The 54678-nt window shown below is 71.9% G+C and carries 59 protein-coding genes (1 of these 59 only partly in view); 24 read left to right on the top strand and 35 right to left on the bottom strand.

Annotation, left to right across the window (positions count from 1 at the left end; translation table 11 throughout):
• The 12 genes from FLL47_RS26950 to urtA form a co-directional block, all read right to left on the bottom strand.
• A protein-coding gene (locus FLL47_RS26950; protein WP_144123548.1) for an RNA polymerase sigma factor crosses the window boundary here: on the bottom strand, window positions 1–487 show its beginning. Its footprint begins 668 nt before the window's first position; 487 of the gene's 1155 nt are visible here — the first part of the coding sequence; its start codon is at window positions 485–487; its stop codon lies beyond the left edge, outside the window.
• A 67-nt stretch (window positions 488–554) separates the two neighbouring features.
• On the bottom strand, window positions 555–1271 hold the full coding sequence (locus FLL47_RS26945; protein ID WP_144123546.1) for an urease accessory protein UreD: 717 nt from the start codon (window positions 1269–1271) through the stop codon (window positions 555–557).
• Window positions 1271–1993, bottom strand: coding sequence for an urease accessory protein UreG (ureG, locus tag FLL47_RS26940; RefSeq protein WP_144123544.1), 723 nt, complete (start codon window positions 1991–1993; stop codon window positions 1271–1273). Before ureG ends, FLL47_RS26945 begins: the two co-directional genes overlap by 1 nt.
• Window positions 1983–2690 carry an urease accessory protein UreF gene (locus FLL47_RS26935; protein WP_144123542.1) on the bottom strand — a complete coding sequence of 236 codons (708 nt, stop codon included), beginning with the start codon at window positions 2688–2690 and terminating at the stop codon, window positions 1983–1985. Before FLL47_RS26935 ends, ureG begins: the two co-directional genes overlap by 11 nt.
• Window positions 2690–4396 carry an urease subunit alpha gene (locus FLL47_RS26930; RefSeq protein WP_186315932.1) on the bottom strand — a complete coding sequence of 569 codons (1707 nt, stop codon included), beginning with the start codon at window positions 4394–4396 and terminating at the stop codon, window positions 2690–2692. Before FLL47_RS26930 ends, FLL47_RS26935 begins: the two co-directional genes overlap by 1 nt.
• A gap of 156 nt (window positions 4397–4552) precedes the next feature.
• Window positions 4553–4858, bottom strand: a complete 306-nt coding sequence (locus FLL47_RS26925) for an urease subunit beta (RefSeq protein ID WP_144123540.1) — start codon at window positions 4856–4858, stop codon at window positions 4553–4555.
• Entirely contained in the window at window positions 4855–5157 is a 303-nt protein-coding gene (locus FLL47_RS26920) for an urease subunit gamma (protein ID WP_120320779.1), read from the bottom strand. The genes FLL47_RS26925 and FLL47_RS26920 overlap by 4 nt, the downstream gene beginning before the upstream one ends.
• A gap of 11 nt (window positions 5158–5168) precedes the next feature.
• Window positions 5169–5861: an urea ABC transporter ATP-binding subunit UrtE gene (gene urtE / locus FLL47_RS26915; RefSeq protein ID WP_144123999.1), complete on the bottom strand. Its 693-nt coding sequence runs from the start codon at window positions 5859–5861 to the stop codon at window positions 5169–5171.
• Window positions 5861–6637 carry an urea ABC transporter ATP-binding protein UrtD gene (gene urtD / locus FLL47_RS26910; protein WP_144123538.1) on the bottom strand — a complete coding sequence of 259 codons (777 nt, stop codon included), beginning with the start codon at window positions 6635–6637 and terminating at the stop codon, window positions 5861–5863. Before urtD ends, urtE begins: the two co-directional genes overlap by 1 nt.
• 52 nt (window positions 6638–6689) lie before the next feature.
• Window positions 6690–7796 (bottom strand): urea ABC transporter permease subunit UrtC, encoded by a 1107-nt coding sequence (gene urtC / locus FLL47_RS26905; protein WP_144123536.1) that lies wholly within the window; start codon window positions 7794–7796, stop codon window positions 6690–6692.
• Window positions 7797–7863: 67 nt separating this feature from the next.
• A complete protein-coding gene (gene urtB / locus FLL47_RS26900; RefSeq protein WP_144123534.1) occupies window positions 7864–8751 on the bottom strand; it encodes an urea ABC transporter permease subunit UrtB in 888 nt (295 codons plus the stop codon).
• A gap of 69 nt (window positions 8752–8820) precedes the next feature.
• Window positions 8821–10065, bottom strand: a complete 1245-nt coding sequence (urtA, locus tag FLL47_RS26895) for an urea ABC transporter substrate-binding protein (RefSeq protein WP_144123532.1) — start codon at window positions 10063–10065, stop codon at window positions 8821–8823.
• Window positions 10066–10561: 496 nt separating this feature from the next.
• Between urtA and FLL47_RS26890 the strand changes: the two genes are divergently transcribed.
• The 4 genes from FLL47_RS26890 to FLL47_RS26875 all read left to right on the top strand — a co-directional run bounded on the left by FLL47_RS26890 (window position 10562) and on the right by FLL47_RS26875 (window position 14223).
• Entirely contained in the window at window positions 10562–10894 is a 333-nt protein-coding gene (locus FLL47_RS26890) for a PadR family transcriptional regulator (protein WP_144123530.1), read from the top strand.
• Window positions 10891–11700, top strand: a complete 810-nt coding sequence (locus FLL47_RS26885; protein WP_144123528.1) for a hypothetical protein — start codon at window positions 10891–10893, stop codon at window positions 11698–11700. The genes FLL47_RS26890 and FLL47_RS26885 overlap by 4 nt, the downstream gene beginning before the upstream one ends.
• 169 nt (window positions 11701–11869) lie before the next feature.
• Window positions 11870–12952, top strand: a complete 1083-nt coding sequence (locus tag FLL47_RS26880; protein WP_144123526.1) for a PH domain-containing protein — start codon at window positions 11870–11872, stop codon at window positions 12950–12952.
• Window positions 12949–14223: a CHAT domain-containing protein gene (locus FLL47_RS26875; protein WP_144123524.1), complete on the top strand. Its 1275-nt coding sequence runs from the start codon at window positions 12949–12951 to the stop codon at window positions 14221–14223. Before FLL47_RS26880 ends, FLL47_RS26875 begins: the two co-directional genes overlap by 4 nt.
• Here FLL47_RS26875 and FLL47_RS26870 read toward each other — a convergent pair.
• A complete protein-coding gene (locus FLL47_RS26870) occupies window positions 14203–14637 on the bottom strand; it encodes a hypothetical protein (protein ID WP_144123522.1) in 435 nt (144 codons plus the stop codon). The two genes, FLL47_RS26875 and FLL47_RS26870, sit on opposite strands and share 21 nt — an antisense overlap.
• A 102-nt stretch (window positions 14638–14739) precedes the next feature.
• Here FLL47_RS26870 and FLL47_RS26865 point away from each other — a divergent pair, with 102 nt between their 5' ends.
• From FLL47_RS26865 to FLL47_RS26850, 4 genes are all read left to right on the top strand, one after another.
• The gene (locus tag FLL47_RS26865; RefSeq protein ID WP_144123520.1) at window positions 14740–16041 is read left to right on the top strand and encodes a sensor histidine kinase; all 1302 of its coding nucleotides are present in this window, start codon (window positions 14740–14742) and stop codon (window positions 16039–16041) included.
• 104 nt (window positions 16042–16145) lie between these two features.
• The gene (locus tag FLL47_RS26860) at window positions 16146–16772 is read left to right on the top strand and encodes a response regulator (RefSeq protein WP_246158728.1); all 627 of its coding nucleotides are present in this window, start codon (window positions 16146–16148) and stop codon (window positions 16770–16772) included.
• Window positions 16773–16852: 80 nt separating this feature from the next.
• Complete coding sequence (locus tag FLL47_RS26855; protein WP_144123516.1) at window positions 16853–17746, top strand: ABC transporter ATP-binding protein; 894 nt, start codon at window positions 16853–16855, stop codon at window positions 17744–17746.
• Window positions 17743–18834 carry an ABC transporter permease gene (locus FLL47_RS26850; RefSeq protein ID WP_144123514.1) on the top strand — a complete coding sequence of 364 codons (1092 nt, stop codon included), beginning with the start codon at window positions 17743–17745 and terminating at the stop codon, window positions 18832–18834. The genes FLL47_RS26855 and FLL47_RS26850 overlap by 4 nt, the downstream gene beginning before the upstream one ends.
• A gap of 87 nt (window positions 18835–18921) precedes the next feature.
• Here FLL47_RS26850 and FLL47_RS26845 read toward each other — a convergent pair whose 3' ends face one another.
• Window positions 18922–19527 (bottom strand): TetR/AcrR family transcriptional regulator, encoded by a 606-nt coding sequence (locus tag FLL47_RS26845; RefSeq protein WP_144123512.1) that lies wholly within the window; start codon window positions 19525–19527, stop codon window positions 18922–18924.
• A 98-nt stretch (window positions 19528–19625) separates the two neighbouring features.
• Between FLL47_RS26845 and FLL47_RS26840 the strand changes: the two genes are divergently transcribed.
• Together FLL47_RS26840 and FLL47_RS26835 are read left to right on the top strand one after the other, a co-directional pair.
• Complete coding sequence (locus FLL47_RS26840) at window positions 19626–20918, top strand: FAD-dependent oxidoreductase (protein ID WP_144123510.1); 1293 nt, start codon at window positions 19626–19628, stop codon at window positions 20916–20918.
• Window positions 20919–20982: 64 nt separating this feature from the next.
• Window positions 20983–21264: a hypothetical protein gene (locus tag FLL47_RS26835; protein WP_144123508.1), complete on the top strand. Its 282-nt coding sequence runs from the start codon at window positions 20983–20985 to the stop codon at window positions 21262–21264.
• Window positions 21265–21313: 49 nt separating this feature from the next.
• Here FLL47_RS26835 and FLL47_RS26830 read toward each other — a convergent pair whose 3' ends face one another.
• Window positions 21314–22288, bottom strand: coding sequence for a hypothetical protein (locus FLL47_RS26830; protein WP_144123506.1), 975 nt, complete (start codon window positions 22286–22288; stop codon window positions 21314–21316).
• A 180-nt stretch (window positions 22289–22468) separates the two neighbouring features.
• On the opposite strand from FLL47_RS26830, the gene FLL47_RS26825 reads away from it, so the two are divergent.
• Complete coding sequence (locus FLL47_RS26825) at window positions 22469–23041, top strand: hypothetical protein (RefSeq protein WP_144123504.1); 573 nt, start codon at window positions 22469–22471, stop codon at window positions 23039–23041.
• Window positions 23042–23064: 23 nt separating this feature from the next.
• Here FLL47_RS26825 and FLL47_RS26820 read toward each other — a convergent pair whose 3' ends face one another.
• Window positions 23065–24327 carry a CehA/McbA family metallohydrolase gene (locus tag FLL47_RS26820; RefSeq protein ID WP_186315930.1) on the bottom strand — a complete coding sequence of 421 codons (1263 nt, stop codon included), beginning with the start codon at window positions 24325–24327 and terminating at the stop codon, window positions 23065–23067.
• A 185-nt stretch (window positions 24328–24512) separates the two neighbouring features.
• Between FLL47_RS26820 and FLL47_RS26815 the strand changes: the two genes are divergently transcribed.
• The 4 genes from FLL47_RS26815 to FLL47_RS26800 all read left to right on the top strand — a co-directional run bounded on the left by FLL47_RS26815 (window position 24513) and on the right by FLL47_RS26800 (window position 27608).
• Entirely contained in the window at window positions 24513–25106 is a 594-nt protein-coding gene (locus tag FLL47_RS26815; protein WP_144123502.1) for a hypothetical protein, read from the top strand.
• A gap of 234 nt (window positions 25107–25340) precedes the next feature.
• Window positions 25341–25538, top strand: a complete 198-nt coding sequence (locus FLL47_RS26810) for a hypothetical protein (protein WP_144123500.1) — start codon at window positions 25341–25343, stop codon at window positions 25536–25538.
• Between the two features lie 67 nt (window positions 25539–25605).
• Window positions 25606–26400: a DUF6000 family protein gene (locus tag FLL47_RS26805; protein ID WP_144123498.1), complete on the top strand. Its 795-nt coding sequence runs from the start codon at window positions 25606–25608 to the stop codon at window positions 26398–26400.
• Window positions 26401–26549: 149 nt separating this feature from the next.
• Entirely contained in the window at window positions 26550–27608 is a 1059-nt protein-coding gene (locus FLL47_RS26800; protein ID WP_144123496.1) for a beta-ketoacyl-ACP synthase III, read from the top strand.
• Here FLL47_RS26800 and FLL47_RS26795 read toward each other — a convergent pair.
• Both FLL47_RS26795 and FLL47_RS26790 read right to left on the bottom strand, forming a co-directional pair.
• Entirely contained in the window at window positions 27605–27937 is a 333-nt protein-coding gene (locus FLL47_RS26795; RefSeq protein WP_246158686.1) for a hypothetical protein, read from the bottom strand. The genes FLL47_RS26800 and FLL47_RS26795 overlap by 4 nt on opposite strands.
• The gene (locus tag FLL47_RS26790) at window positions 27934–28590 is read right to left on the bottom strand and encodes a DJ-1/PfpI family protein (RefSeq protein WP_144123494.1); all 657 of its coding nucleotides are present in this window, start codon (window positions 28588–28590) and stop codon (window positions 27934–27936) included. The genes FLL47_RS26795 and FLL47_RS26790 overlap by 4 nt, the downstream gene beginning before the upstream one ends.
• A 176-nt stretch (window positions 28591–28766) precedes the next feature.
• Here FLL47_RS26790 and FLL47_RS26785 point away from each other — a divergent pair, with 176 nt between their 5' ends.
• A complete protein-coding gene (locus tag FLL47_RS26785) occupies window positions 28767–29723 on the top strand; it encodes a GlxA family transcriptional regulator (protein WP_144123492.1) in 957 nt (318 codons plus the stop codon).
• Window positions 29724–29748: 25 nt separating this feature from the next.
• On the opposite strand, the gene FLL47_RS26780 is transcribed toward FLL47_RS26785, so the two are convergent.
• From FLL47_RS26780 to FLL47_RS26755, 6 genes are read right to left on the bottom strand one after another with little or no spacing between them, the layout of a single operon-like run.
• Window positions 29749–31143: an FAD-binding oxidoreductase gene (locus FLL47_RS26780; protein ID WP_246158683.1), complete on the bottom strand. Its 1395-nt coding sequence runs from the start codon at window positions 31141–31143 to the stop codon at window positions 29749–29751.
• A gap of 4 nt (window positions 31144–31147) precedes the next feature.
• On the bottom strand, window positions 31148–32326 hold the full coding sequence (locus FLL47_RS26775; protein WP_144123490.1) for a hypothetical protein: 1179 nt from the start codon (window positions 32324–32326) through the stop codon (window positions 31148–31150).
• Window positions 32327–32364: 38 nt separating this feature from the next.
• Window positions 32365–33186, bottom strand: a complete 822-nt coding sequence (locus FLL47_RS26770; protein WP_144123488.1) for an ABC transporter permease — start codon at window positions 33184–33186, stop codon at window positions 32365–32367.
• Complete coding sequence (locus FLL47_RS26765) at window positions 33183–33953, bottom strand: ABC transporter ATP-binding protein (RefSeq protein ID WP_246158679.1); 771 nt, start codon at window positions 33951–33953, stop codon at window positions 33183–33185. Before FLL47_RS26765 ends, FLL47_RS26770 begins: the two co-directional genes overlap by 4 nt.
• On the bottom strand, window positions 33950–35206 hold the full coding sequence (locus FLL47_RS26760) for an amidohydrolase family protein (protein ID WP_144123486.1): 1257 nt from the start codon (window positions 35204–35206) through the stop codon (window positions 33950–33952). The genes FLL47_RS26765 and FLL47_RS26760 overlap by 4 nt, the downstream gene beginning before the upstream one ends.
• A complete protein-coding gene (locus tag FLL47_RS26755; protein ID WP_186315929.1) occupies window positions 35203–36444 on the bottom strand; it encodes an ABC transporter substrate-binding protein in 1242 nt (413 codons plus the stop codon). The genes FLL47_RS26760 and FLL47_RS26755 overlap by 4 nt, the downstream gene beginning before the upstream one ends.
• Before the next feature lie 225 nt (window positions 36445–36669).
• On the opposite strand from FLL47_RS26755, the gene FLL47_RS26750 reads away from it, so the two are divergent.
• Window positions 36670–39108: a sensor histidine kinase gene (locus FLL47_RS26750; RefSeq protein ID WP_144123482.1), complete on the top strand. Its 2439-nt coding sequence runs from the start codon at window positions 36670–36672 to the stop codon at window positions 39106–39108.
• A gap of 18 nt (window positions 39109–39126) precedes the next feature.
• Window positions 39127–39561: a roadblock/LC7 domain-containing protein gene (locus FLL47_RS26745; protein ID WP_144123480.1), complete on the top strand. Its 435-nt coding sequence runs from the start codon at window positions 39127–39129 to the stop codon at window positions 39559–39561.
• Window positions 39562–39576: 15 nt separating this feature from the next.
• Here FLL47_RS26745 and FLL47_RS26740 read toward each other — a convergent pair whose 3' ends face one another.
• Window positions 39577–40416 (bottom strand): hypothetical protein, encoded by an 840-nt coding sequence (locus FLL47_RS26740; protein WP_144123478.1) that lies wholly within the window; start codon window positions 40414–40416, stop codon window positions 39577–39579.
• A 134-nt stretch (window positions 40417–40550) separates the two neighbouring features.
• On the opposite strand from FLL47_RS26740, the gene FLL47_RS26735 reads away from it, so the two are divergent.
• Both FLL47_RS26735 and FLL47_RS26730 read left to right on the top strand, forming a co-directional pair.
• Complete coding sequence (locus tag FLL47_RS26735) at window positions 40551–40745, top strand: hypothetical protein (protein WP_144123476.1); 195 nt, start codon at window positions 40551–40553, stop codon at window positions 40743–40745.
• A gap of 263 nt (window positions 40746–41008) precedes the next feature.
• Complete coding sequence (locus tag FLL47_RS26730; RefSeq protein ID WP_144123474.1) at window positions 41009–41326, top strand: hypothetical protein; 318 nt, start codon at window positions 41009–41011, stop codon at window positions 41324–41326.
• A gap of 106 nt (window positions 41327–41432) precedes the next feature.
• Here the strand turns inward: FLL47_RS26730 and FLL47_RS26725 are convergent, their stop codons facing one another.
• Window positions 41433–43013, bottom strand: a complete 1581-nt coding sequence (locus FLL47_RS26725; protein WP_144123472.1) for a sugar ABC transporter permease — start codon at window positions 43011–43013, stop codon at window positions 41433–41435.
• Window positions 43014–43137: 124 nt separating this feature from the next.
• Here FLL47_RS26725 and FLL47_RS26720 point away from each other — a divergent pair, with 124 nt between their 5' ends.
• Window positions 43138–43683, top strand: a complete 546-nt coding sequence (locus tag FLL47_RS26720) for an SMI1/KNR4 family protein (protein ID WP_186315928.1) — start codon at window positions 43138–43140, stop codon at window positions 43681–43683.
• Between the two features lie 49 nt (window positions 43684–43732).
• Here FLL47_RS26720 and FLL47_RS26715 read toward each other — a convergent pair whose 3' ends face one another.
• Both FLL47_RS26715 and FLL47_RS26710 read right to left on the bottom strand, forming a co-directional pair.
• The gene (locus FLL47_RS26715; protein WP_144123468.1) at window positions 43733–44344 is read right to left on the bottom strand and encodes a tyrosine-protein phosphatase; all 612 of its coding nucleotides are present in this window, start codon (window positions 44342–44344) and stop codon (window positions 43733–43735) included.
• A gap of 81 nt (window positions 44345–44425) precedes the next feature.
• The gene (locus FLL47_RS26710) at window positions 44426–45847 is read right to left on the bottom strand and encodes an aldehyde dehydrogenase family protein (RefSeq protein ID WP_144123466.1); all 1422 of its coding nucleotides are present in this window, start codon (window positions 45845–45847) and stop codon (window positions 44426–44428) included.
• 164 nt (window positions 45848–46011) lie between these two features.
• Between FLL47_RS26710 and FLL47_RS26705 the strand changes: the two genes are divergently transcribed.
• Window positions 46012–46872 (top strand): helix-turn-helix transcriptional regulator, encoded by an 861-nt coding sequence (locus FLL47_RS26705; protein ID WP_144123464.1) that lies wholly within the window; start codon window positions 46012–46014, stop codon window positions 46870–46872.
• A gap of 13 nt (window positions 46873–46885) precedes the next feature.
• On the opposite strand, the gene FLL47_RS26700 is transcribed toward FLL47_RS26705, so the two are convergent.
• The 5 genes from FLL47_RS26700 to FLL47_RS26680 form a co-directional block, all read right to left on the bottom strand.
• Window positions 46886–47785, bottom strand: a complete 900-nt coding sequence (locus FLL47_RS26700) for an alpha/beta fold hydrolase (RefSeq protein ID WP_144123462.1) — start codon at window positions 47783–47785, stop codon at window positions 46886–46888.
• 2 nt (window positions 47786–47787) lie between these two features.
• Window positions 47788–49008: an acyl-CoA dehydrogenase family protein gene (locus FLL47_RS26695; RefSeq protein ID WP_144123459.1), complete on the bottom strand. Its 1221-nt coding sequence runs from the start codon at window positions 49006–49008 to the stop codon at window positions 47788–47790.
• A gap of 4 nt (window positions 49009–49012) precedes the next feature.
• Window positions 49013–50038 (bottom strand): phosphotransferase family protein, encoded by a 1026-nt coding sequence (locus FLL47_RS26690; RefSeq protein ID WP_144123457.1) that lies wholly within the window; start codon window positions 50036–50038, stop codon window positions 49013–49015.
• A gap of 67 nt (window positions 50039–50105) precedes the next feature.
• Window positions 50106–51101, bottom strand: a complete 996-nt coding sequence (locus FLL47_RS26685) for an NADPH:quinone oxidoreductase family protein (protein WP_246158670.1) — start codon at window positions 51099–51101, stop codon at window positions 50106–50108.
• Entirely contained in the window at window positions 51101–51550 is a 450-nt protein-coding gene (locus FLL47_RS26680) for a MaoC family dehydratase (RefSeq protein WP_144123456.1), read from the bottom strand. Before FLL47_RS26680 ends, FLL47_RS26685 begins: the two co-directional genes overlap by 1 nt.
• 108 nt (window positions 51551–51658) lie before the next feature.
• Here FLL47_RS26680 and FLL47_RS26675 point away from each other — a divergent pair, with 108 nt between their 5' ends.
• The gene (locus tag FLL47_RS26675; protein ID WP_186315927.1) at window positions 51659–52291 is read left to right on the top strand and encodes a TetR/AcrR family transcriptional regulator; all 633 of its coding nucleotides are present in this window, start codon (window positions 51659–51661) and stop codon (window positions 52289–52291) included.
• 8 nt (window positions 52292–52299) lie between these two features.
• Here FLL47_RS26675 and FLL47_RS26670 read toward each other — a convergent pair whose 3' ends face one another.
• On the bottom strand, window positions 52300–53589 hold the full coding sequence (locus FLL47_RS26670; RefSeq protein ID WP_222106206.1) for a tetratricopeptide repeat protein: 1290 nt from the start codon (window positions 53587–53589) through the stop codon (window positions 52300–52302).
• 41 nt (window positions 53590–53630) lie between these two features.
• Window positions 53631–54056, bottom strand: a complete 426-nt coding sequence (locus FLL47_RS26665) for an MmcQ/YjbR family DNA-binding protein (RefSeq protein ID WP_222106205.1) — start codon at window positions 54054–54056, stop codon at window positions 53631–53633.
• 67 nt (window positions 54057–54123) lie between these two features.
• Between FLL47_RS26665 and FLL47_RS26660 the strand changes: the two genes are divergently transcribed.
• Complete coding sequence (locus FLL47_RS26660) at window positions 54124–54507, top strand: VOC family protein (RefSeq protein WP_222106204.1); 384 nt, start codon at window positions 54124–54126, stop codon at window positions 54505–54507.
• Window positions 54508–54678 lie beyond the last annotated feature (171 nt).

Genomic DNA, 54678 nt, shown 5'->3' with positions numbered 1-54678 from the left:
CCACCGGTTGATCGGACGGGGACGCGGTGCTCGACGGCGGCGACGGGAGCCCGGCCATGCAGTCCTCGGCCTCGGGCAGCGGCGTCCCGCCCGGCACCGGGCGCAGCAGGTAGAGCGCGACACCGGCGGCGAGCAGCCCGACCACGGTCATCGCCGCCGTGACGGCCCGCAGCGCCCGTCGCCGTGCCCGGCCGGCTGCGATCAGTTCACCGGAGGTGAACGGCGTCGGCGGGGCGAGCACGTCGGGGCCGGTGTCGGTGTCGGCCGGGGCGACCGCGCGGCGCAGCAGATGCAGCAGAGCCTGCTCGGCGTAGACCTCGGGGGGTTCCTGACCGGGGGCGTTCCCGCGCCGGTAGACGCTCAGCAGGACCTGCCGGGTGAGCCGGTCGGCGGTGTCCCAATCGCCGCAGCGGGCGTACGCCGTCCGGCGCAACCGTCCGGAGTAGACGGTGACGAAGTCGGTGTAGTCGGCCTCCCAATCGTGCACATCCGCCAGTGAACACCCCCGATGGGGAGCGCGTCATCCACCGGATGGAGAGCGCTCTCCACTGCGCTCAGGCGTCGAGGTATCCGCGTAGTACATGCGCGTCCGGTGCGGTGGCGCTGACCAGGGTCGCCGGGCCGGTCAGCGGCATTCGTACGGCCGTCGCGCCCAGCACGGACGGCGGTGCGGGCGCGGCGGCAGGGTCGACCAGCAGCAGTGATCCGGTGGCCCGTGCGCCGCCCAGCACGGCCGGGCCGTCCCAGCCGGGTGTGCCCGGGCCGATCGTCAGCGACTGGCGCAGCAGGGGAGCGCCGCCGTAGTCGACGGAGGTGCTGACCACGGCGTCGCCCGGCCGCTCGTCGTGTCGGCCGCAGATCAGCTCCTCCCGCCACAGCAGCCGGGCCCCGCCGGCCAGCTCCACCGTGGACGTCGCCTGGTGGCGGCAGCCCGCCGCCGCGACGAGCTGCTCCGGGAGCCAGCGCAGCTCGCCGCCCGCGGCGACGGTCGCGACGACTGTCGTGCGGGACGGCGTGCCGTCGCGGCCGGGCAGCGCGATCGAGGCGGCGACGGAACGTACGCACAGCGACGCGCCCTCGCCGACCTCGATCTCGATGCGCAGGTCGTCCCCACCCAGTGGTCCGGCGGCGCTGCCGATCAGGTGCACCGTCGCCGTCGCCGAGCCGTCGGGGGTGTGCCGCAGTTGCAGCGGCGGCTCACCGCGCAGGCGCGCCAGCCGGGTGCCGCCGCGGCCGTCGGCCTCGGCGACGATCCTGGCCAGCGCCCGCATCAGTGCGCCCCCGCGTGGACGTGGCGGTGGCTGTGTGCGACGACGTGGCGTACCCAGTCGGCGACCTTGCTCGCTTGGGGGTCTTCGGCGATGGACTGGAAGATGGTGGGCAGCGTGCCGCGGCGGGCGCGGGCGTCGCGGTCCATCACGGCCAGGTCCGCGCCGACCAGCGGGGCGAGGTCGGTCTTGTTGATGACGAGCAGGTCCGCGGTGGTCACCCCGGGGCCGCCCTTGCGCGGCACCTTGTCGCCGCCCGCCACGTCGACCACGAAGATCTGCTGGTCGACCAGGCCCTTGCTGAACGTGGCGGTGAGGTTGTCGCCGCCGCTCTCGACGAGCACCAGGTCCAGCGGGCCGAGTGCGTCCTCCAGCTCCTCGACGGCGTCGAGGTTGGCGGAGATGTCGTCGCGGATGGCGGTGTGCGGGCAACAGCCGGTCTCCACCGCGCGGATGCGGGACGGGTCGAGCACCCCGGCCCGTTTGAGGAAGTCGGCGTCCTCGGTGGTGTAGATGTCGTTGGTCACCACCGCCAGCCGCAGCTCGCCGGCCAGCGCCCGGCACAGGGCGGCGACCAGCGCCGTCTTGCCGGAGCCGACCGGCCCGCCGATGCCGATGCGCACCGCCCGGTCCAGCTGCGGCAGCGGCGGGTGCGGGTCGACACCCGGCTCGGGATGGGTGTGGGGCACCGATTCGTCGTGGTCGTAGGCGTGGTCAGCTCGCAAAGAGACGCACCTCCCAGGTGGCGTGCAGTTCGGCGGAGATGTCGGCCAGCGGCGCCGCGTGGGCCGGCAGCTCCTGAGGGGACTTGTGGGCGACCGCCGCGGCGGCTGCCGCGATCTCGTCGCAGGCGCCGGCCATCCGGGCCAGCAGGTGCTGCACCTGGTACGGGTCCAGCCCGAGCAGCCGCACCGCGGCACTGGCCGGGCCGGTGAGCACCCCGTACGCGGCGATCTGTGCGGACTCCTCGGTGGACAGTCCGGCCGCGGCCGCCGTCACGCCCAGCGCCAGCGGCTGGTGCGGCCCGTCCGGGTGCTTCGGCAGCTGCCCGTACAGCTCGCTCGGCCACGTGTTGCGCCCCGCCCGCAGCAGCGCCCTGCCCTGCCGCCGCGACGCCAGCCGCAGCGCCGGTGACACCGTCCGCGCCTCCAACTCCCGGTCAAGAGAAAGGAAGGGCACCTTCACATCGGATTCTGTAGAGGAAGGTGCCCTTCCCATCCGCGCAGCGGTGAGGTGGGTGGCGGCGGTGAAGGCGGCGGTGACGGGGGCGGCGTAGGAGAGCCGGCCGTGCAGGAACGCCTCCAGACCGGCCAGGTCGGTGACCCGGCCGGCCGCGACGGCCGCTTCGAGGCCGCTGGAGTGGGCGTGGCCGCCGGACGGGAAGCGCCCGTCGGCCAGCAGCAGGTATGCGGTGCGGTGCATCAGAACAGGAAGTACCGCTGGGCCATGGGCAGGACCGTGGGCGGATCGGGGTCGACCACCTCGCCGTCGATGCGGACGGTGAACGTGTCGGCGTCGACCTCGATGTGCGGCATGGCGCTGTTGTGCGGCAGGTCGGCCTTGCCGCGCGAGCGCACGTCCGCGACGGGCACCATTGCCCGCTTGATGTCCAGTTCCAGGCCCGCTTCGAGGGCCGCCGGGGCGACGAAGGCGAGGGAGGTCTTGGCCGCGACGACGCCGTACGCGCCGAACATGGGGCGGGGCAGGATGGGCTGCGGGGTGGGGATGGACGCGTTCGCGTCGCCCATCTGCGCGTACGCGATCATGCCGCCCTTCATCACCAGGTGCGGCCGCACCCCGAAGAACGCCGGGTCCCACAGCACCAGGTCGGCGAGCTTGCCGGGCTCGACCGAGCCGATCTGCTCCTCCAGGCCGTTGGCCATGGCCGCGCAGATGGTGTACTTCGCGACGTACCGCTTGGCCCGGTTGTTGTCGGCCGACGAGTCGCCGGGCAGCGAGCCGACCCGGTCCTTCATCACGTGCGCGGTCTGCCAGGTGCGCAGCACGACCTCGCCGATGCGCCCCATCGCCTGCGAGTCCGACCCGATGATCGAGATCGCGCCGAGGTCGTGCAGCAGATCCTCGGCGGCCATCGTGGACGGCCGGATCCGGCTCTCCGCGAACGCCAGATCCTCCGGCACCGCGGCGTTCAGGTGGTGGCACACCATCAGCATGTCCAGGTGCTCGGCCAGGGTGTTGCGGGTGTACGGCCGGGTCGGGTTCGTCGACGACGGCAGGATGTTCGGCAGGCTCGCCACCGTGATGATGTCGGGCGCGTGCCCGCCCCCGGCTCCCTCGGTGTGGTACGAGTGGATCGCCCGGCCGTTGATCGCGGCCAGGGTGTCCTGCACGAACCCGGCCTCGTTCAGGGTGTCGGTGTGGATCGACACCTGCACCCCGGACGCGTCCGCGACCCGCAGGCAGGCGTCGATCGCCGCGGGCGTGGTGCCCCAGTCCTCGTGCAGCTTGAACCCGCCGGCCCCGGCCCGCAGCTGCTCCCACATGGCCTCCTCGGAGACCGTGTTGCCCTTGCCCAACAGCAGCACGTTCACCGGGAAGGTGTCCAGGGCCTCGTGCATGCGGGCCAGGTGCCAGGCGTTGGCGGTGACGGTGGTCGCCTTGGTGCCCTCGGCCGGGCCGGTGCCGCCGCCGACCAGCGTGGTGACGCCGCCCGCGAGGGCCTCGTGCACCAGTTGCGGACAGATGAAATGCACGTGCGTGTCGACCGCGCCGGCGGTGACGATCTTCCCGTTGCCCGCGACCACCTCGGTCGCAGGGCCGATGACCAGATCCGGGTGTACGCCGGGCATGGTGTCCGGGTTGCCTGCGCGTCCGATCGCGACGATCCGCCCGTCGCGGATGCCGATGTCGGCCTTGACGATGCCCCAGTGGTCCAGGATCACCGCGCCGGTGATGACGGTGTCCACCGCGCCTTGCGCGCGGGTGGCCCGCGACTGGCCCATCGACTCGCGGATCACCTTGCCGCCGCCGAAGACGGCTTCGTCGCCGCCCGCGCAGCGGTCCTCTTCCACCTCGATGAGCAGGTTGGTGTCCGCGAGCCGGATGCGGTCGCCGGTGGTGGGGCCGTAGAGCGCCGCGTAGCGTTCGCGGCTGACCAGGATCGTCACAGGTTCTCCCTCGGCTGGCGGGCGGCAGGGCGGGTCGGCGCGGCGGCGGCGCGGCGCATGGACACTGGCCTATCCAGATGACTTTTGTGGCTCATTTTTCATCCAGATAGGCCAGTGTCGATGATGGCCGGGGTGGGCGACGCCGGAGGTCGCCGGTCACAGCTCGCCTCCGCACTCGCCGCGCAGACCCGGGACGACGCGCGCGCCGCCCAGGGGGACCAGCTCGACCTCGCGGGTCACGCCGGGTTCGAAACGCACGGCCGTACCCGCGGGCACGGCCAGGCGCTGGCCCCACGCCGCGGACCGGTCGAAGTCCAGCCCTGGGTTGGCCTCGGCGAAGTGGTAGTGCGAACCGACCTGCACCGGCCGGTCCGCAGTGTTGACCACGGTCAGCGTGGTGATCGGCCGGCCCACGTTGATCTCGACCGGACCCTCTCCGAAGAGGATCTCGCCCGGGATCATCGGATCGGGTGGTGCACGGTCACCAGCTTGGTGCCGTCCGGGAACGTGGCCTCCACCTGCACCTCCTTCAGCATCTCGGGGACGCCGTCGAGCACGTCCGCGCGGGTGAGCACCTGGGCCCCCGCGTCCATCAGGTCGACGACCGTGCGCCCGTCGCGGGCGCCCTCCAGCAGGAAACGGGTGATGATCGCGACCGACTCGGGGTGGTTGAGCAGCAGGCCGCGGGCACGGCGCCGCTCGGCGACGTCGGCCGCCACGTGGATGAGCAGTCGTTCCTGCTCATGCTGGGTGAGGAACATGAACCGTCCTTCTACACGGTGAGGGCAGCGCGTACGGCGGGTTCGGCGCCGGTGCCGCCCGCGCCGGATGACGTCACTCTGCCCGATTCGAGCACGTGGTAGCGATGCGCCGCGCGCAGTGCGAACCCCAGATGCTGCTCTACCAGCAGCACCGACAGTCCGTCCACGCCGGCCAGGGACAGCACCGCCTGCTCGATCTCGGCGACGACGTTGGGCTGGATGCCCTCGGTCGGCTCGTCGAGCAGCAGCAGCTTGGGCCGGGTGATCAGCGCGCGGGCGATGGCGAGCTGCTGACGCTGCCCGCCGGACAGCAGCCCGGCCCGGCGGCGCAGCAGGCCGTGCAGGGCCGGGAACAGGTCCAGTGCGGACGCCATGGCCTGCCTGCCGCCGCTGCGGCCGTCGGCGACCAGCTGCAGGTTCTCGGCCGTGGTCAGGTGCGGGAAGCACTGCTGGCCCTGGGGCACGTACGCCATGCCGCGCGCCACCCGCACGTGCGGGGCGAGCTTGGTGACGTCCTCGCCGCCGAACAGCACCATGCCCTGCTTCGGGCGCAGCAGGCCGATCGCGGCCCGCAGCAGGGTGCTCTTGCCCGCGCCGTTGTGCCCGAGCACGGCCGTCACCTTGCCGTCGTCGACGGTCACGTCGACGCCGTGCAGCACGGTGCTGCGCCCGTACCCGGCGTGCACGCCTTCGATCCGCAGCATCACGTCTCCGCTCCCTGGGCCACCGGCTCGTCGTGGCCGGCGGCGTGGCCGAGGTAGACCTCCTGCACCTTCGGGTCGGACTGCACCTGTGCCACCGTGCCCTCGCTGAGTACCCTGCCCGCGTGCAGCACGGTGACGGTGTGGGCGAAGCGGCGCAGGAAGTCCATGTCGTGTTCGATGACCACGACGGTGCGCTCGCCGGCGACCTTGCCCAGCAGCTCGCCGGTGGCCTCGCGCTCCTCGTGGCTCATCCCGGCGACGGGTTCGTCGAGCAGCAGCAGCCGGGCGTTCTGCACCAGCAGCATGCCGATCTCCAGCCACTGCTTCTGCCCGTGCGCGAGGGTGCCCGCGAGCACGTCCCGCCGCTCGGTCAGCCCGATCGTCTCCAGCGCGTACGCCACGTCGTCGGGCACCGCGCCCCGGCGGCGCAGCATCGTCCACGGGCTGCGGCCCGCGCCCGCCGCGATGTCGAGGTTCTGCAGCACCGTCAGCTCCTCGAACAGCGCCGCGGTCTGGAACGTGCGGCCCACGCCCAGCCGGGCGATGCGGTGCACGTCCCGGCCGAGCAGCTCCTGCCCGCCGAAACGGGCCGAGCCGGTCGCCTTGACCAGGCCGGTCACCGCGTCCACCAGCGTGGTCTTGCCGGCGCCGTTCGGTCCGATGAGGAACCGGAGGTCGCCCGGCGCCACGTCCAGGTCGACGCCGTCGACCGCGACGAACCCGTCGAACACCACCCGCAGCCCGCGAATGCTCAGGCCGCCTGCCGTCTCGCTCATGCTGCCACCCCTCCGTCGACGGTTCGTGCCGCCGCTGTGCTGGCTCGGTTGATCACGCCGCCACCTCCTTCACGAGAACCCGTTCACCGACTTCCGGCGCGGGCGGCGTCGCCTCGCGCCGGCGCTTGAGCAGGCCCCACAGCGAGGCGAGGCCGCCCGGGAGGAAAGCCACCACCAGCACGAACATCGCGCCCTGCAGGTAGGTCCAGGTGCCGGGGAAGCGCTCGGACAGTGCCGTCTTCGCCCACGCCACGGCGACCGCGCCGAGCACCGGGCCGAGCAGCGCCGCCCGCCCGCCGACCGCGACGCCGATCACGAACTCGATCGAGGGCACGATGCCGATCAGCGCGGGGGAGATGATGCCGACCGCGGGCACGAACAGCGCCCCGGCCAGGCCCGCCATGCCGGCGGCGACGACGTACGCGACGAGCTTGACGTTGGCGGGGTTGTAGCCGAGGAAACGCACCCGCTCCTCGGAGTCGCGCACCGCGACGAGCAGCTCGCCGTAGCGGGAGTGCATCAGTTGCCGGGTCAGCGCGAGCAGGGCCAGCAGCACTCCGGCGATGATGAAGTAGACCATCCGCTGGTTGACCGGGTCGTCGAGGTCGTAGCCGAAGAAGCCCTCGATGTCGGTCAGGCCGTTGGTGCCGCCGGTCGTGCCCTGCTGCCCGATCAGCAGGATCACCATGGCGGCGGCCAGCGCCTGGCTGAGGATGGCGAAGTACGCACCGCGCACCCGCCGCCGGAACACCAGCGAGCCGAGCCCGAAAGCGACCAGCATCGGCAGCAGCACCGTGGCGGCCAGCGCGAACACCGGGTTCGCGAACGGGGCCCACCAGGCCGGGAGCTCGTCGAGCTGCCCGTACAGCTCCATGAAGTCGGGCATGTTGCCCTCGCCCGCGTCGGCGAGCTTGAGGTGCATGGCCATCGCGTAGCCGCCCAGGCCGAAGAACACGCCCTGGCCGAGGGTGAGCAGGCCGCCGCGGCCCCAGGCCAGGCCGATGCCGACGGCGACGATGGCGAAGCAGAGGTATTTGGCCAGCAGGCTGAGCCGGAAGTCGGTCAGCAGCGCCGGGGCGGCGGCGAACAGCACCACCGCGCCGAGCCCGAAGCCCAGCCAGGCCCGTACGCGCGGGCTGAGGTTCGTCAGCGGGTTCATGACTTCTCCTCGCTGCGCTCGTCGGCGCCATGAACCTGGAGCCACATGATTCGCTCGCTGTGCTCGCTCATGCCAGGCTCCGGGTGCGCAGTGTGAACAGGCCCTGGGGCCGCCACTGGAGGAACGCCACGATGGCGATGAACACGATCACCTTGGCGACGCTGAGCGTGGTCAGGTATTCGACCATCGCCTGCAGCATGCCGAGCACGAAGGCCACGATCACGCTCCCCTTGAGCTGCCCGATGCCGCCGACCACGACGACGAGGAAGGCGTCGATGATGATGTTGGTGCCCATGGTCGGGCCGATGGGGCCGAGCAGGGTGAGTGCGACCCCGGCGACCCCGGCCAGGCCCGAGCCGATGAAGAAGGTGAGCCGGTCGACGCGCGCGGTCGGGATGCCGGAGACCGCGGCCAGGTCGCGGTTCTGCACCACGGCCCGGATGCGGCGGCCCAGCGGGGTGAACTTGAGCGCGGCGGTCAGCGCGGCGACGGCGAGCAGGACCAGGCCGAGGATGAACAGGCGGCTGTTGGCGATGCTCAGGTCCGCGCCGAGTGAGGTGCTCTCGGTGAGGATGTCGGGGGCCTTGGTCTGCACGTTGGGCGCGCCGAAGATGTCGCGGGCCAGCTGCTGGAGCATCAGCGAGACGCCCCAGGTGACCAGCAGGGTGTCCAGCGGCCGGGTGTACAGGCGGCGGATCAGCGCCCATTCCAGCAGCACGCCCATCGCGCCCGCGACGGCGAAGGCGACGGGCAGGGCGACGAGCAGCGACAGACCCGCGTCGGTGATGGTCTGCTGCAGCACGTACGTGGTGTAGGCGCCGGCCATGATGAACTCGCCGTGCGCCATGTTGATGACGTTCATCTGGCCGAAGGTCAGGGCCAGGCCGAGCGCGATGAGCAGCAGCACCGCGCCGATGCTGACGCCGGTGAACAGCTGCCCGAGGATCACTGTCATGCGTTGCCGCCTAGAGCTGGGACGGGGCGGTGGAGCGGCCACCAGGACCGCTCCACCGCCGCGGGTGGGTCAGGAAAGGCCGCTCGCCCCGGGGTAGCCCTTGAGGTACGGGTCCGGCTTGACCGGTCCGCCGGAGTTCCACACCTCGGTGATCAGGCCGTCGTCGCCGATCTTGCCGATGCGCGCGGTCTTGTGGATGTGCTGCGTCGCGCCGTCGATGGTGACCAGGCCCTCGGGGGCCTCGAAGGTGACGCCGTTCGAGGCGCCCTTCACCTTCTCCACGTCGAACGAGCCGGCCTTCTCGACCATGGCCTTCCACAGGTAGACCGACACGTACGCGGCCTCCATCGGGTCGCTGGTCGGCTTGTCCGCGCCGAACTTGGCCTTGTACGCCTTGACGAACTTGTCGTTGGCCGCGCCCGTGGTCGTCTGGTAGTAGTTCCACGCCGTGAGCTGGCCCGCGAGGTACTGCGTGCCGATGCTCTTGACCTCCTCCTCGGCGATCGAGACCGAGACGACCGGCATCGACGCGGCGGTCAGGCCCGCGGACTTGTACTCCTTGAAGAAGGCCACGTTGCTGTCGCCGTTGAGGGTGTTGAACACGGCCTCGGCCTTGGACGCCTTGACCTTGTTGACGATCGTGCCGAACTCCGTGCTGCCCAGCGGCGCGTAGTCCTCACCGAGCACCTTGAGGCCGTTGGCCTCGGCGTACGCCTTGATGATCTTATTGGCGGTGCGCGGGAAGACGTAGTCGCTGCCGACCAGGTAGACCGACTTCTTGCCCTGCGCCTTGAGGTAGTCCAGGCCGGGCACGATCTGCTGGTTGGTGGTCGCGCCGGTGTAGAAGATGTACGGCGACTGCTCCAGGCCCTCGTACTGCACCGGGTAGAACAGCAGCGCCTTGTTCTCCTCGAAGACCGGCTTCACGGCCTTGCGGCTGGCCGAGGTCCAGCAGCCGAAGACGGCCGCGACCCGGTCCACTTTGATCAGCTTCTCCGCCTTCTCGGCGAACGTCGGCCAGTCCGAGGCGCCGTCCTCACCGACCGGTGCGAGCTTCTTGCCGAGCACGCCCCCCGCGGCGTTGATCTCCTCGACGGCCAGCATGATGGCGTCGCGGACGGTGACCTCGCTGATGGCCATGGTGCCCGACAGCGAGTTGAGCAGGCCCACCTTGACGGTGTCGCCCGAGGTGTCGGCGGTGACGCCGCCGGTGGAGTCGCTTTCGCCGGTCTTGCTGCCGCAGGCGCTGATCGCCAGCGCGGCGGCCAGGGCGACGCTGCAGGCCGCGAGGCGGCGTCGGTGGAATCTGAGCATCTTGGGGTATCTCCCTGAATCGGCGGAGCACAGGTCAAGGGGGAGAAGCACCGCGGGGCGGGAGACGTCGGCGTCCTCGGCGTGGCGCGTGCCGGCCCGTGGCGGTGCGGAAGTCGGTCCTATGCGGATGCCGGCAGCGCGCAGCGGAGGCTTCGTCCGGTTGTGCCGGCCCGTGGGCGTCCGCCTGAATGCCAGGCACGGCAAGCGTCGGGGAGCGTGATTTCAGTTCTGTTTCATCGCTCTTAATACGCTGTATCTGTCCGTGTGAAATCTGGCTGTTGACCAGCGAAAACAACAAAAGCCGACGCCATTGAACCGCATCGTGTGCGGCCTTGGCGTCGGCTCTGCGAGCTATTCGGACAGGTGACGGCGGCTCCGTCTCAACGGAGATGCTTCACACGAGAAGTATCTTGAACCGCCGGTGTCGTGTCAAGACACCCGACCGTGCCGCCTGACCGTGCCCCATGGAGCCCGGACCCTATGTAGAGTTCCTACTATGAACACCGAACTGCGTATGACGGTGCCGGTGGCACGAGTTCTCGCGGCACTCGTCGCCGATCCCACCGGCGACCACTATGGAATGGCGCTGATGCAATCGTCCGAACTGCCCAGCGGGACGCTGTATCCGATCCTGGCTCGGTTGACCGAGGCCGGCTGGCTGGAGAAGCGCTGGGAGGAGATCGACCCGTCCGTGGCCGGACGCCCCGCCCGCGCGTACTACCGGCTCACCCCGGCGGCGCTGCCGATCGCCCGCCAACGTCTCGCCGAGCTGCACGAACAGACGAGGACGGCGCCGGCTCACACGGTTGCCAAGGAGGCCACCGCATGATCAAGCGCATTTGCAGCACGTTCCTCACCGCTGCGGCCCGCCGCTGGCCGGAGGATCTGCGCGACGAGATGCTCGCCGAGTGGCGGGCAGAGCTGCACGCTACGCCCGGCAACGCCCGGCGGCTGCGGTATGCGGCCAGCCTCGCCGCCTCACGGCCGCACCGCGAGCCTGCGGTCGTGGTCCGGCCGGGGCGCAACTTCGCGCATGCGGTGCTGTCGCTGGTGCTCATCGCGGGACTTCCCATGCTCTACCTGCAGCTCGCGCTGGGCTGGACGACCTTCCGCAGTGACGACACCATCACCTGGCAGGCATGGGTCGGCGCGGGCAGCATCGTGGCAGCCGTCGTGCTAGGGATCATCTGCGCAGGTGTCACCACGGGGGTGACGCAGCTGATACGCCCGGCGTTCGTGCCGCTCTGGACCTTCGGCCTCATGTTCGCCGTGTTCACGGCCTGGCCCCTGCTGGAAGGGTTTTCGCTCAACCGGTCCCACGTGGGCGACGGGTTCCGGTGGGCGCTGAGCGCCGGCGTGCTGTGCGCGCTGGCAGGCAGGGTTCGCCGTGCGCCATTGTCCTGGGGCATTGTGGCGACCGCCGCGCTGGTCTCCTACTGGTCCGCGGTCACGCGCTTCGATCCGTACGGGATGGAGGTGTTCTTCGGCGGCGAGTTCCTGCCCGCATACCTCTTCGTCCTCGTTACGGCGGTGTCCATACACGTCGCCGTATTCCTGCTCGTGTACGCGAACCTCCTGATCCGGCGACACCGGGCGACGCAAGCGCAGGTGGTCACGCCACCTGTGGCGGCTTAGTCCGCACACGCTCGGCCGCGTCGACCGGGGTGCACGGTCGACGCGGCCGAGCGCCTGCGGTCGTGGCGGGGAATGTCCGAACAGGACACGGTGACCACGGGCGGCGATCGCGCCCGTACCATGACGCCATGCCAGCATCCAGGGCTCACCCGATATCGGCCGGTGCGGCATGAGCCGTGAATCCGGGCCCGGCGACGACCTCGAGTTCGACCCGCTGACCGAGGACGAGCTCGAGGGACTGCGGCTGTCGCCCCTGCCGCTGCTGGTGCTTCCGTTGGGCGACGAGCCCACCAGGGTCGTGGTGAACTACCTGTTCCCGACCGAGAGATACCGCGGCGAGTGGCGTCGCCACGTGGTCAGCCCGATCAAGTCGTTGCTGGTCGTCGCGATCTATGCGGGCCTGTGCGTGACGATCGCCGTGCAGCGGATCAAGCCGGAGTACACCGCTGCGGTGGTCGCCGTGCTCGTGGCCGTGTTTCTGCTGGTGGCGGCGCATCGCGTCGCGGACTGGCTGCTGACCCGGTTCGTGCTGACGAACAGGCGGCTCATGCTGGTCCGCGGCGTGATCACCCGTCGGGTGTCGATGGTCCCGCTGTTGCGGGTGACCGACATGCACTACCTGCAGTCGCCGCTGGGTCGGCTGCTGAACTACGGGACCTTCCAGATCGACGGCGGCGGCACCCGCGGTCCGCTGCGCCGCATCGCCGACCTGCCCAACCCGAACGAGCTCTACCTGCGCATCGTGGAGGAGATCTACGAGCCCTCCGCCGTCGAGGCCCGGCTGGGCGCCAACGTGGCCGATGCCGTGCAGGAGGCCCTCCAGGGCCCGCCGCTGGTCGACTACGACGGCTGGATCGGCGTGGAGGTCTTCGACCAGGACGGCCCGGTGCCGGTGTCCGGGTCCCGCCGGTTCGCGTACGACCCCGCCCGCGCCTATCGCATGGTGGTCACCATCGCGCCGTTCCCGGCCGGAGGCGTCAGCGAACCGCTCGTCGTGTCCGGCGGTGTCACCGAGCCTCGGGTGCGGTTCGAGGTCGAGGTCGACAGTGACCGCACCTCGCTGCGCCGGCCGGCACTCGCACTGCCGGCCTGGCACGACCGCGCCGCGGCGATCGAGTTCAGCTTCGACCCCATCGGCGAGGAACTCACGGAGCCGCCCTGGATGTGGATCCGGGTGACCCAGGGCCGCCGCACGCTGCAGAGCATCGAGCTGGCGGCGGAGCTGCGGCCGGGCGGCCGGGAGGGCGGTTGAGCGAGGTCATCGCCACCGTCTCCATCCGTGCACCGCGTTCCGGCCCCGGCGTCGAGGTGTGCTTCGAGTTCCCCGCCACCGGCGAGACCGTGTACCTGCCGCTGCCCGACCGGCGGGCACTGGAGGCGATGCGCCGCAAAGCCGGCGAGTACCTGCGCCGGGTCGTGCCATTGGTCGCCCGGCTCAACGCGACCAGCGAGCAGGTCGCGACGGCGCTGCGCATCCTGCTCAACGCCGGACGGGAACTGACCGGCATGCTGATCCAGGACGACATCGCGCGCTTCCTGCGCCTGGAGTCGGCGTTCCGGGCGGCGTGGCCGCGGTGGCAGGCCGCCGAGTGGGACGACCCGCAGCGGCCCATCCCGATGGTCGAGCTGCACTGCCGGGACGAGACCCTGCCCCTGGAGCTGCTGCCGCTGTTCGACTTCGGCTCGCTGCCGCCACTGCGCACGTACGACGACCTGGTCCGGGCCGCGTCGCGGTTCCTCGGGTTCGCCACCGTCGTGCGCCGGGTCGTGCCCGCCCGCGCCACCGCCGACTCCGTGCTGCGCAACGAGCCCGCACTGCCGGTGCAGTTCTTGCGGCACCGCGAGCTGGGCAGCGCCCGTGAGGAGGAGCGTTTCCTGGCCTCCCTCGGCGGGCACGTGCAGGTGGAAGGTCCGTGGCCGGTGGCGCAGGACGAGGAGGTGGTCCGCGCATCGCTGCTGCGGGCCCTCTACGACGGTGCACCGCTGGACGGCGGCGCGGGCGACGGCACACCGGTGCAGGTGCAGCATTTCGCCTGCCACTGCGACACCAGCGCCGAGTTCGACGACGACTACGCGCTGGTGCTGTCGACGCGCAACGGCAAGACCCGCCGGGTGACCTTCGGCGAGCTGCGGGAGGGCTACTACGACCGGTTCTTCGCCGACCGCAGCACCGCCGGGCACCGGGCCGTGATCATCCTCAACGCGTGCGCCTCCTCGCGGACCAACCCGCTGACGGCGTACTCGTTTCCGCGCTGGTTCCTCAACCATGGCCACCGGGCGTTCATCGGCACCGAGACCGACGTGCCCGACGGCGTCGCGGGCGGGTTCGCCGCCGCGTTCTACGGCCGCCTGCTGGAGACGCGCCGTCCGCTCGGCGAGGCGGTGGTGTGGGCCCGCCGGGACCTGCTGCGCGACTTCCGCAACCCGCTCGGCCTGCTGTACGTCATGTACGGCGACACCCAGCTCACCGTCGAACGGGCCCGGCCCGGCATCTACCGCGCCTCAGCCGGCCGGTCGGCGTAGCCGCACCAGCAGTTCGTCGGCCAGCGGCACCAGGAACACCGCGATCGTCAGCACCACTCCGGCCGCCACCTGGTCCAGCCCGATCAGTGCGGCGGCGTGCGCGCTGACGCCGACCGCCCAGCACAGATAGGCGACGGCCGCCAGCACGTAGAAGTGCGGCAGCGGCTGCTCGTCAGCCGGGAGCTTCTGCCCGGCCAGCCACAGGTAGCCGACGGTCCCGGCCAGGCCGACCGCGATCAGCGTGATCAGCAGCGCCCGCCGCTCGGGCCCGACCACGGCGGCCAGCGGCACGAAGAACGCCAGCGTCTCCGCGGGCACGTACTTGACCAGCCGCTCGGGCAGTCCGTCCCCGCCGACTCCCGGTCCCGCACTCGGGCTGCGGAACCGCACGGGCGGGACGACGGTGCGAGGCATGGCCACTCCATGGGTCGAGGGGATCCAAGCATTCAACACCATGCCCGGGTTCGTGAGCGCGCGAGTTGGCGCCCGGCGGGGCCGGTGTGTCAGTGTCGCGGGATGACCACCCTGGGGAGCTCCGACGGCTGGCGACGCCCCGACCCGACCGTCGAGCAGCGGCGCGCCGACGTGTTAATTGCGCTGGTGGTGACGGCCGTGGCGCTGCTCAACCTGACGTTGACCGCCAGCGTGGGGGCGTTCCATCTGGGGCCGCCGCCGAGCTGGCCGGAGCAGGTGGCCTGGTCGCTGGCGATCACTGTGCCGCTGGCGGTGCGCCGCCGGTTCCCGCTGACCGTCGCGGTGGTGGTGTCGTCGGCGTTCATCGTCGCCCAGGTCCGGGCCGCGCCGGAGATGCAGCTGGCGACCGGCACGCTGTTCTGCGCGCTCTACACGGCCGGGGCGTGGGCCGGCGACCACCGGCGCTCGCGGCAGGTGCGCCTGGGCATCATCACGGCGATGTTCGGCTGGCTGCTGGTGTCGATCTGGCTGTCGATCGACGCGGTGCCGCCGGACGCGTTCGACGGGGCGACCGGACCGGTGCCGCCGCTGCTCGCCGCGATCGTCAACGCGGTGCTGGTGAACGCGCTCATTTTCGGGTTCGCGTACTTCTTCGGCGAGACGGCCTGGGTGGCCGCACGGCGCCATCATCAGCTTGAGGTGCAGGCCGAACAGCTGCGCCGGGCCCGGGACGAGGCGGGGGAGCGGGCGGTGATGGTCGAGCGGCTGCGCATCGCCCGCGAGCTGCACGACGTGGTCGCCCACCACGTGTCGGTGATGGGTGTGCAGGCGGCGGCGAGCCGCCGGGTGATGGACAAGGACCCGGCGCGGGCACGTACGGCGCTGGAGGCGATCGAGCAGAGCGCCCGCACCGCGGTGGACGAGCTGCGCCGCATGCTCAGCCTGCTGCGCCGGGGCACGGGCACCGACGAGGGTCCGGCCACCGTGGGCATCGACCGGGTGGAGGCGCTGCTGGCCGGGGCCAGGGACGCCGGGCTGACCGTGCGCTTCGGGGTGTTCGGCGCCCCGGTGCCGCTGCCGGACTCGCTGTCGCAGGCGGCGTACCGGATCGTGCAGGAGTCGGTGACGAACACGCTCAAGCACGCGGGCGCGGCCACCATCGACGTGCGGATCCGCTACCTGGCCCAGGAGCTGGAGGTGGAGTCGACCGACGACGGGCGCGGCGGACGTGTTGACGGGCCGGTCACCGGCCTGGGACTGATCGGCATGCGTGAGCGGGTCGCCGCCCACGACGGCACCCTGGAGACCGGCCCGCGCCCGCAGGGCGGCTTCCGGGTACGCGCCCGGTTCCCGCTGGCCGCGCAGCCGACCTGCCCGGTCGAGGCGGCGGAGGTGGCGGCATGAGCGGGCACGGCGCGCGGCCGGACACCGGGGCGGCCGACGATCACGAGGCAGCGGGCGCGGGCGAGCCGGGCGTGATCCGGATCCTGGTGGCCGACGATCACCGGATGGTGCGCAGCGGCTTCCGGGTCATTCTCGAGACGGAGGACGACCTCGAGGTGGTCGGCGAGGCGGCGGACGGCGAGCAGGCCGTTGCGCTGGCCGCGTCGACCGCGCCCGACGTGGTGCTGATGGACGTCGAGATGCCCGGCGTGGACGGGCTGGAGGCGACCCGCCGCATCACCGCGGCGGGCGACGGACCGGCGGTGCTGATCCTGACCACGTTCGACCGCGACGACTACCTGTTCGCCGCCCTGCAGGCCGGGGCCAGCGGTTTCCTGCTGAAGAACGGTTCGCCGGAGGCGCTGATCGAGGCGGTGCGGGTGCTGGCGCGCGGCGACGCGCTGCTCGCCCCGGAGATCACGGGGCGGGTCATCGCGAAATTCGCCCGTCCCGCCGCCGCGCTGCCCGCGGCGTCGGCGCAGGAGCTGAAGGAGCTGACCCCGCGCGAGTACGAGGTGCTGGTGCTGCTGGCCGGCGGCGCGACCAACGCGGAGATCGCCACCCGGCTGTTCCTGGGCGAGGCGACCGTGAAGACGCACGTCAGCCGGGTGCTCGCCAAGCTGCGGCTGCGTGACCGCACCCAGGCGGTGGTGTTCGCGTACGAGCACGGCGTGGTCACCCCCGGCGGCTGACCGCATCATCCGTGCGACGGAGACAAGATCGATCCACCGGTGGACGGCAGCGCGTCGCCGCGCACCTAGCGTCTGTGGGCATGACGAAAGTGCTTCGCCTCGACGCGGTGAGCCGCAGGTTCGGGGACCGGCAGGTGCTCGACGGCGTCTCCTTCGAAGTCACCGCCGGGCGGATGACCGGGTTCGTCGGCGCGAACGGCGCCGGCAAGACCACCTCCATGCGCATCATCATGGGCGTGCTCGCTCCCGACAGCGGCGAGGTGACCTGGGCCGGCTCCCGGATGACCCGCGAGATCCGCCGGCGGATCGGCTACATGCCCGAGGAGCGCGGCCTCTACCCGAAGATGACCGTACGCGACCAGCTGGTCTATCTCGGCCGCCTGCACGGCCTGGGCCACGACGCGGTGCGCCGCAACGCCGAGGAGCTGATCGAGTGGCTCCGCCTGGGCGAGCGGGCCGGTGACCCGCTGGAGAAGCTGTCGCTGGGCAACCAGCAGCGCGCCCAGATCGCCGCAGCGCTGATCCACGACCCGGACATCCTCGTGCTCGACGAGCCGTTCTCCGGCCTCGACCCGCTCGCCGTGGACACCGTCGTCGAGGTGCTGCGCGACCGGACGAATCGGGGCGTGCCGGTGCTGTTCTCCAGCCACCAGCTCGACGTCGTGGAGCGGCTCTGCGACGACCTCGTCGTCATCGCGGCCGGGCAGATCCGGGCCGCGGGGGCCCGCGGTCAGCTACGCGCCGAGCACGCGCTGCCCCGCTACCGGCTCACCGTCGACGGTGACGCCGGCTGGCTGCGCGACCACCCCGGCGTGCACCTGATCGACCTCGACGGGGCGCACGCGGTCTTCGACCTCGACCCGTCCGCCGACGACCAGCAGGTGCTCCAGGCGGCGTTGGCCCGCGGCCCGGTGCGCGCGTTCGGCCCCGTCACCCCGTCCCTCGCAGAGATCTTCCGAGAGGTCGCCCAGTGAACACCTTTGAAGCCGTGCGCATCGTGGCCGCCCGCGAGATCCGGGTCAAGCTGCGCGACAAGGCGTTCCTGTTCAGCACCGTGTTCTTCCTGCTGTTCGCGGTCGCCGCGACGGTGGCTCCGGCGCTGCTGAGCGGCGGGGCATCCACGGTCGCGGTGGTCGGAACGGCCCCGGCCGCGCTCGGCGCCGCGGGTCTCGACGTGCGCACCGTCGCAGACGAGGCCGCGGCGCGGGCCCAGGTGCGCGACGGCGACGTGGACGCGGCCCTGCTGAGCGACGGCACCGTCATCGCCCTGACCGACGCCCCCAACGACCTGGTGAACGCGTTGAGCACCCGGCCCGCTGTCGAACTGCTCGACCCGAGCGCCGTCGACGAGACGCTGGCGGTCATGGTGCCGATGTTCTTCGGGCTGATCTTCTTCTCTGTGTCGCTCATGTTCGGCCTGCAGATCGCGCAGAGCGTCACCGAGGAGAAGCAGACCCGGGTGGTCGAGATCCTGGTCGCCTCGGTGCCGGTGCGGGTGCTGCTGGCGGGCAAGGTGCTGGCCGGCACCGTGCTCGCGTTCGGGCAGATCGCACTGATCGCCGTGGTCGCGCTGGCCGGGATGCGGATCGCCGGCGGCGACAGCGGGCTGCTGACGCTGCTCGCGCCCGCGATCGGCTGGTTCCTGCCGTTCTTCCTCATCGGGTTCGTCATGCTGGCGGCGATGTGGGCCGCGGTGGGCGCGCTGGTCAACCGGCAGGAGGACCTCAGCGGCGCCTCGATGCCGGTGCAGATATTGGTCCTGCTGCCGTTCTTCGCCGTGACGATGTTCAGCGGGGACCCGGCCGTGCTGAAGGTGCTGTCGTACGTCCCGTTCTCGGCCCCGACCGCGATGCCGGCGCGGCTGTTCCAGGGTGATGCGGCGGGCTGGGAGCCGGTGCTGTCACTGGTGCTGCTCGCCGCGACCACCGTGGCGGTGCTGGTCGCCGGGGCCCGGGTCTACGAGGGTTCGCTGCTGCGCAGCAACGGCCGCACCTCGATGGCGGCCGCCTGGCGCGACCGCGAGGCCCGCCGCCTCGCCGACCTGGAGACCGAGTCCGCCTAGCAGCATGGGCGGCCGAAGGCCGCGCTCGTCGACGACGGCCCCTGGTGCACCCGCGCCCGGGGCCGTCGTCCGTGTGCCCGCAGGGCGTCAGCGGGCCAGGTGCTCGACCAGGCGGCGCAGTTGGGCGGCGTATTCGTCGAGGAACTCGGGGGAGTCCGGGGCACGGCCGGTGATGCGCCGCGCGATCTGCGGCAGCAGGGTCGGCGCCATCGCGGCGGCGAACAAGGTGAGCAGCACATACGCCGGATCGAGGTCGGCGGCGAGCTCACCGGCGGCCTGCCTGCGGCGGACGTCGTCGACCATCGCGGTGAAGTAGGTGTCGTCCGCCGGGTCGCCCTCGCCGCCACCGGTCAGCCCCTGCCAGGCCAGCAGCCGTGTCCACGCCCTGTGCTCCGCTCCGACGTGCAGGAACCCGGCCACCACGTCGCCGATCGAGGCCTCGGGCCGGGTGTACCCGCCGCTCATCGCCTGCCAGCGCGCGGTCAGCGCCCGGAACAGCCCTTCCTTGCCGTCGAAGTAGTAGGAGATCAGCTGCTGGTTGACTCCGGCGCGGGCGGCGATGGCGCTGATCCGCGCCCCGGCGTAGCCGTGCTCGCCGAACTCGATCAGCGCGGCGTCGAGGATGCGCTCCCGGGTGCGCTCGGGGTCGCGTTTGCGCTCGTCGGCGCGGGGCGAGCGGCGCGGCTGGCTCATGCGGCGCATCCTATCCCACGGAGAACTCTGTCACCTGCAGCATTGAGTTAATCAAACGTATAGTTGATAAAAGTAGGCGGCCAGATGATACTGACCCCATGACCTCTCCGCGACAGCTCTCCGTCATGATCATCGGTGGTGGTATCGGCGGCCTGTGCCTCGCGCACGGGCTGCGCCGGGCCGGCGTCGACGTCACCGTCCACGAGCGCACCACCGCCCGCACCGACTGGCTGCAGGGATACCGCATCCACATCAACCCGCACGGCAGCCGGGCACTGCACGACTGCCTGGATCCGGCCGCCTGGCAGGCGTTCCTCGGCACTGTGTCGGACGCCGGCGGCGGTCTGGGCTTCGCCACGGAACAGCTGGCAGATCTGCTGCGACTGCGCGGCGAAGAGATCGCCGACTCCGCCGAGCCGGCCGCGCGGCACTACGGCGTCAGCCGACTAAGCCTGCGCGAGGTGCTCCTTTCGGGCATGGACGACGTGGTACGCCTGGGTCAGGACTTCGAGCGCTACGAGCTGCTGCCGGACGGTCGCGTCATGGCATGCTTCGCCGACGGGACCACTGCGGCCGCTGACGTTCTCATCGGGGCGGACGGCGCGAACTCGCGGGTCCGTGCCCAGTTGCTGCCGCACGCCGCCGGTCGGGTCGACACCGGCGTGACCGGGATCGCGGGCAAGCACCGGCTGGACGGTCCTCTTGCCGCATCGCTGCCCGCCGCGCTCACCGACGACACCAACATCGTCATCCCGGCGGGTGAGGGCTTCCTGTTCACCGCGGTGTGGAAGCACGATCGGCGCGCCGTGGCCGCCGACCCGGCGATGCCCGCGGGCTTCCTGCTCGACAACACCGCCGACTACACCTTCTGGGCGTACGCCGACGCCACCGCCCGTTTCCCCGCCGACGTCGACGCCCTGGCCGGGCAGCAGCTCACCGCGCTGGTGCTCGAACGCACCCGCGGCTGGTCCCCGGCCCTGCGGCAGCTGATCGAGGGCAGCGACCCGTCGACCGTCAACGTGGTGCGCATGCGCAGCGCGGTGCCCGTCGGCCCGTGGCCGACCGGCGTGGTGACCCTGCTCGGCGACGCGATCCACAGCATGACGCCGATGGCCGGGGTCGGCGCGAACACCGCGCTGCGCGACGCCGACCTGTTGCGCAGGCAGCTCACCGCGGTCAGCCGGGGCGAGCAGCAGTTGGTCCCGGCGCTGGCGGACTACGAACGGCAGATGCTCGACTACGGTTTCGCCGCGGTGCGCGAGTCGGCCCGCAATACCCGCCAGGCGGGATCGGCCTCGCGAATGGGCCGGGCCGCGTTCCGGGGCGTGCTGCGGGCGGTCGCCGCCGTGCCCGCGTTGCGGCGTCGGATGGCTGCGTCGATCGGCGGCTGATCCCATGACCGGGAGAGTCGGGTTCCTGCGGCAAATGTGCGGTTTTGACACGTTCACTCGTTACATGATCGTGCGGGAGCGTGAGGGCGTGTCGATCAGGCTCGTGATGAGGACCGAGGGCAGGACGTACGTGCGCGTGACCTGGCTGCGAGCCCGGCAGCCGGCGGTCTCGCACTCGCGGGCGGGCCGCTCCTACCTCGCCGCGGTGCGCGACCTGCAACTGGCCGCGGGCAGGCTGCGCGCCGCGGGCGCGTATCCGGGCGGGTCCGCTCAGGTCGAGGCGTTCCGCCAGGTGCGCGCGGCCTGGCTCGCCGTCGTGCTGTCTCGGCATCGCCTGCAGCGCTGATGCCGGCGCGTCGTCGTGGTGCGTCCGCACCGCCTGGTAGGCCGGCCCGTCAGTCCAGCTCGGCCAGCAGGTGCGGGGTGCGCAGGTTCGGGGCTGCGACCGCGCGTTGTTCGAGGTAGGTCACCAGTACGGTGGGGAACAGCAGCAGCGCGACCGGCACTTCGAAGGCGGCCGACGCCGTCACCGCGGCGACGGCGAAACCGACCTGCGCGTCGAGTGTGCCGCCGAACCCGATCATCGCACCCGCGCCGTCGATCACCTGGTTGTAGCGGTAGGCCAGGAACAGGACCACCCCGGGCACCGCGAGCCGTACGGCGTTCGCCCAGAAGGCGTTGTTGACCGTGTCGAATGCGCGCTGCAGGGGCTTGCGGCGTTCGAACAGGACGGCCGGGCCGACCATTCCCACGATCATCATCAGGTAGCCGAGCGCGATCACGGTGGGCCCGAATCCGGCGAAGGAGAAGGCGCCGGCGAAGCAGAGGAACACTCCGACGACGACCGCGGCGGCCAGCAGGTAGGCGACCAGGCTCCAGGCGAGCAGGGCGGGCAGGCGGCGCAGGCCGTACCGCAGGGCGCGCCCGATCGGCGCGGGCAGCCCGGCCGCCCGACGCACCGCCGACCAGGTCGCCGCGGCGTACCCCAGCAGCCGGAACGGCAGCGCCACCAACAGCATGCCGGCGACCACCAGCACGACCAGCGTGCCCATCGCCTCGGCCACCCCGTCGTCGATGAGCGCGGCCTGCGCGGCATCGCTGCGCCACAGGGCGAGCAGACCGACGACCGCGAGTGTGTACAGGAAGAAGCTCGGCACGGCGTGTGTGATCGCGAACAGGGCGAGCTGCTGCTGCCAGCCGCGCCGGAGCACCCCCACCGTCTTGCGCGCCCACCCGGTCAGGCCCTCGCCGGGGATGTTGACCAGGACCTCGGGCCCGGTGGGCAGCTCCTGGGGGAAGGCGTCGTCCGGGGGCAGGAAGCCGCCGCTCGGGACGGCGCCGGGATTGTGGTAGGGGTCGGTCGTGGACACGCGCACTCCATGATCGCGAGATGGTGGCCCAGTGTGGCACGTGCCCGTCGGCGCTGCTGCCCTCCGGACGGGGCCGGCGCGCGGCGGGTGGTCGCCTCCGGCATGGCACGAGTCAAGTCGCGGCTGCGGCGGTGGCCGCACGATAAGGTCAGCCCAGCAAGATCGGGTTTGGGGGGGCCGATGGACGTGCTCGACGTGGAGTCCGCTGAGCAGGCGGCGCAGGCCGGCGGCGACCGTGCACGCCACAGGCGGCCGAGCGGACGACGCCGTTGGTCGTCCTCCGTCCTGGCGTTGTTCGTGATCGTCCTGCTGGTGCTCTGGTACGCGCTGTCGCGCGACCACACGCCGCAGGACCGGCGCGCCTATCCCGGCAGCCAGAGCCAGGACCTCCCGGGCACGCTACACCGCTACCACCTGGGGCTGCCCGACTGCGCCGCGGGCAGCGTGCGCTACTACCGGTATGCCCAGTGGGAGGCGGACTCGTTCTACCTGCACTTCACCGGCGACCGGCATTGCATGAACCAGTTCCTCGTGCTCAACGGCATGTTCCTGACCGGTGAGCGCAGAGAGTCGGCCGGCCTGCCGTTCGACGCGAAGACGACCGCGGGCTTCGGCTGGCCTCAGGATCGCGACCGGCGGTACCGCTCGATCCACCACCAGCCCCTGTCCGGGGAGGTGCTCGTCGACGTGGACGTCGCACTGTACGCATCCGGCGAGTTCGCCGAGGTGTACCTGCACGCCGGCATCATCTGACCCGGCGTGCAGGCGCGGGCCGGCTACGGCTGCAGCCACCACGGGCTGGAGTAGGCCACACCCCAGTCGTTGCAGGGGTGCCCGGCCGGGCCGGGGCTCGGGTTGGCCTGGGCCGGGTCGGAGACGCGGAGCACCACCCAGTTGCCGTCGGCGACGTCGATCGGCACGGTGAAGGTGTAGACGCCGCCCGCCTCGATGTCGATCACGTCGACGACCGTCGGCGCGGTCGTGCCGGGACGCAGTACCTGGATGCACAGCGGCTTGCCCGCCCAGTCCGGGCCGCGGTCCAGGTCGACGGAGAAGGCCACGTCGCCGCTCGCGATCGGCAGCACCCCGCCCATCTGTACGCCGTTCGCGGTCGCGTCCAGGCGCAGGCCCGAGACGCGGGTGGCGAAGAAGCGCCGGGCCCGCATCGCCTCGAACACGCCGGCCCGGGTGTTCGCCGCGACCCACAGGCCGGTGCGGCCCTTGCCCTCAGGAAAGCCCCAGTTCGTGCCGTGCTCGTCGGACACACCGGTGAGACCGGTGCGCCAGCCCGCGTTGAGGCACGCGGTCAGCGGCGAGCTGCCGTGGTCGGCCCAGCCGTCGAACAGGTAGTCGTCGCCGCGGTTGAACATCTCCAGCGCGACCATGTTGTCCACGGCGGCCGAGGAGAGGCTGAAGTTGTTGAAGCGCTGGACCTCGCGGCCCGGGTGGTTGAAGCTGCCCACCCCGTCCACGCCGTTGATCCAGTTGTAGAGCTTGCTCATGCTGCCCGAGGCCAGCAGGTCGGTGAAGTTCGCGGTGCCCCACACGTTGACGTGGCCCAGGGTCGGGTGCGACCACTCGAAGCCGCGGATCGCGGTGTAGTTGCCCGGGTCGTCGGCCGCCCCGGCCAGCACTCCGGTGCGGTCCCACTCGGACTTCGACAGGCCGCTGATGCTGAACAGCGTGGCGTGGTCGGTCAGCGCCGCCACGTCCAGGCCGGCGTCGCGCATGGACTGGAAGGCCAGGTCCGGGTTGCCGTCGCCGTCCGACATCAGCGTGTGGTTGTGCAGGTCCGCGTGGACCAGCAGGGTGCCCTGGGTCAGCTGCGAGGCGCGCGCGGCACCGGACTTCGGGGTGATCCGGGCGGGTGAACCGGCGGCGATCGGGGTGGTGTTCGCGTACGCGGAGCCGGGCGCGGCGGCCAGCATCAGCAGCCCGCCGGCGCCCGCGAGCACGGCGCGCCGGCCCAGCTCGGGGTGGGTGTGGTCGGCGCCGTGGCGGTGGTGCCCGGCGTCGTCGTGACCGTGGTGGTGAGTCATGGCGACAGTGGAAATGATCATCGGCAACACGTGGGTACCCGCGGGTGACGGAAGAACGAATTCCATCTGTGTAAACGGGTCCGTTCAGGATTGGACACTCTGGATGGGAGCGTGCCCATTGATCTACGATCATCGCTGCGCCCTTGCCCAGGGCGCGCCCTCCGAACCGAACCGAGGTAACCGGCATGACCGAAGACCGACCCGCTCCCGAAGGCGACACCGACCCCGTGCCGTCCCCCGACGCCGTGCGTGCGCAGGCCGCCGTCTGGCGCAACGGACTGACCGCGGTGACTGCACTGCTCGCCGCCGCGCTCATCATCAGAGGGCCGGGAGACCTTGCCGACCTGCACTGGATCGCGCAGGTGCTCGCCGGGGCGCTGCTGCTCGCCGGGTTCGCGCTGCTGGTGCGCGCGGTCCTGCTGGCCGTCACCGCGGCCGCCGCGCCGCCGGCCGGGCCCGCCGCCGGGGCCGTGGCGACCGCACGGCGGTTCGCCGTCGCAGGCCTCGGCCTCGTCGGGCTCGCCGTGCTCGGCGGGTGGCTGGCTCCCGCGGCCGCCGCTCCGGCGAACCTGGTCCAGCTCACCTACGACCACGGGATCATCTGCGGCCTGGTCTCCCTGGAGCCCGACGGCTACGTCACCGTGCTGCCCGATCCGGGTCAGCCGGCCAACCGGATCACCGCGAAGGCGCGCACGCTGGTGCCGATCTCCTCCATCCACGGGATGACCGAGGTCGGCGTGTGCGAGCCGCCCGCGACCCTGCCCACGCCCGCGCCCTGACGTCGTCGGGCACGCCGAAGGCCTTGGCCGGGGATGGGCCGTGACGGCCGTCCAGGCTGGGGGGCCCGAGGTCGACGGCTGCTGCCCGCGACCGGTGCGGAACCGGCGCGGGCGGCCCGCGTCACCGGGATCGTGCCTGGTCCGGCAGGCGAGGCCGGCATCGGGATGATGCCGTTTCTTTCCTGACGATCGCCGATCTTGGCGGGCTGGCGCTGATCATCTACCGTTCGCGCCATGGAATGGCTGATGATCGCAGTGGGCGTGCTGGTGCTCCTGATCGTGGCGATGGTGATCGTCGGCGCGAGGCGCAGCAGGCATCGCAGTCACCTCGATCCCACCCGCGACGTGTACTTCGGCGACCGTGAACCCCGCCCCCCGCACGGTCCGTACGGCTCGAACACCGGCGGCTCGAGCTCCAGCGGCGCGCTGTGAGACGGATCCGCCGTTCCCGTGCCGCGGTGCGAACGCGTGCCGTGGCGCTGCCCGGCACCGGCCGCGGGTGACCCCGACCGATCCCGGGCACGCCGGCGACCTCCCGATCGGCGCCGACCGGGCGTCGGCGCGCTCACCGGTGACGAGGGAGGCGAGCGCCGCGGCGGCGGCGGCGCACGCACCGTTCCGGCGCTACGTCATGGGTCCTCGTGACGCCGATCGCCGGTATCTCAAGCTGCGCGGCGGCGGGAGCTTCGTGGACAACCTGCCTGCCGAGCAGGGTGCGGAACTGATGCGAGGGCTCTGGGCGGACGCCCGCCGGATCGGCGACGACGAACTCGCCGCGATGCTGCGGCTGGTGGACTGGCGTCCACGCATTGCCGCCGCGTGGCTCATCGGCCTCGACCGGCGCACCCGGTTCCGGGAGGCACTCAGGGAACTGTTGCTGGCGAGCGAGCTCGCATACGCGGGCGAGGGCTACGCGTTCGCGCTGACCCGGTTCGCCGAACCGCGCGACGCCGCGATCCTCGTCGCGTTCCTGGAGCGCCACCTGCCGACGGGACTGGCCTACGGCCAGGGCTACGTGCTGGACTCGCTGGTACATCTCGACACCCTGCTGGGCACGAACCACGCGGCACGGATCCTCGATCCGGCCGGGCCGTGGTGGCGGCCCGGGCTCGCCGCCGACGATCCGAACGGGTTCGGTGACCGGATCGCCAGGGTGTCCGCGCTGGTCGAGGAGACCGCGCCGAAAGCCGGGCGTGGCGACGACAAACCCATAGGTGCGCCCGGCCTTGGTCGGGATCGCCGCAGCGCGGGCTGTCCGGCGGCGTTCGGGTCTTGCCATGTCCGCGGTAGATAACGATACTTTCGGTAACGTATTGTCGGTGTCTCCTAGGTCACGCCTGGATAACACTGTCGTCACCACACCCCGTACCACCCGCCGGCCACGGCGATAATCACCCTCCGCGTCATCGGGGGAACCCCATCACGAGCCAGGAGTCGCAGACGATGCCAGCACAGACGCCGCCGTCCACCGTTCAGAGCGGGCGGACGCCGGTGCCGGCCGGCCGCGAGATCGCGGGCCCGGACCACGCGCCACATGCTCGGATCCTCGGCCTCGGGGTGTACCGCCCGCGCCGCGTCATCACGAACGAGGAACTCTGCACCTGGATCGACTCGACCGACGAGTGGATCAGGACGAGGTCCGGGATCATCGAGCGCCGCTGGGCCGGACCCGATGAGACGCTGGCGGCCATGTCCGTCCAGGCGGCGTCCGCGGCGCTGGCCGAGGCCGGAATCGCTGCGGCTGACGTCGGCTGCGTGATCCTGGCGACGGTGTCGCACCTCGAGCAGACGCCTGCGCTCGCCCCCCAGATCGCCCACCAGCTCGGCGCGGTCAACGCTGCGGCTTTCGACATCTCGGCCGGGTGCGCCGGATTCTGTCACGGGGTGGCGCTCGGCAAGGACATGATCCATGGCGGCAGCGCCCGCTACGTGCTGGTCATCGGCGCGGAGCGGCTGACCGATCTCATCGACCAGCACGACCGGGCGACGGCGTTCATCCCCGGGGACGGCGCGGGCGCCGTGGTGATCGGCCCGGCACAGCAGCCGGGCATCGGCCCGGTCGTGTGGGGCGCGGACGGCGGACTGTCCCGCGTGATCAGCCAGACCCGCGACTGGAAGTCGTTCGCCGACGACCCCAGCGGGCCCCGACCCTTCTGGCAGATGTCCGGTCAGCAGGTGTTCCGGTGGGCCTCCTACGAGATGGCACCCGTGGCGCAGCGCGCGCTGCAGGCCGCCGGCATCACCGTCGACGAACTCGACGCCTTTATTCCGCACCAGGCGAACATGCGGATCATCGACACGATGACCAGAGCGTTGAAGCTCCCCGCCGACGTGCCGGTGGCCCGGGACATCGCCGAGGCGGGCAACACCTCGGCCGCGTCGATCCCGCTGGCGATGGAGCGGATGCGGCGCGACGGCCAGGCCCCCCGAGGGGGAACGGCGCTGCTCATCGGCTTCGGCGCCGGGCTCTCGTACGCCGCACAGGTGGTGACGCTGCCCTAGTGGCCCGCCGGGGTGGTGCGGTGCCCGGTGACCCGCGAAGCCGGCAGCATGCCGGCTTTCGCCTGTCCGGTCATCGCCGCCCCGTCGACGGTGACGTCGAAGGTGAGGTTCAGCCGCATCGGCCGGGTGATCGACTGGGCCCACGTGAGCCGAGCGCCGTGCTGCTCGAGTCCGGTGAGTTCGACCTGCTCGCCGTGGCGGACGTCGCGCATCGTGCCGGTCAGCTGATCGTCGCGCAGGGTGAGGGTGAGGACGGTGTGCTGGCGGCCGAGTGGCGTCAGGATGGAGAGCTCCCACGTGCCTTCGACCGGCGGATGCTGCACGTTCACGCCGCCGCCTGCACGGTGGCGGGCCTGCGCCAGACGGTGCCGCGCCGCTCGTAGGCGAACAGCCGTTCCACGGCCAGCGCCGTCTCCGGGCCGAGTTCCCGGTCGAGCAGATACAGTCCCAGGTCCAGGCCGGAGGTCACGCCGGCGGCGGTGACCAGGTCGCCGTCGTCGACGACACGGGCGTCGACGGGCACGGCGCCGGTCGCGCCGAGCAGGTCCATACCCAGGTGGTGGGTCGTGGCGGGCCGGTTCTCCAGCAGTCCGGCCATCGCGAGGATCATCGACCCGCCGCACACGGTGGCCACCGTGACGCCGTCACGGTCGAGCGCCTGAGCGAGCAGAGTGGGCAGGCCGGTCTCGAGGGTGCGGCCGAGGATCACCGGGATGCTGTCGTCGGCGGGCTCACCGTCGCCGGGCAGAAGCCCGGCCGCGCCCGGTACGACGATCAGGTCCGCGCGTTGCGGGTCGAGCCGGGTGGTGGCCTGCAGCGTCAGCAGGCCCAGCCCACTGGGCACCGTACGCGGGCCTTCGGCACTGACGAGTTCGACGTCGATGGCGCGGTCGGTGACCGCCCCGGCGGCAGCGAGGACCTCGTAGGGGGCGATGACGTCGAGCGAATCGAATCCGTCGAACAACACGAACTGAGCGAGCATCGGGGAACCAGACCTCCTTGGTGGTTCCTCGACGCTAACCAGCGGGCAGGGCCGGCAGAAGTGGCTGGATTGCCATCATGCAACGGGTTCTCGCCAACCGGTTTCGGACGCTGCGCTGCCATGAAGCTCCACTGCACGGCGCTGGCTGAAACCCGGTGCCTTCTATAGTTCTGGCCATGCACATCGTGGCGGTGCTCGCCCTCGACCAGGTCATCCCGTTCGACCTGGCCACACCCATCGAGGTGTTCTCCCGCACCCGCCTGCCCGACGGCCGCGTCCCGTACCGTGTCCGGGTCTGCGGCGCGACACCCACCGTCGACGCGGGCGCGTTCACCCTGCAGCCGCCGTGGGGCCTGGACGCCCTCACCACTGCGGACACGATCGTCCTGCCGGGCAGCGCCGACCTCGAACGCGTACCCGAAGAGGTTCTCGACGCCCTGCGTGCGGCAGCCGCCCGTGGCACCCGCATCGCCTCGATCTGCTCGGGCGCGTTCATTCTCGCCGCGACCGGGCTGCTCGACGGGCAGCGCGCCACCACCCACTGGATCGCCGCCGGGCTGCTGGCCCGACGCCACCCGGAGATCGACGTCGACCCGGACGTGCTCTACGTCGACAACGGGCAGTTGCTGACCTCAGCCGGCGCGGCCGCCGGCCTGGACCTGTGCCTGCACCTGATCCGCCGCGACCACGGCTCCGCGGTGGCCGCCGACGCGGCGCGGCTGTCGGTCATGCCGCTGGAACGCGAAGGCGGCCAGGCCCAGTTCGTCGTTCACGATCAGCCGCCCACGCCGCGCGGCTCCCGGTTCGAACCGGTCCTCACCTGGATGGAGGACAACTGCGCCGCCGACCTCAGCCTCGACGACATCGCCGCCCGAGCCGGGATGAGCACCCGGTCGCTCAACCGGCGCTTCCGCGAGCAGACCGGAACCACCCCGCTGCAGTGGCTGCTGCGGGCCCGCATCCGCCGCGCCCAGCACCTGCTCGAAGCCACCAGCCAACCCGTCGACCGGATCGGGGCTCAGGTCGGCTTCGGCTCGCCCACCGCGTTCCGCGACAGGTTCAAGCGCATCGTCGGCACCAGCCCGCAGCACTACCGCACCACCTTCCGGCATCGGGAGTCCGCTCCGTCATGATCATGCGAGGTGCTCCGGTCCGGGCTCAGGCGTCCGGTTCTTCCGGAAGCTTGCCGGGGTTGAGCAGCCCCTGCGGGTCGTTGGCGGCCGCCGCGGCGCGGATGCCGGGCAGGGCCGGGCCGTCCAGCAGCCAGGTGTGCGGGTCGACGACGTGCACACCGAGCGCGCGCAGCCGCTCGACCCCGGCGTACAGCGTCGCCGCGTCGTGGAACGGGGCCAGCAGCAGGCCGCCGAAGCCCCGTCCGCGCACCGGGTCGGCCGGGTCGAGGTAGGGGCGCATGCCGTCAAGGTGCAGCATCGAGCCCGGCAGGGCCGCGCGGACCGCGTCCGGGTCGGTGACCAGCGGCGCGCCGCCGACCTGCAGATGGCACAGCTCCGGCCGGGCCTTCTTGGCCCGCAGCGTGACGTGGTTGAACGACAGCGTCGACACGTAACCGACCGCACCGGCGTCGACCTTGTCGACGCGGCCGCCGTGCGCGGCGACGATCTCGGCGACGGCGTTCACGACTCCGGTGTCCACCACGGCCCGCAGGCTGTGCCTGCCCTCGGGCAGCGCCGGGTCGGCGGGGTAGGTGGCGACCAGCGCAGGCTCGTCCACTGATACCAGCCGTGGTGCCGGATCGAGGCGGAGCAGGGCCAGCCCGGCCCGGGTCGCATCCGCGCCCGCGTGGCCGGGGAACGAGGCGAGTACCGCGGTCCAGTCCCTGGCCGGGGCGAGTTTCACGGTGGCCGTGGCGATGATCCCGGTGACGCCGTAGGCGTGCAGGTACGGCAGGCACTGTGCGCCGTACACGCGGCGGGGTTCGTCCTGTGGCGGGCAGCCCACCACCTCCAGGGCCTGCACGAAGCCGTCCCAGAGCCAGCCGTGCTCGATCGAGCCGAGCCCGCCCGCGCCGCCGCCGAGGAAGCCGCCGATGGTGCTGCCGACGGTGGTCGGCATCATCGCGATCTCCTGGCCGGTGCGCCGGGCCGCGGCCTCCAGCGCGACGAAGGTGGCCCCGGCCTGCGCGTGTATCCAGCCGTTGCCCACCTCGAGGATGCGGTCGGCGTCGCTGAGGTCGATGACCACACCGCCGGCCAGCGGCACGGCCTGGCCGTAGTTGCCGGTGCCGCGGCCCCGGGGCACCACGGGCACCCCGTGCGCGTGTGCCAGGCGTACAGCGGCCTGCAGTTGCCCGGTGCCGTCCGGCCGCACCACGACGTCGGCGAGCCGCTCGGGCAGTACGGCTGACAGCAGCGGCGACAGGTAGGCCCCGTCGCGGGATGCGGCCAGGCGCGCCGACTCTCCGGTGGTGACGCGGTCGTCCGGCAGGGCGGCGGCGAGTGCGTCGAGGAATGCGGCGAGAGCCGCCGGGCCGGGGGCCCGGCGGCTCGCCCGCTCGGCGACGTGCGCCAGCGGAGGTGGTTCCACGGTGCTCACGAGGTCAGCTCAGCCCGATCGCCGGGTCGATGAACTCGTTGGTCACCAGGTCCTGGGCGGTCAGGCCCGCCTTGATCTCCTTGCGCTGGCCGGCGTAGATCGGGCCGACGATGCCGATGACCTGCTTGACCCGGTCGACGTCGAAGTCGCCCAGGGTGGCGTTGCCGCCGTTGCCGACGATCTTCAGCTTGAGCTGCTGCTCGACGCTGAAGGCCGCCTGGTCCTTGCTGTAGGCGAAGCCCTTGTACGCGTCGTTCAGCTTGATGATCAGCTCGTTGGTCGTCGCGAAGTTCTTCACGTACTCGACCTGCGAGCGCTGGATGATCGGGACCAGGCGCTTGAGGCAGGCGGCGTGCTCGGCCTTCTTGTCCGCGCGCACCACGACGGCCTCGGGGTAGATCGGGTAGCCGGTGTCGTGGATGAGCTGGAACTTGACCGGCTTCTTCCACTGCGGCAGTGCCTTCTCGTACACGAACGGCTCGTTGGTGGCGAAGCCCTGCTGGGCGATCTTGCCCTTCTCGGACAGGAAGCGGGTGGGGCTGCCGTCGTACGCGCCGTCGACCTGGCCGCGGCGCAGGATGCCGGACCCGGTCAGGTAGTCCATGTAGGTCGCGCCGTTGAAGAACAGCACGGGGGTGTTCGTCTTGCCGATGTCGACGATCGAGTTGAAGCCCGGGTTCGTCGCCGGGTCCCACATGATCATGTAGGGCGCGATGTCGAACGGCGCGACGACCGCGACGACCGGCTGCTTGGCCGACAGGCCGATCGCGTCGTCGGTGGCGACCTGGCCCAGCATGATCGACGGGTCGGCGTACATCTGCGCGCCGGCGTTCTGGAAACCGATCGCCGGACCGCCCGCGCGGATCTCGATGTTCACGCCGGTGCTCTGCCCGCCGGACATCAGCGGCCCGGTGACCTTCTTGGCCCCGGCGTCGATCGTCGGCGTGGGACCCAGCAGGTGGTAGAGCGCGCCGTGCTCGGCCTCGGGCGTCCACGCCGCCTGCACCACCACCGTCGCCGGGCACACCGCGGCCAGGTCGATGGAGCCGCTGCCCGCGCTGGGCGCCGGGACCGTGGGGGTGTCGCCGCCGGACTGGCAGCCCCCGGCCAGCAGCATCGCGACCAGCGCGGTCGCCGCGCCGGCCCGGCGCGATGGCCGTCGAGATGCGGGAAGGGTCTTCATGGATCTCCTTTTTGAGAGGTGGGGGTGGGGTGGGGCGGTCAACGGGCCGCACCGCCGGTGTCGGGCCGGTGGTGCTGCGAGGAGTGCCAGGCGGTGGCCCGGCGGGCTAGGACGCCGAACAGCCAGAACACCGCCACGCCGAACGCCGAGGCCAGGAACACCGCGGCGAAGAGCATCTCGGACTGCAGGCGGCGCGGGTACACGTAGATGAGCTGGCCGAGGCCGGGATCGCCCTGCTGGAAGAAGAAGTCGCCGACGATCGCGCCGATGACCGCCGCCCCGGCGGAGATGCGCAACCCGATGAGGATCGCGGGCAGCGCGGCGGGCAGCTGCAGCTTGACCAGCCGGGTCAGCCGCCCGGCGCGGTGCAGGGTGAACAGGTCGTGCAGCGCGGGGTCGACCGAGCGCAGGCCGAACAGCGAGTTGGCCACGATCGGGAACAGCGCGATGAGCACGCACGTCAGCACCCGGCTGGAGAAGCCGAAACCGAACCAGAACCCGAACAGCGGCACCAGGGCCAGGATCGGCACGGTCTGCAGCGCCACCGCGTACGGGTACAGCGAGCGCTCCACCCAGCGCGCCTGGCTCATCAGGATCGCCAGCGCCAGGCCGAGCACCGCGGCACAGACCAGCCCGGTCACCGCGACCTCGGCGGACAGCCGCAGCGCGGCCAGCAGTTCGGCGAGGTTGACCGGGTCGCCGAAGCCGACCTTGACGACCTCGTGCGGCGCGGGCAGCAGGAAGCGCCGGTCGGCGTCGATCAGCACGTAGCTGCCGAAGTACCACGCGGCCAGCACCAGCGCGGCCACCAGTGCGGGCGGCGCCAACCGCCGCGTCTGGCGGGTCAGGACACTCGTCATGCGGCGACCTCGATTCGATCGGCGGCCGGGTCGCCCTGCAGCAGAGCGGTCACCTGCGAGGTCAGCTCGGTGAAGGCGGGGGAGAAGCGCACCTCGGGCGGGCGGGGGTACGGCAGCGGCACCGCCACCTCGCCGACCAGCCGCCCCGGGCGGTCGGCCATCACGAGCACCCGCTGCGACAGGTAGACCGCCTCGGCGACCGAGTGGGTGACCAGCAGTCCCGCGAAGCCGTCCGCGGCGAACAGCTCCTGCAGGTCGTCGCCGAGCCGGCCGCGGGTGATCTCGTCGACGGAGCCGAACGGCTCGTCGAACAGCATCAGGTCGGGTCGGCCGGTGAGGGTGCGAGCGAGTGACACCCGCATCCGCATGCCGCCGGACAGGGTGCCGGGCAGCGCGTCGGCGACGTGGGACAACCCCACCCGCCGCAGCGCGTCCTCGGCCCGCTCCCGGCGCTCGCGCGCGGGCACCCGGGTCAGTTCGCCTGCCAGCTCGACGTTGCGCCGTACGCTGCGCCAGGGCAGCAGGGTCGGGTCCTGGAACACGAAGCCGAGCTGCTCGCCGGCGCGGGTGACCGTGCCGGCGGTCGGTTCGAGCAGCCCGGCGGCCAGCCGCAGCAGGGTGCTCTTGCCGCAGCCGGAGGGTCCGACCACGGCGGTGAACTCACCGGCGGCCAGGGACAGGGTCACCCCGTCGAGGGCGACGGTGCCGCCGGGATATCGCACGCCGACCGCCTCCATCGTCAGGGCGGGTCTGCCGTCGTCGGTCACGCGGTGTGTCCTATCTGTGCAGGGTGGTCGTCCGGGTCGTGCCGGGTGACCGTGGTGCGGGCGACGATCCGCCCGTCGTGGATCACCAGCCGGTGGGCGGTGGCGGTGGCGAGCGCCTCGCGCAGCGAACCCGCGCGTACGGCCAGCAGCTCGGCGGGCGAGCCGGGCGCGACGGTGACCGGGGGCAGGCCGGCGGCTTCGCGGGCCTGGGCGCTGACGGCGTCGTAGGCGGTCTCGGGGGTGTCGTGGCCGGCGAGCACCAGCAGTGCGGCCGTCTCCAGGGGGTCGCCGCGGCCGAGGATCTGGAACGGGTCCTGCAGGTTGTCGCCGCCTGCGGCGACGGTGACGCCCGCAGCGCGCAGCGTGCGCAGCGCGGTCAGCCCGCGCGGCACGGCCCGTTCGTGGTCGCGTCCCTGCAGGAACAAGTTGGTCTGTGGCAGGCACGCGACCGCGATCCCGGCCCGGGCCACCTTGTCGGCGATGCGCCCGGCCTGGTCGGGGTCCATCATGCCGAGGCTGACGCAGTGCCCGGCCAGCACGCCGTGCGGGAAGCCGGTCGCCGTCACCGCGTCGGCCAGCAGCTCCAGTGAGCACGGATCGGGGTGCAGCCACTCGTCCACGTGCAGGTCGAGCGGGACACCGTGGCGCGCCGCGAGAGCCAGGCAGATCTCGATGCAGCCCGCCGGATCCGGGTCGAGCCCCGGGCACGCCCCGACCGCGTCGGCGCCCGCCGCCAGCGCGTCGGCCAGCAGGGCCCGGTTCACGGCTCCTGCGGCGCCGGTCAGCGGCGTGGCCGCGAACGCGGTGACCTGCACGGTGCAGCCGGCGGCGTCGTCGCGCACCGCGAGCACGGCCTGCAGCGCGCGCAGGCCGATCCCCTCGCCGAGGTCGGCATGGGTGCGCACGGCCGTCGCGCCGTGGCCGAGGTAGGCGTCCAGGGCCGCGCGGGCAGAGGTCTCGAGCTGCTCGCGGGTCAGCGACGGCCGGTATGCCAGCCAGGCGGTGACCGCGCCGAACAGGTCCCCGGCCGGGTTGGGCACGGCGTCGGCGCTCAGCGCCTTGTCCAGGTGCGCGTGGATCTCCGCCGGGGCGGGCAGCAGCAGGTGCCCGGCGAGGTCGACGGCCAGGGTGCCGGAGGCGTCCCCGGTGCCCGCCGGATCGACCCGGGCGATCAGCCCGTCCTGCACCCGTACGTCGACACGGCGTCCATCGGCGAGCAGCGCCGCCCGCAGCAGCAGCGGCCCCCCGGTCACGGCCGGGGCTCCGGGCTGCTCCAGCGGGCCGCCGCCGACGCGAGCTCGACCGGGTAGACCAGCCGGTAGGCGTGGTCCTGCCACTGCTCGACCACGGCGGCGGCGAACTGGTTCTGGCCGTCGTCGCCGAAGCGCACCCCGTCCCACGGCATGATCATCTGTACCGCGGACAGGGAGGTCCGGCGCAGCGCGGTGCGGATCGCGGCGGCATCGGCCGAGCCGGCCGCGTCCACCGCCGCGGCCAGCGCCATCGTCGCGGTGAAGGCGTCGGCGGCGACGGCGCTCATGGGTTTGCCGTAGCGCTGCTCGTACAACTGCGCGACGAGCCGGGCGGTCGGGTCGCGCCGGGCCAGCTCGGCCGACCACGGCACCGCCCGCAGCAGCGCGGCTCCGCTGTCCGGTCGTTCGAGCAGCCGGAAGCCCTGGCCCAGGCCGAACAGCGTCGGCCGCTCGGCGGTCTGCCCGACGGCGTCGGCGACGGCCCGGGCTCCGGCCGCGGTCTGCGCCCACGCCACCACCGTTTGTCCGGCCGTCTCGGCGAGCCGGTCGCGTAGCTGCGCCGTGTCGGGCGCGGCCGCGCTCACCGTCAACGACGTGCCGATCGGCACCGCCGCCCGGCGGGCCAGCTCCCGCAGGTTCGTCACGGCCGCGGTGGAGCCGCCCCGCCCGGTCTCGGTGACCAGGGTGATCCCGCCCGGGTCGGCGCCGCGGCGGGCCAGCAGCGCGAACGCCGCCTCGGCGAGCCGGCTGTCGCTCGGCCCGGTCCGGAAGTACCAGTCGATGCCCAGCTCGGTGAGGTAGTCGTCGGTGCTGCGCGCGTCGAGCAGCGGCACCCGCAGCCGCTGCGCCTGGCTGGCCGCGGCCTCGGCGATCTCCGTGGACTCCGCCAGCACCAGCCCGGCCACGTGCTCCTGCTCGGCGAGCGCGGTCAGCGCGGCGGAGGCGGCCTCGGTCCCGCCCGCGGTGTCGCGGGTGGCCAGGCCCAGCCGTGCGCCACCCCGCCCCGGCAGGCCCGTCCCCGCGGCCAGCGGCAGCGGCAGATCGGGATGGTCGTCGTTGACGACGTCGACGGCCAGCCGTGCGCCGTTCACCGCGTCGACGCCCCACCCGGCGTCGGGGCCGCTCAGCGGGGCGAGCACGCCGACCGCGGCCGGCTGCGGGGTGTCCGTCGTGGTCGTGCATCCGGCGGCCGACAGGACGACCGAGGCCAGGCAGCACGCCAGGCGCAGCCGATTCATGGGACGCACGCTCCGTTGTGGAATAACTAACCAGTGCCGATGATCGTGGACCGGGGTATCCTTTCGTGCGCGACTGAGAGTTTCAAGCCCTGGCGTCGTATGTGTTCCGTTAAATAAGTTCATCCCGGATGTACTTGCTGCGGCGCGAGGGCCGACGGTTAGATGTGTGGAGCAATATCCAGATCACTCTGATGTGGACTGAACAAAGTGTACGGAGGTCGTCCGGTGACGGATCAAGGGCGTCGCAACGGGCGGGCGACCGGGGCACATCGCCGCTCTTCGCCGCTGCGCACACGGCTGTGGCGGGTGCCCACCAAGCTCGCGGCGGTGCTCACGGTGCCGCTGCTGGGCTTCCTGGTCGTCGCCGGGGTGCAGATCTCCGATTCCGTGCGCACCGCCGCGGACCTCGACGCGTTCTCCCACCAGGTCGCTCTCGGCGACGAGATCGCCGCACTGGTCCACGAGCTGCAGAACGAACGCGACCGCTCCGTCGGCATGCTGGTCTCGCTGTCGACGGCGGGCTCGCCGGTCCGTGACGTCGCCGCTCTGGCCCCCGAGCGCACCGCGGTCGACCGCGCCGCGGCCCGCTGGCGTACGGCCGCCGGGGAGCTGGCCGCCGACCCCGCGTTGGCCGGTCCCTACCGGGCCGCCCGGGACCGGCTCGACCAGGTGGCGCCGGTGCGCGCCGGGATCGGCGGCGGCTGGCTGCGCGCCCAGGCCGCCTTCGACGCGTACTCCGGTGTCATCGCCGCCCTGCATGCGCTGCTGCCGTCCCCGGTCGACGTCGTCGGGGACGCCGCGCTCGGCCGGCAGGTGCGCGGCTTCAGCAACCTGGCACGGGCCAAGGAACTCACCGCGCAGATCCGCGGCCGCCTCTACATGCTCTGCTACGGCGCCGCCTTCGAGTCCGCGCCGGGCGCACGCCTGGCGCAGGCCCGCGCCCAGCGGCAGGCCGCGCTGGCCGGCTTCCGCGCCGACGCCGACCCGGCGCAGGTCTCCCGCTTCGAAGACGTCGTCGCGGGTCAGGCCGTACGCAACGCCAACCGGCTCGCCGAGACGATCGTCGCCGCGGAACCCGGATCGGGCGTGGACCCGCAGCAGTGGTGGTCGGCCAGCACCACCGAACTCGAACAGCTGCGCACGGTGGAGCAGGACCTGCTGGCCGGCGCGTCCGAAGCGGTCGCCGCGGCGAGCGGCAGCCGCTGGCTCACCACACTGTTCGGCTCGCTGGTCACCATCGTGCTGCTGCTGGCGGCGCTGCTGATGTCCATCGTGATCGGCCGGAACATGGCTTCGACGCTGCGCTCGCTGCGCGCCCAGGCGCTGATCGTCGCCGAGATCGCGCTGCCGGGCGTCATCGAGCAGCTGCGGCTGTCACCGACCGCCGCACTGCCGGTGCACGTCGAACCGATCGTGGTCGGCTCACAGGACGAGGTGGCCGAGGTCGCCGAGGCGTTCACCGCCGTGCACCTGAGCGCAGTGCGCCTGGCGGCCGAGCAGGCCAGCATGCGGCGCAACGTCAACGAGATCTTCATCAAGCTGTCCCGGCGCAGCCAGACCCTGGTGGAACGGCAACTGCAGCTGCTCGACACGATGGAGTCGGCCGAGGTCGACCCGGACAAGCTGGGCAACCTGTTCCGGCTCGACCACCTCGCCGCCCGCCTGCGCCGCAACGACGAGAACCTGCTCGTGCTGGCCGGTGGCGACACCGCCCGGCACTGGAACCGGCCCAAGGACCTCAACACCATCGTGCTGGCGGCCACCGCCGAGGTGGAGCACTACCAGCGGGTGCACCACGACACCCCCGACGGGGTCTTCGTGGTCGGCCACGCGGTCGCCGACGTGGTCAACCTGCTTGCCGAACTGCTGGAGAACGGCACCGCCTTCTCCCCGCCCGACACCGTGGTGCAGGTGCGCGGGCACGCCCTCGCCGACGGCTCGGCCGAGCTGGTCGTCGCCGACGACGGCATAGGAATGTCCGCGCAGCTGCTCGCCGAGGCCAACAGCCAGGTGTCGGAGCCGGTCAGTATCGACACCTCCGCGGCCGAGCGGATGGGCCTGGTCGTGGTCGGGCACCTGGCCCGTCGGCACGGCATCACCGTGCACCTGGCTTCCGGCATCCGCGGCGTCACCGTGCGGGTGCGCCTGCCCGAGGCGCTGATCGCGCCGGAGCCCGCCGACGAGCCTGACGCCGCGCCGCCCGGCGGCGACCCCGACGCCGACACGTCGGCTCTGTCGACGCTGCGCCGCCGGGTGCCGACCCGGTCCGAGGACGTGTTGACCCCCGACCGCCGGTCGCCCAGCATCTGGTGGACCCGCGACGCCGACGAGCAGCCGGCCACCGCGGCGGCGGCCGAGCCCGTCCCGGAGCCACCGGCGTTGACCAAGGCCGGGCTGCCCGCTCGCACCCGCCGGGCGGTGCCGCAGGCGAACCAGGTGGCGGCCACTCGCTACGAGGCCGACCCGGACGCGCTCGGCGACACGCTCACCAGGCTCTACGAGGGCGTGCGGCGGGCCGAGGCGGAGGACGGACCGGAAGCGGTCGCGGCGACCGAGCCGCAGGCGACCTCGCCCGAGCCGCCGGCCGCGAGCGAGCCGGAACAGGACGACGCCGAGGGGCGGACCGAGGCGGAGCGGCAGCTGACACAGCCGGCCGGCAAGTGACAGGAGAGTGGGACGGAAATGGCGATCAGCGCAGCGGCGCGTGACTTCAACTGGCTCATCAACGGATTCGCCGAGCGCGTGGCCGGTGTCGTGCACACCGTGGTCGTCTCGTCGGACGGCCTGCTGGTGGCGGCCTCGGACCGGCTGCCGCGCGACAGCGCCGACCAGTTCGCGGCGGTGACGTCCAGCCTGGTCAGCGTGACCAAGAGCGCGGCGACCCTGTTCGACGGGGACTCGGTGCGCCAGACCGTGGTCGAGATGGGCCGCGGCTTCCTGCTGGTGATGCCGATTCGCGACGGCTCGATCCTGGCCTCGCTGACCGCCGCCGGGGCCGACGTGGGCGTGGCCGGCTACGAGATGGCCAAGCTGTGCAAGCAGGCCGGTGAGGTGCTCACCCCGGCGATCCGCGCCGAGCTGCAGCAGTCGTTGCCGCAGGTTCAGCATGTCGGCTGAACCGCGGCACGCCGCTCACCCGGCGAGCACGCGGCGCAGCTCGGCCATCGCGCGATCGGTGTCCCAGCGCGCGAGCTCCGGCCAGGTGTAAGCCCGGCGCAGCTGCTCCAGCGCGCGGACTCCGACCAGGTAGCCGATCCGGTCGGGCAGGTGGTGCCCGGCGTTGAGGGTCAGGTAGCGCCGCTGCGTGTCGGGGTCCGTCGAGTCCAGACACGCCAGGATCTCCGCTTGCGCGGCGGACAGCACCTGCTCGCATTCAGCCAGCCAATCCTCGTGTCCAGGGCCGAACCACAGGTGCTCGGCGGGTCCGTACTCCGGCAGCAGTTCGGTGGTGAGCAGGGTGGCGAAGCCCTCGGCGAAGATGCCGTGCCCGAGGGGGCCGTCCTGCGGCCACGGTGTGGCGGGCATCGGCAGCTGGATCGCGTGCGCCATCTCGTGTGCGGCGAGGATCCTTGCCGCGGTGGCGTGCGGCACCTGCTCGACCGCCAGGAACAGGGTGTGCCTGCCGTCGACTTTGCTGACCCAGCCGTTCGATTTGGCCAGGCCGACCATGCTGACGCAGCGCACGGTCCGGTCCTCGGCCTGCAGCACCGGTGCCACCAGCCGGGCGGCCTGCTCGATCCAGCCGGCGGCGAGCGGCGCGTTGGCCGTGATCCGGCCGATCAGCTCGGGGTAGCGCACGAGCGCGGGTCCGGGATCCGGTTCGCCGCCGTCACGGGTGACGTCCCCGACGACCTCGGGATGACGGGCGGCGTACTCCCGCCACAGGATGAGCTGCCGGGCCGGGGGAGCGTCCGCGGCCTGCCGCCAGAAGTCGAGGAAGGCGGGGACCAGATCGCGTACCAGGGCGGGCATCCGGCGATGGTATCCGCGTTCTCGTGGGGCCGGGGGTGGCGCCGGGTGCCGCCTGCGGGCGCCGCACATCGCTTGATCGAGCGCTCTCGTGCGACGATGAGCGCCGGGTCACCGTCTACGAGTTGGAGTGATTCATGCGCTGGGTGTGGCTGGTAATCGGAGTGCTGCTGGTGCTGTCGGGGATCGTGTGGACATTGCAGGGCCTGGACCTGCTCGGCCAGTCCGGCGGCATGAACGGACAGCAGCTCTGGGCGTTCATCGGCCCGGTCACCGCGGTCGTCGGGGTGCTGCTGATTCTTCTCGGGCTGCGGCGTCCGACCGACCGGTAGGCCCACGGCGACGGCGCCGCCGATTCCGGTCCATGGCCACGACGCGGCGTGGGTGCGGGCGCGCAGCCCGAATCGCCTGCTCGCTGAGCAGTTGCCCACGATCGAATTGTGGGTGCCTTACTGCGTAGGGTGTGAATGAACACGGCTGTGCCTGGCACGCGCGATGCGCCGAAATCACATCAGGTCTGTGGAAAGCTTGCTCATTTGCGGCCGCACAGCGCATAGTTCCAGTACACCCCCGTCTCGTCGTAAGGAATGCCGCAGTGTTTGCAGACAACCTTTCGCCTGTACGTCCCGATCTGAGTGCAATGACGGAAATGACGCACGAGGCGATGGTTGCGCGATGGCAGCAGGGCCTGGTCACGCCGATGTCCTCGACGATCAACACCTTTGCCAAGACCGACGGCAGCTGGTGGACCGTGAGCGACGGTTCATGGCAGCGGGTTCCGGAGAGCGCGCGCAGCGAGCAGCTCGACTACCACCATGACCGCTTCGCGTCCACCTGCCAGGCCAAGGGCCCGGCGGGGACGAACTCACCCTGGGGCGCCTCCAGCCCGGGAAGTGTGACCGGGCGTCGGTAGCCGTCGCGGATCACCGCGACCCGGTTGCCGGGAGCTTCGAAGAACGGGCCGGTGAGGCCCAGGCCGCGCAGCGACGCGGGTCCTGGGCGGCACCGGCCCGATGGCGTCAGTGACCCGCGTCGGCCGACACGGGCGGCGCGGCGGCCGGATCGGTGTCGGTGTCCCGGCCGGTCCGCAGCGCGAGCCGGTCCAGCACCAGCACCTGCACTGCGCCGACGGCGGCCGCGACGACGAGCAGGACCGGCAGCGGATACAGCCAGCCGATCGGCACCGCGTCCTGGACACCGAACAGCTGGATCGCCTGGAGCACGACGACCTGCATCGGGGCGCTGTCGATCTCGTAGCCGGCGATGATCGGCCACAGCGTGTCCTGTGCCTGCACGACCCACGTGATCAGCGCGGCGAGACCGACGACCGGCAGCGCCGACGTCCAGCGGACGCCCCTGAACAGCAGCGCCGACCCGAACAGCACCGGGATCGTCAGCGACGCGGGCGGGATCAGGAACAGGAACGCGCTGCCGTCCTCGGTGCGGTGCATCCAGGCGTCGGGCGCGAGTCCGGCCAGTCCCACGAACAGCCACGGCGCGAACGGCAGCAGTAGCAGCTCACTTCGGCGGCCGAGCGGCCGCAGCGCGCCGATGCCGTATCCGGCCAGGGCCGCGGCCAGCACCCCGACGATCGTGGAGATCAGCGGCGGCAGCCAGGTGGAGGCCAGGTGGGTGAACAGGCTCCCACGCACGGCCGCGGTGTCGAAGCCGACCGAGTTCAGCAGCCACGGGGTGAGCCCGGCCAGGCCGAGCAGCAGCAGACCGCCGGCGACGACGGAGGCGGCGACCCGCCATCCGGCGGTGCTCGCCGGGGCCGTGCCCTGCTCCGCCGACGCGGGCTGGTCCGCGGGCACGATCCGGGCACGGGACAGGATCAGCCAGACCGCGACGCCGATGCCGAGGACCGCCAGCAGCAGCCCCAGCAGGACCGCGACGGCCGAGGCCGCGCCCAGTTGGAAGGTGCGGAACGCCTGATCGAAGATCAGCACCGCCGGGGTCGCGTACCGCGGGCCGTCGGGGGTCCTGCCCAGCACGTAGGGGAAACCGAACGACTGCAGGCCGATCGCCAGCGCCGACGCGGCGATGACGCCGCTGACCAGCAGCGTGCCCGCCCAGGCATCGCGCGGCCGGGTGGAGCGCCGGAACACCAGCAGGAACGCGGTCGCGCCGAGCCCGACGGCCGCCCCGAAGTAGGTGAGGTACTGCGCCAGCAGCGGGTTCGCGCCGTCGGACAGGTCGAACGTGAGCACCCAGGACGCGGCCGCGCCCGCGGTGGCCAGGGCGGCCATCGGCAGCGCGAAGGCGATGCGGGCCGTCCACCGGCCGGGTCGGCCGGCCCGGGCGGCGAGATACGCGAGTATGCCCCCGCCGCCGATCGCCGTGAGCGTCACCAGCACCGCGAAGACCAGCGGCCAGACCAGCGACCCGGCGAAGTCGGAGAACGAGTCCGCGAAATTCTCCAGCCCGACCTGCTCCGCATCGCGGCCGAGCATGTCGACGTCGGTGAAGCTCGCCAGCAGGGTCCGCACGGTCGGCACGACGTAGCCGCTGAGCAGCAGCAAGAGCGCCGGTATGACGGCCAGGAGTCCGAAAAGGACGCTGCCGGGGCGGGTCGAGGTCTTCGGTGCAGTCTCGGTCACAGAAGTCGATGCTAGTGCCTTCCTGTGACGCCGGCACCTGCCGCGTCCGACCGAAATGGACGGTGCGGCACCTCGGGCGTACGGGGGACGGGCAGACAGGCGCCAGGGTGCTTCAATGCCTCATATGTCGTTCTCCTCCACCCTCGCGGCGATCGACGGCTGGCTGGCCGAGTACGCGCCGCTGACCCTGCGCGACCTGCCCCCGCCCGCGACAGCGGCGGAGCTGGCGGCGGTCCGAGCGCAGCTCGGCGTGGACCTGCTCAAGGACGTGGAGGAGCTGCTGCGCTGGCACAACGGGGCCGGGCGGGCCAGGCCGCCGTTCTGCCTGGCCCCGGGTTTCGCCTTCCTCGGCACGGCCGACATGGTCGCCATGTCCCGGCGGCGCATCGCCGAGGACGCGGACCGGCCCATGTGGCGCAGCTGGAACCGGCAGTGGCTGCCCGTCGCCTCCGGCAGGCGGGGCTCGTGCCTGGCCGTGGACCACGCCGAAAGCGACACCCACGGCAACGTCGTCATCTCCTCCACCGACGACGGTCGCGACGGCCCCAGAACCTGGCCTGACCTGGGCGCGCTGCTGTCGCGCAGCTACCAGGCCATGCGGTACGGCAACCCGTTCATGAAGTCCCGGCGGACCGTGCTCCACGGCAGACTCGACTGGGAGGAGGCCTGACGGAGTACGGACGCCATCGCCCGGCGACTGCGCAACGGATTTGGCCCGCCTACTCGCGCAGTCGGCTGCGCACCGCCTGCTGCATGACGAGTTCGGTGCCGGTCTGGAGCAGGTACGGCTCCACGCCGCCGTACCGCTCTTCGAGGTGCGCCAGGGTGTGCAGCATCGGCTGCGACGAGCAGCCTTCGGTGCGCGCGTAGTCGTCGGCGATCAGTCCGTTGTCGACCCCGGCGAGCCGCAGCAGCAGCGCCACCAGCACGCCGGTGCGGTCCCGGCCGGCATGGCAGTGCACGACGACCGGTCCCGGCGGGGCCTCGGCCACGGCGCGCACCGCCGTGCCGATGCGCTCGCGGTTGTGGTCGAGCATGGGCGCGTACGTGTCCGGCGGCGGGACGTAGTCGAGCACGTCGTTGAGCATCGGCACGTGCCGGTAGACGGGGTCGGCGGCGAACGGGCTCGGCCGCCCCTCGACCTCCCAGGACCACCGCAGGTCGACGACGCGGCTCACCGCGCCGTCGCGGGCGGCTTGGACGGCCGCCACCGGCAGCCGGTCGTGGTGGCCGGTCCGCCACAGTGCGCCGGGGCGGATGCGCCCGCCGTCGGTGGTCGGCAGTCCGCCGAGGTCACGCGCGTTGCGGCAGGCTGACCAGTCGAGACTCATCGGTGCGCCCTCCGGGTCGTGCAGGAATGCCCGGCGGGCCCTGCCATTTCGCGATGGTAGTGCCCGCCGGACGGAGTCGGCTCAGCGCTGGATGGACTTGGTCTCCAGGTACTCCTCGAGCCCGAACCGGCCGAATTCGCGGCCGTTGCCGGATTGCCGGTAGCCGCCGAACGGGGCCAGTGCGTTCCACTCCGCGCCGTTGACGTCGACCTGTCCGGCGCGCAGCCGCCGGGCGACGGCCAGGGCGTGCTCCGGCTCGCCGAAGACACCGCTGGTCAGGCCGTACATCGTGCTGTTGGCGATGGCGACGGCGTGGTCCTCGTCGGCGTACGGGATGATCGTGAGCACCGGTCCGAAGATCTCCTCCTGGGCGACGGCGGAATCCGGGTGGACCCCGGCGAGGATCGTCGGCCGGGCGTAGGCGCCGTCGAGGCCCTCGGGCCGTCCCGGGCCGCCGAACACGAGCTTCGCGCCGTCGGCGATGCCGCGCTCGATGTACCCGTCGACCTTGCGCCGGTGCTCCTCGGAGGCCAGCGGCCCGAGCCGGGTGGTCTCGTCGGTCGGCACGCCCACGGTGTACTGCGCCGCGGCCGCGACCGCCAGCTCGACGATCTCGTCGTGGCGGGCCGCCGGGACCAGCATCCGCGGCCACGCGCCGCAGACCTGGCCGCTGTTGGCGAAGGCCATCATCACACCCTTGTCGACGGCCTTGGCGAGGTCGGCGTCGTCGAGGAGCACGGTGGCGCCCTTGCCGCCGAGTTCGAGCGCGACCCGCTTGACGGTCTGCGCGGCGACCGAGGAGATCCGCCGCCCGGCCCGGGTGGAGCCGGTGAACGAGATCATGTCGATGTCGGGGTGGGCGGAGATCGCCTCGCCGACGACGTCGCCGGTGCCGTACACGACGTTGAAGACTCCCGCAGGCAGGCCCGCGTCGGCGGTGACCTCGGCGAGGATGCGTGCGGTCAGCGGCGCGACCTCCGACGGCTTGAAGACCATCGTGTCGCCTGCGATCAGGGCGGGCGCGAGCTTCGAGACGATCTGCTGCAGCGGGAAGTTCCACGGCGTGATCGCGCCGACGACGCCGATCGGCTCGCGGACGATCAGCGAGTTGCCGATCTGCTCGGTCCAGGCGAAGTCCGTGGCCAGAGCGGCGAACGAGTTCGCCACGGCTACCGGGAAGCCGATCTGGGCGGTACGGGACATGGTGATGGGCGAGCCCATCTCGGCGGTGATCGTGACGGCGATCTCCTCGGCACGGGCCTGCAGGCCCTCGGCGATGCGCTGCACGACGGCGGCCCGCTCGGCCGGGTCGGTGGCGGCCCAGCCGGGGAAGGCGGCCCGCGCCGCGGTGACGGCCTGGTCGACGTGCGCGGAGGTGCCGGCGGGCACCTCGGCGACGACCTCGCCGGTCGCCGGGTTCGTCACGGGGATGGTCTCGCCGGAGCCGGTGACGGTCCGGCCGCCGATCCAGTGGCCGATCGAGGTGGGTGCTGGGTTGTTCATGGTTCGACTGTGGCCGCCTCCGACGGTCGTAACCAGGCACAACCTGTCCGTGGCTGAGCGGGGCGGACCGCGCCACGATCATTCCTGGCCTGTGACCCTCGTTGCCGACGGAAACACCCCCGGCCAGGGCTTTGTTGGCAAGATCAGAGGAACGGAGCAGCGTGATGCAACGTGATCGACTCGCCGAATTCCTCCGGACCCGGCGTGAGGCGCTGCAACCGGAGGATGTCGGACTGCCCCGTGGGCAGCGCAGACGCACCGGGGGTCTGCGCCGCGAGGAGGTCGCGGCGCTCAGCGGCATGTCGACCGACTACTACAGCCGCATCGAGCAGCAGCGCGGCCCGCACCCGTCCGAGCAGATGCTCGCCGCGATCGCCCGGGGCCTGCGGCTGTCGCTGCAGGAACGCGACCACCTGTTCCGCCTCGGCGGCCACGCCGTGCCGCGGCGGGTCCTGCGGGCCGACCACATCAACCCCGGCATGATGCGTATCTTCGACGGCCTCGGCGAAGCCGCCGCACAGGTCGTCAGCGACCTCGGCGAGACGCTGAAGCAGACCCGGCTCGCCGTGGCGCTGCTGGGCGACGAGACCGCGTACACCGGGCTCGCCCGCAGCCTGCACTTCCGGTGGTTCACCGACCCGGCGACTCGGGCGCTGTACGACACGGACGACCATCCGGTGCACAGCCGCCAGCTCACCGCGGACCTGCATCGCGCCTACACCCGCGACGGAGGGCGGGGGCGCGCGGCCGCCATCGCCGACGCGCTGCTGCACAGCAGCCCGGAGTTCGCCGACCTCTGGCGCGGCCATCCCGTCCCCGGCCCGTACTGCGTCGCGAAGCGGATCCGGCATCCGCAGCTCGGCCCGATCGAGCTGCACTGCCAGACCCTGCTCGACCCGGACCAGTCCCAGTCGCTGCTGGTCTACACGGCCACCCCGGGCAGCGAGAGCTACGAGAAGCTCCAACTCCTGTCGGTCACCGGCAGCCTGCCCACCGCCGAGCAGGCCGCCGCCTCTGTCACGTGATCGCCGAACGGGCTCACCCCGCGGGTTCGGCGGGAATGAGGCCGTGTTCGTGGAGCCAGGCGAGCAGGTGCTCGGCGAGCTCCTTCGGGTGCTCCAGCTGCGGGACGTGGCCGGAGTCGAGCTCGACATACGTCCAGTGGGGCAGGCGGGCGGCGACCGCGCGGGCGGAGCCGATCGGGACATGCCGGTCGTGTACGCCGTGGGTGAGCAGCACCGGCATGCGCAGCGACTCCATCGCGCGCCAGTAGCCGTCGGGGCGGGCCAGCAGCCGCAGCAGCGACCGGCTCGCGCCGAGGTAGGCGGCGGCGCGGCGCGGGTTGGCCGCGGTCATCTCCTCGTCCAGGGCGACCGCGTCGACGATGACCTGCTCCGGCACCCGCGACGAGTCGGCGCAGGTCATCGCCAAGGTCTCCTCGATGCGCCGCCGGGCCGGCACGGTGGCCAGCCGGCGCCGCATGGCCCAGCCCGCAAGGCCCGGGACGAGGTTGACCAGGAACAACCGGCGGATCTGCGGATCGATCTCGACTTTCGGGGCGATCGGCACGCTCGGGTCGATCAGCGCCAGCCCACGCACCGCGTCCGGGGCGGCGGCCGCGGTCAGCGTGGACACCATGCCGCCCATAGAGTTGCCGACCAGCACCGCGGGCTCGCCCACGACCTCGGTCAGGTAACGCCGCAGCAGCTCGGCATTGGCGGTGACCGTGGTCGGTCCGGCCGCCGCGCCCGTGCGGCCGAACCCGGCCAGATCGAGCGCCGTGACCCTGGCGTACGGCGTCAGCAGCGGCGCGATCCGTGTCCAGTTCAGGTGCGAACCGCCCAGCCCGTGCACCAGCACGACCGGCGGCGTGTCGGGCCGGCCGCCGAAGTCGACGTGGTGCACGGGTCCGCCGAGGTCGACGTACGCGCTCTTCATGGTCAGCTCCGCTCCCCGCTGTACTTACGCAGCTCGCGCTTGGCCAGCGAGGCCTTGTGGACCTCGTCGGGGCCGTCGGCCAGTCGCAGCGTACGCGCGCCGGCCCACATGTGCGCCAGCGGGAAGTCCTGGCTGACGCCGCCGCCGCCGTGCACCTGGATCGCCTTGTCGATCACCCAACCGGCCATCTCCGGCACGACGATCTTGATCGCCTGGATCTCGGTGTGCGCGCCCTTGTTGCCGACCGTGTCCATCAGCCACGCGGTCTTGAGCACCAGCAGCCGGGCCTGCTCGATGCGCACGCGCGCCTCGGCGATCCACTCGCCGACCACGCCCTGCGCCGCGAGGGGCTTACCGAACGCGACCCGCTCGGTCGCCCGCCGGCACATCAGTTCGAGGGCCCGCTCGGCCATGCCGATCAGGCGCATGCAGTGGTGGATGCGCCCCGGTCCGAGCCGGGCCTGCGCGATGGCGAAACCTTCGCCCTCGCCCGCGATCAGGTTCGACGCGGGCACCCGCACGTCGGTGAAGGTGATCTCGGCGTGGCCGCCGTGCCAGCCGTCGTCGTAGCCGAACACGTGCATGCCCCGCTTGATCTCGATGCCCGGCGTGTCCCGGGGCACCAGGATCTGGCTCTGCTGGCGGTGCCGGTCGGCGGACGGGTCGGTCTTGCCCATCACGATGAAGATCTCGCAGCGCGGGTTCATCGCACCCGACGACCACCACTTGCGCCCGTTGATCACGTACTCGTCGCCGTCGCGCTCGATGCGGGTGGTGATGTTGGTGGCGTCGGAGGAGGCGACCTCGGGTTCGGTCATGCAGAACGCCGACCGGATCTCCCCGGCGAGCAGCGGCTTGAGCCAGCGCTCCTGCTGTTCGGCGGTGCCGAACATGGTCAGCACCTCCATGTTGCCGGTGTCCGGGGCGTTGCAGTTGATCGACTCCGGGGCCAGGTGCGGGCTGCGCCCGGTGATCTCCGCCAGCGGCGCGTACTGCAGGTTGGACAGCCCCGCGCCGAGCGGGTGGTGGGGCAGGAACAGGTTCCACAGGCCGCGCTTGCGGGCCTCGGTCTTCAGCTCCTCCATCACCGGCGGCGTGGTCCACGGCGGGATCTCGCCGAGCTGGTGCTCGGCGATCGCCTCGGCCGGATACACGTGCTGCTCCATGAAGTCGAGCAGTTCCGCGCGCAGCTGCTCGGTGCGCTCGTCGTACGAGAAGTCCATGGTGCTACGCCTCCTGCAGCGTCCGTTGACCGAGCTTGATCAGATGCGGGACCATCGCGCCCACGCGGTCGAAGCCTTCGCCGACCGTCTGCCCGGCGAGGTACCGGTAGTGGATGCCCTCGAGGATCCCGACGAGCTTGTAGTGCGCGAACGCGACGTACCAGGGCAGCTCCGAGAGGTCCGCGCCGCGCCGGGCGGCATACCGCGCGGCCATCTGCGCCGACGTCGGGAACACCCCTGGCGGCGGGGCCTCGCCGAACAGGCCGTCCATGACCGGCTCGGTCCACATGCGCCAGTAGCACAGGAACAGGCCCAGGTCGGCGAGCGGGTCGCCGATGGTGGCCATCTCCCAGTCGAGCACCGCGACGATCTGGTCGCCGGGCCCGACGATGCAGTTGTCGAGGCGGTAGTCGCCGTGCAGGATCGACACCTGCGCGGACTGCGCGGGCATCCGCGCCACGAGGTCGTCGTGCAGCTCGGCCAGGCCGGGCAGCTCGCGGTTGTGCGAGTGCTGCAGCTGGGTGCTCCAGCGGCGCAACTGCCGGGCCAGATAACCTTCCGGCTTGCCGAAGTCACCGAGCCCCACCGCCGACGGGTCGACCGCATGCAGGTCCGCGAGCACGTCCATCAACGCCAGCGAGAGCGAGCCGACGCGCTCGGCGCCCAGGGTCGCGGTCTGTCCGGCGGTACGCCACACCGTCCCGTCCACGTGTTCCATCACGTAGAACGGCGCCCCGATCACCTCGGGGTCCTCACACAGCGCCACGGTGCCCGGCACCGGCACCCGCGTCCCGCCCAGCGCCGAGATCACCCGGTACTCCCGGGACATGTCGTGGGCGGTGGACAGCACGTGCCCGAGCGGGGGGCGGCGCACCACCCAGCGCTGCGCGTCGTCGGCGACCCGGTAGGTCAGGTTGGACTTGCCGCCGGGGATCAGCTCCCCGGTCAGGTCGCCGCTGACCAGCCCGGGACGCACCCGGTCCAGGAAGGACCGCAGCGCGGACAGGTCGAGTCCCTTGGGATCGGTCACGCCCTCACCTCGCTGCGCTCGGCTCCGTCATGATTGACGATGCCGCTGATTCGCTCGCTGCGCTCGCTCATGGCCGCACCACCAGGCGGCCGACGGTCTCGCCCGCACCGAGGCGGGTCAGGCCGCCGACGGCCTCGTCGAGGCTGAGCACGCCGCCGATCAGCGGCTGGACCACCCCGTCGGCGGCCAGGCCGCACAGCTTCTCGTGCGCCTGCACGACCAGCGCCGGGTCGAGCTGCCGGTACAGGCCCCAGTGCACGCCGACGATCGAGTAGTTCTTCACCAGGGCGTGGTTGAGCCCCGGCGTCGGCACGGTGCCGCCCGCGAAGCCGACGACCAGGATGCGGCCCTCGAACGCGACGCACTTGGCGGAACCCGTGTACGCGTCGCCGCCCACCGGGTCGAAGATCACGTCTGCGCCGCGACCGCCCGTGGCCGCCTTCACCGCGGCGATGAAGTCCTGCTCGCGGCGGTCGATCACCAGGTCGGCGCCGAGTTTGGCGGCGACGTCGGCCTTCGCGGCCCCGCCGACGACCGCGATCACGGTCGCGCCGGCGGCCTTGCCGAGCTGGATCGCGGCGCTGCCCACGCCGCCCGCGCCCGCGTGGATCAGCAGCGTCTCGCCCGGCTGCAGCCGCGCCCGGCGGTGCAGCGAGAACCAGCCCGTCTGGTACGCGATATGCATCGCCGACGCCTGCACGTCGTCCAGCGCGGCCGGGGCGGGGAACGCGTCAGCGGCCTCGACCAGCGCATACTCGGCGAGGGCACCGGAGGGCAGCGCGGTCGTGCCGATCACCCGGTCGCCCTCGGCGAAGCTCGTGACGTCGGCACCGGCGGCGACGACCTCTCCGCACAGCTCCACTCCGGGGGTGAACGGCAGCGGCGGGCGCACCTGGTACTGCCCCCGCACCAGCAGCACGTCCGGGAAGTTCAGCGCAGACGCGCGCACCCGTACCAGCAGCTGGCTCGGGCCTGGGGTCGGGACCGCGGTCTCGACCAGGCTCATCACGTCGCCCGGCTCGCCGTTGGCGGCAACCTGCCAGGCCCGCATCACGGCGGCCATCAGAGGTACATCCGGGAGACGGTCTCGGCGACGCAGACCGGCTTGTCGCCGCCCTCGCGTTCGATGGTGACCTGCGAGGTCAGCTGCACGCCGCCGGTGACGTCGTCGACCGACAGCAGCTTCACCGTCGCGCGCACCCGCGAACCGACCGGCACCGGGGAGGGGAAGCGCACCTTGTTGGTGCCGTAGTTGACGCCCATCTTCACGCCCGGCACCCGCAGCGCGTCGCCGGCCAGGAAAGGGATGAGCGACAGCGTCAGGTATCCGTGCGCGATGGTGGTGCCGAACGGTCCGGACGCGGCGCGGGCCGGGTCGGTATGGATCCACTGCAGGTCGCCGGTGGCCTCGGCGAACATGTCGACCCGCTTCTGATCGATCTCCAACCACTCGCTGGTATTGACGACGGTGCCGACGGCGGCACGCACGTCGGCCAGGGAGGCGAAGGCCATGACTTGTCCCTTCCACGGTGAAGGCTGGCGAACTAAGTAAGCGCTTGCTTAGGATGCCGGTATGGAAGGGTGCTGTCAACGCTTCACCCAGAGCCGTGGAGGACCCCGATGAACACCGCCGCCGCCGACCTCGACGAGGTCGCGATGCTGGAGCGGGCCTGGCACGACGTCAGCCCGGCCCCCGCCCGGCGGCTGCTCATCGCCGCCGTGCAGGCCTTCGCCGAGCGCGGCTACCACGCCACCACGACCCGGGACATCGCCACGCGGGTCGGCATGAGCCCCGCCGGCGTGTACGTGCACTACCGCTCCAAAGAGGAGCTGCTGCACCGCATCTGCCTGGTCGGGCACCGGCACTCGCTGGTCGCCCTGCGCGCCGCGGCCGCCCGCAGCGACGACCCCGTGCAGCAGCTGCGCGACGTCATCGGCGACTTCGCCGCCTGGCACGCCCTGTTCCACACCCCGGCCCGCGTCATCTCGTACGAGCTCAACGCCCTCGCCCCGGAACACCTGACCGAGATCACCGCGCTGCGCCACGAGATGGACCTGCTGGTGCGGGCCACCCTGGAACACGGCGTGCGGCAGGGCGTCTTCGACGTGCCCGACATCCCCGGCACGGGCCTGGCCCTGCTCTCCCTGACCGTCGACGTGGCCCGGTGGTACCGCACCTCCGGCCGCCGCGCCCCCGAGGACATCGGCGCGCTCTACGCCGACCTCGCCGTACGCATGGTCCAGGCCCGCTGACCGGCCGATCAGCGGTGCAGCAGGGCGATGGCGTCCTCGGCCCGACCCTGCTTCACCAGCAACTCCGCTAGCAGCGCCGTATTCGCGCTGGGCTCGCCCGCCGAAGGGGACAGCAGCTCGATCGCTTCGTCGATGCGTCCCGCCCCGGCCAGCAGACGCGTCGTGGTCCCAGCCAAGTACCAGGCTTCGGAGTCGGGGTGAGCACGGAGTTCCGCTATCGCCTCGTCCACCTGTCCGCAGCGTTCGAGCACGTAGACGCGATTCAAGAAGTACTCCGAGTCCATCAACCCGGGCCCTGCGAACTCGTCTATGAGAGCAAGTGCCTCCTCCGCCCGGCCCTGGTCCACCAGCAGCGTCGACATCTGGCGCAAGAGCCAGTCGGCGGCGGTCGGGATCGAGTTCGCGGCCGTGCGCAGTACGGCCACGGCCTCGCCGGTCCGGTCGTGTCGAGCCAGCAGATCCGCGAGGTACGAGGCCGCATTCGGGTCGCCCGCGGCGAGCGGCCTCAATTGCGCGGTGGCGTCGTCGAGCCGTCCCTGCTGCTCCAGGACCTCGGCCAGACGATATGCCGCGTTCTCGCCACCCGGCGCAGCAGCGAGTTCGCGCAGCCGGGCCGACCGGCCGTGGCGGGCGAGCAGGTCGGCAAGCTGTTCGACGTGATTGACGTAGATGACGTCATCGCGGTGGTAGTACGACTCCAACAGCTTCACGGCCTCGTCCACGAGTCCCTGGCGCTCCAGCACGGTGGCCATCAGCTCGACATGTTCCATCTCGTGGCCCCAGCCACGACCGCGTTCGGGCTTACCGACGTGCGGGCGCAGCAGCTCGATCACCTCGGCGTCGCGACCCAGGCCGGCGGTCAGGTCGACCAGCGCGCGGGCCGGATACCAGTCCGCGACGTGCGGGCCGAGCAACGCGAACACCTCGTCGACGCGTCCCTGCCGAGCAAGCAGCGCCGCCAGCTTGTTGCGAGCGAACCGGTCTCCCGCCTCGGCGTACGGGCGGACCAGCGCGACCGCCTCCGCCGTGCGCCCGCGCTCGTCGAGTATGGCCGCGACGGTCCGCACCGCCTCCCACCAGCCGGTGTCGATAAACGGCCGAAGCAGGTCGACCGCTGCGTCCACCCGATCCTGGTCGACCAACGACTGCGCGAGGGCCCTGGCGCACCACCATTCACCGCGCCCCGCAAGCCGCCGCACCTCGTCGAGGTGTCCGTGCTCGATGAGCAGTGACACCACCGAAGCCGGAATCCAGTCGTCATGGCTGTGGAAACGTCGGTCCAACTCGTCGGCATGCATGACGCGGGAATATAGCGGCCACGGGCGACACCGCCAGGGGCTCAGACCGGCGGGTGCTCGGCCAGCCACGTCGCCGCGCGGCGGGCCGACGCGCGGGACAGCCACGCGTCCTGCACCAGCTCGGCCAGCTCCCCGCGGGTGATCTCGCCGACCCGGCTCGCCCGCAGCAGCACCGACGGGTGGCCATTGAAATGGGCCGTGGTGAAATACGGCGACGACTCGTCCTGGACCATCGCCTGCTTGTCGGCGTCGGAGCCGACCCAGAAGACGATGACGTCGGGATAGCGCTCGCCGGTGTCGGGGTCGAACGCGTCGGGCCGGGGATTGCGGAAGAACACGAACGACTTGCCGCCCACCTGGTAGACGGGGTTCTCGCCAGACCCGTACTCGACGGTCACATGCGGCATGGCCAGGGCCAGCTCGTGCACGTCGTCGACCCGGGCGGGCCGCTCGCCATCCTCGGACACGTCTTCGAGCATATGCCCGCGGCCTGTCTGTTGGACGTGCGCCGGACCGCCGCGACAGGATACGAGGATGCGTTCTCGAACTGCCGGGATGTGGTGGGGCACCGCGATCGAGGCACCCGATCCCGCCGCGCTGGCCCGCTTCTACGCTGAACTGCTCGGCTGGCCCGTCGTCCACGAGGAGCCGGGAACGGCGATCGTCGCCCCGCCGCAGTCATCGGTCTACCTGGTGTTCCAGCAGGCCATCGACTACCGGGCGCCGGTCTGGCCGCCGGTCGACGGGGCGCAGCGCCCGATGATGCACTTCGACTTCCAGGTCGGCGACCTCGACACCGCCGTCGCCGATGCACTGGCCCTGGGAGCCACGCTCGCCGCGACCTCACCACAGGAAAACGTGCGGGTGCTGCTGGATCCGGCCGGGCACCCCTTCTGCCTCTGCCTCGACGAAGCCTGACGCAACTTGGGCAAAGGCCGAGGCGTCTCCGTTGGACGTGCGCCAGCGTCTCAGACTTCCTGTATTTGTCTATGTGTTTCAGACATTCCGGGTGGGGCGTGGCCGTGTCGTGCCGGTCCGAAGTCTGCGGGTAGGCAGATGACGGGGGTGGCGTGGACGTGGTGGAAGCCG

Origin of the sequence: Catellatospora sichuanensis (assembly GCF_007483665.1) — a bacterium.
Taxonomy (GTDB): domain Bacteria; phylum Actinomycetota; class Actinomycetes; order Mycobacteriales; family Micromonosporaceae; genus Catellatospora; species Catellatospora sichuanensis.
The sequence above is the reverse complement of the archived record's forward strand: the minus strand, read 5'-3'. Positions and strand labels throughout refer to the sequence as shown.

What these genes read in the sequence shown, in the direction of transcription:
- FLL47_RS26740 (WP_144123478.1), bottom strand. Translation starts at nt 40,416, where the DNA reads ATGCCCGCCCTGGTACGCGATCTGGTCCCCGCCTTCCTCGACTTCTGG.
- FLL47_RS26680 (WP_144123456.1), bottom strand. Translation starts at nt 51,550, where the DNA reads ATGGCCTTCGCCTCCCTGGCCGACGTGCGTGCCGCCGTCGGCACCGTC.
- FLL47_RS26945 (WP_144123546.1), bottom strand. Translation starts at nt 1,271, where the DNA reads ATGCGGGCGCTGGCCAGGATCGTCGCCGAGGCCGACGGCCGCGGCGGC.
- FLL47_RS26935 (WP_144123542.1), bottom strand. Translation starts at nt 2,690, where the DNA reads ATGCACCGCACCGCATACCTGCTGCTGGCCGACGGGCGCTTCCCGTCC.
- FLL47_RS26695 (WP_144123459.1), bottom strand. Translation starts at nt 49,008, where the DNA reads ATGGACTTCTCGTACGACGAGCGCACCGAGCAGCTGCGCGCGGAACTG.
- FLL47_RS26720 (WP_186315928.1), top strand. Translation starts at nt 43,138, where the DNA reads ATGTCGTTCTCCTCCACCCTCGCGGCGATCGACGGCTGGCTGGCCGAG.
- FLL47_RS26745 (WP_144123480.1), top strand. Translation starts at nt 39,127, where the DNA reads ATGGCGATCAGCGCAGCGGCGCGTGACTTCAACTGGCTCATCAACGGA.
- urtA (WP_144123532.1), bottom strand. Translation starts at nt 10,065, where the DNA reads ATGCTCAGATTCCACCGACGCCGCCTCGCGGCCTGCAGCGTCGCCCTG.
- FLL47_RS26790 (WP_144123494.1), bottom strand. Translation starts at nt 28,590, where the DNA reads ATGCTCGCTCAGTTCGTGTTGTTCGACGGATTCGATTCGCTCGACGTC.
- FLL47_RS26885 (WP_144123528.1), top strand. Translation starts at nt 10,891, where the DNA reads ATGATCAAGCGCATTTGCAGCACGTTCCTCACCGCTGCGGCCCGCCGC.
- FLL47_RS26815 (WP_144123502.1), top strand. Translation starts at nt 24,513, where the DNA reads ATGACCGAAGACCGACCCGCTCCCGAAGGCGACACCGACCCCGTGCCG.
- FLL47_RS26845 (WP_144123512.1), bottom strand. Translation starts at nt 19,527, where the DNA reads ATGAGCCAGCCGCGCCGCTCGCCCCGCGCCGACGAGCGCAAACGCGAC.
- FLL47_RS26800 (WP_144123496.1), top strand. Translation starts at nt 26,550, where the DNA reads ATGCCAGCACAGACGCCGCCGTCCACCGTTCAGAGCGGGCGGACGCCG.
- FLL47_RS26660 (WP_222106204.1), top strand. Translation starts at nt 54,124, where the DNA reads ATGCGTTCTCGAACTGCCGGGATGTGGTGGGGCACCGCGATCGAGGCA.
- FLL47_RS26925 (WP_144123540.1), bottom strand. Translation starts at nt 4,858, where the DNA reads ATGATCCCGGGCGAGATCCTCTTCGGAGAGGGTCCGGTCGAGATCAAC.
- FLL47_RS26890 (WP_144123530.1), top strand. Translation starts at nt 10,562, where the DNA reads ATGAACACCGAACTGCGTATGACGGTGCCGGTGGCACGAGTTCTCGCG.
- FLL47_RS26825 (WP_144123504.1), top strand. Translation starts at nt 22,469, where the DNA reads ATGGACGTGCTCGACGTGGAGTCCGCTGAGCAGGCGGCGCAGGCCGGC.
- urtE (WP_144123999.1), bottom strand. Translation starts at nt 5,861, where the DNA reads ATGCTGCGGATCGAAGGCGTGCACGCCGGGTACGGGCGCAGCACCGTG.
- FLL47_RS26710 (WP_144123466.1), bottom strand. Translation starts at nt 45,847, where the DNA reads ATGAACAACCCAGCACCCACCTCGATCGGCCACTGGATCGGCGGCCGG.
- FLL47_RS26775 (WP_144123490.1), bottom strand. Translation starts at nt 32,326, where the DNA reads ATGAAGACCCTTCCCGCATCTCGACGGCCATCGCGCCGGGCCGGCGCG.
- FLL47_RS26715 (WP_144123468.1), bottom strand. Translation starts at nt 44,344, where the DNA reads ATGAGTCTCGACTGGTCAGCCTGCCGCAACGCGCGTGACCTCGGCGGA.
- FLL47_RS26700 (WP_144123462.1), bottom strand. Translation starts at nt 47,785, where the DNA reads ATGAAGAGCGCGTACGTCGACCTCGGCGGACCCGTGCACCACGTCGAC.
- FLL47_RS26735 (WP_144123476.1), top strand. Translation starts at nt 40,551, where the DNA reads ATGCGCTGGGTGTGGCTGGTAATCGGAGTGCTGCTGGTGCTGTCGGGG.
- FLL47_RS26670 (WP_222106206.1), bottom strand. Translation starts at nt 53,589, where the DNA reads ATGCATGCCGACGAGTTGGACCGACGTTTCCACAGCCATGACGACTGG.
- FLL47_RS26675 (WP_186315927.1), top strand. Translation starts at nt 51,659, where the DNA reads ATGAACACCGCCGCCGCCGACCTCGACGAGGTCGCGATGCTGGAGCGG.
- FLL47_RS26810 (WP_144123500.1), top strand. Translation starts at nt 25,341, where the DNA reads ATGGAATGGCTGATGATCGCAGTGGGCGTGCTGGTGCTCCTGATCGTG.
- urtC (WP_144123536.1), bottom strand. Translation starts at nt 7,796, where the DNA reads ATGAACCCGCTGACGAACCTCAGCCCGCGCGTACGGGCCTGGCTGGGC.
- FLL47_RS26755 (WP_186315929.1), bottom strand. Translation starts at nt 36,444, where the DNA reads ATGAATCGGCTGCGCCTGGCGTGCTGCCTGGCCTCGGTCGTCCTGTCG.
- FLL47_RS26820 (WP_186315930.1), bottom strand. Translation starts at nt 24,327, where the DNA reads ATGACTCACCACCACGGTCACGACGACGCCGGGCACCACCGCCACGGC.
- FLL47_RS26920 (WP_120320779.1), bottom strand. Translation starts at nt 5,157, where the DNA reads ATGTTCCTCACCCAGCATGAGCAGGAACGACTGCTCATCCACGTGGCG.
- FLL47_RS26785 (WP_144123492.1), top strand. Translation starts at nt 28,767, where the DNA reads ATGCACATCGTGGCGGTGCTCGCCCTCGACCAGGTCATCCCGTTCGAC.
- FLL47_RS26865 (WP_144123520.1), top strand. Translation starts at nt 14,740, where the DNA reads ATGACCACCCTGGGGAGCTCCGACGGCTGGCGACGCCCCGACCCGACC.
- FLL47_RS26705 (WP_144123464.1), top strand. Translation starts at nt 46,012, where the DNA reads ATGCAACGTGATCGACTCGCCGAATTCCTCCGGACCCGGCGTGAGGCG.
- FLL47_RS26840 (WP_144123510.1), top strand. Translation starts at nt 19,626, where the DNA reads ATGACCTCTCCGCGACAGCTCTCCGTCATGATCATCGGTGGTGGTATC.
- FLL47_RS26835 (WP_144123508.1), top strand. Translation starts at nt 20,983, where the DNA reads ATGATCGTGCGGGAGCGTGAGGGCGTGTCGATCAGGCTCGTGATGAGG.
- FLL47_RS26870 (WP_144123522.1), bottom strand. Translation starts at nt 14,637, where the DNA reads ATGCCTCGCACCGTCGTCCCGCCCGTGCGGTTCCGCAGCCCGAGTGCG.
- FLL47_RS26880 (WP_144123526.1), top strand. Translation starts at nt 11,870, where the DNA reads ATGAGCCGTGAATCCGGGCCCGGCGACGACCTCGAGTTCGACCCGCTG.
- FLL47_RS26860 (WP_246158728.1), top strand. Translation starts at nt 16,146, where the DNA reads ATGGTGCGCAGCGGCTTCCGGGTCATTCTCGAGACGGAGGACGACCTC.
- FLL47_RS26685 (WP_246158670.1), bottom strand. Translation starts at nt 51,101, where the DNA reads ATGGCCGCCGTGATGCGGGCCTGGCAGGTTGCCGCCAACGGCGAGCCG.
- urtD (WP_144123538.1), bottom strand. Translation starts at nt 6,637, where the DNA reads ATGAGCGAGACGGCAGGCGGCCTGAGCATTCGCGGGCTGCGGGTGGTG.
- urtB (WP_144123534.1), bottom strand. Translation starts at nt 8,751, where the DNA reads ATGACAGTGATCCTCGGGCAGCTGTTCACCGGCGTCAGCATCGGCGCG.
- FLL47_RS26855 (WP_144123516.1), top strand. Translation starts at nt 16,853, where the DNA reads ATGACGAAAGTGCTTCGCCTCGACGCGGTGAGCCGCAGGTTCGGGGAC.
- FLL47_RS26770 (WP_144123488.1), bottom strand. Translation starts at nt 33,186, where the DNA reads ATGACGAGTGTCCTGACCCGCCAGACGCGGCGGTTGGCGCCGCCCGCA.